This is a genomic window from Staphylococcus massiliensis CCUG 55927 (assembly GCF_000298075.1).
GTDB lineage: Bacteria > Bacillota > Bacilli > Staphylococcales > Staphylococcaceae > Staphylococcus > Staphylococcus massiliensis.
The window spans coordinates 1,622,716-1,680,386 of the sequence record NZ_JH815593.1; the positions used below are offsets into that span (position 1 = coordinate 1,622,716).

General features: G+C 37.0%; 44 protein-coding genes, 2 tRNA genes, 1 riboswitch and 1 other annotated feature (1 of these 48 running past the window's edge). Of the genes, 10 read left to right on the top strand and 36 right to left on the bottom strand.

Going from position 1 to position 57,671, the window contains the following annotated elements; translation table 11 throughout:
- The coding region (locus A33S_RS11805) for a hypothetical protein (RefSeq protein WP_017176730.1) at positions 1-1,049 on the top strand (1,049 nt) is incomplete at its 5' end.
- A 24-nt stretch (positions 1,050-1,073) separates the two neighbouring features.
- The gene (locus tag A33S_RS0108015; RefSeq protein WP_009383219.1) at positions 1,074-1,427 is read left to right on the top strand and encodes a GmrSD restriction endonuclease domain-containing protein; all 354 of its coding nucleotides are present in this window, start codon (positions 1,074-1,076) and stop codon (positions 1,425-1,427) included.
- A gap of 68 nt (positions 1,428-1,495) precedes the next feature.
- On the opposite strand, the gene lrgB is transcribed toward A33S_RS0108015, so the two are convergent.
- The 4 genes from lrgB to A33S_RS0108040 form a co-directional block, all read right to left on the bottom strand.
- Positions 1,496-2,197, bottom strand: coding sequence for an antiholin-like protein LrgB (gene lrgB, locus A33S_RS0108020; RefSeq protein ID WP_009383220.1), 702 nt, complete (start codon positions 2,195-2,197; stop codon positions 1,496-1,498).
- Positions 2,190-2,633 (bottom strand): antiholin-like murein hydrolase modulator LrgA, encoded by a 444-nt coding sequence (gene lrgA, locus A33S_RS0108025; protein WP_009383221.1) that lies wholly within the window; start codon positions 2,631-2,633, stop codon positions 2,190-2,192. The genes lrgB and lrgA overlap by 8 nt, the downstream gene beginning before the upstream one ends.
- Before the next feature lie 192 nt (positions 2,634-2,825).
- Positions 2,826-3,554: a response regulator transcription factor LytR gene (locus A33S_RS0108035; RefSeq protein ID WP_009383222.1), complete on the bottom strand. Its 729-nt coding sequence runs from the start codon at positions 3,552-3,554 to the stop codon at positions 2,826-2,828.
- Complete coding sequence (locus tag A33S_RS0108040; protein WP_009383224.1) at positions 3,542-5,308, bottom strand: sensor histidine kinase; 1,767 nt, start codon at positions 5,306-5,308, stop codon at positions 3,542-3,544. The genes A33S_RS0108035 and A33S_RS0108040 overlap by 13 nt, the downstream gene beginning before the upstream one ends.
- A 240-nt stretch (positions 5,309-5,548) precedes the next feature.
- Here A33S_RS0108040 and A33S_RS0108045 point away from each other — a divergent pair, with 240 nt between their 5' ends.
- Entirely contained in the window at positions 5,549-7,333 is a 1,785-nt protein-coding gene (locus A33S_RS0108045) for a cation:proton antiporter (RefSeq protein ID WP_017176732.1), read from the top strand.
- A gap of 484 nt (positions 7,334-7,817) precedes the next feature.
- Here the strand turns inward: A33S_RS0108045 and A33S_RS0108050 are convergent, their stop codons facing one another.
- The 4 genes from A33S_RS0108050 to A33S_RS0108065 form a co-directional block, all read right to left on the bottom strand.
- Positions 7,818-8,633, bottom strand: a complete 816-nt coding sequence (locus tag A33S_RS0108050) for an alpha/beta hydrolase family protein (protein WP_009383227.1) — start codon at positions 8,631-8,633, stop codon at positions 7,818-7,820.
- Positions 8,634-8,971: 338 nt separating this feature from the next.
- Positions 8,972-9,766, bottom strand: a complete 795-nt coding sequence (locus A33S_RS0108055; RefSeq protein WP_009383228.1) for a hypothetical protein — start codon at positions 9,764-9,766, stop codon at positions 8,972-8,974.
- Between the two features lie 229 nt (positions 9,767-9,995).
- Positions 9,996-11,297, bottom strand: a complete 1,302-nt coding sequence (locus A33S_RS0108060; protein WP_009383229.1) for an anaerobic C4-dicarboxylate transporter family protein — start codon at positions 11,295-11,297, stop codon at positions 9,996-9,998.
- A gap of 169 nt (positions 11,298-11,466) precedes the next feature.
- Entirely contained in the window at positions 11,467-12,273 is an 807-nt protein-coding gene (locus A33S_RS0108065) for an alpha/beta hydrolase (protein WP_420801855.1), read from the bottom strand.
- Positions 12,274-12,482: 209 nt separating this feature from the next.
- Here A33S_RS0108065 and A33S_RS0108070 point away from each other — a divergent pair, with 209 nt between their 5' ends.
- The gene (locus A33S_RS0108070) at positions 12,483-13,217 is read left to right on the top strand and encodes an NAD-dependent protein deacylase (protein ID WP_026048984.1); all 735 of its coding nucleotides are present in this window, start codon (positions 12,483-12,485) and stop codon (positions 13,215-13,217) included.
- Positions 13,218-13,651: 434 nt separating this feature from the next.
- On the opposite strand, the gene A33S_RS0108075 is transcribed toward A33S_RS0108070, so the two are convergent.
- From A33S_RS0108075 to A33S_RS0108135, 13 genes are all read right to left on the bottom strand, one after another.
- A complete protein-coding gene (locus A33S_RS0108075; protein WP_009383233.1) occupies positions 13,652-16,621 on the bottom strand; it encodes a type III restriction-modification system endonuclease in 2,970 nt (989 codons plus the stop codon).
- 1 nt (position 16,622) lies between these two features.
- Entirely contained in the window at positions 16,623-18,188 is a 1,566-nt protein-coding gene (locus A33S_RS0108080) for a site-specific DNA-methyltransferase (RefSeq protein WP_327078780.1), read from the bottom strand.
- Positions 18,178-18,570, bottom strand: a complete 393-nt coding sequence (locus tag A33S_RS12535; RefSeq protein ID WP_009383236.1) for a hypothetical protein — start codon at positions 18,568-18,570, stop codon at positions 18,178-18,180. Before A33S_RS12535 ends, A33S_RS0108080 begins: the two co-directional genes overlap by 11 nt.
- Before the next feature lie 894 nt (positions 18,571-19,464).
- Positions 19,465-19,944, bottom strand: coding sequence for a 23S rRNA (pseudouridine(1915)-N(3))-methyltransferase RlmH (rlmH, locus tag A33S_RS0108090; protein WP_009383237.1), 480 nt, complete (start codon positions 19,942-19,944; stop codon positions 19,465-19,467).
- A gap of 422 nt (positions 19,945-20,366) precedes the next feature.
- Positions 20,367-22,211 carry a 5'-nucleotidase C-terminal domain-containing protein gene (locus tag A33S_RS0108095; protein WP_009383238.1) on the bottom strand — a complete coding sequence of 615 codons (1,845 nt, stop codon included), beginning with the start codon at positions 22,209-22,211 and terminating at the stop codon, positions 20,367-20,369.
- Positions 22,212-22,656: 445 nt separating this feature from the next.
- Positions 22,657-23,097: an ASCH domain-containing protein gene (locus A33S_RS0108100; RefSeq protein WP_009383239.1), complete on the bottom strand. Its 441-nt coding sequence runs from the start codon at positions 23,095-23,097 to the stop codon at positions 22,657-22,659.
- 431 nt (positions 23,098-23,528) lie between these two features.
- On the bottom strand, positions 23,529-24,311 hold the full coding sequence (locus A33S_RS0108105; protein WP_009383241.1) for an MBL fold metallo-hydrolase: 783 nt from the start codon (positions 24,309-24,311) through the stop codon (positions 23,529-23,531).
- 27 nt (positions 24,312-24,338) lie between these two features.
- Complete coding sequence (locus A33S_RS0108110; protein WP_009383243.1) at positions 24,339-25,127, bottom strand: two-component system regulatory protein YycI; 789 nt, start codon at positions 25,125-25,127, stop codon at positions 24,339-24,341.
- Positions 25,128-26,453 carry a YycH family regulatory protein gene (locus tag A33S_RS0108115; RefSeq protein ID WP_009383244.1) on the bottom strand — a complete coding sequence of 442 codons (1,326 nt, stop codon included), beginning with the start codon at positions 26,451-26,453 and terminating at the stop codon, positions 25,128-25,130.
- The gene (gene walK, locus A33S_RS0108120; RefSeq protein WP_009383245.1) at positions 26,443-28,287 is read right to left on the bottom strand and encodes a cell wall metabolism sensor histidine kinase WalK; all 1,845 of its coding nucleotides are present in this window, start codon (positions 28,285-28,287) and stop codon (positions 26,443-26,445) included. Before walK ends, A33S_RS0108115 begins: the two co-directional genes overlap by 11 nt.
- A gap of 10 nt (positions 28,288-28,297) precedes the next feature.
- Positions 28,298-28,999 (bottom strand): response regulator YycF, encoded by a 702-nt coding sequence (gene yycF, locus A33S_RS0108125; protein WP_009383246.1) that lies wholly within the window; start codon positions 28,997-28,999, stop codon positions 28,298-28,300.
- A gap of 263 nt (positions 29,000-29,262) precedes the next feature.
- Positions 29,263-29,335 (bottom strand) — tRNA-Asp (locus A33S_RS0108130).
- 5 nt (positions 29,336-29,340) lie between these two features.
- Positions 29,341-29,415, bottom strand: a tRNA-Glu gene (locus A33S_RS0108135).
- Between the two features lie 110 nt (positions 29,416-29,525).
- On the opposite strand from A33S_RS0108135, the gene A33S_RS0108140 reads away from it, so the two are divergent.
- Positions 29,526-30,419, top strand: coding sequence for a YitT family protein (locus A33S_RS0108140; protein WP_009383248.1), 894 nt, complete (start codon positions 29,526-29,528; stop codon positions 30,417-30,419).
- Positions 30,420-31,358: 939 nt separating this feature from the next.
- On the opposite strand, the gene A33S_RS0108145 is transcribed toward A33S_RS0108140, so the two are convergent.
- From A33S_RS0108145 to hutH, 8 genes are all read right to left on the bottom strand, one after another.
- Positions 31,359-32,642, bottom strand: coding sequence for an adenylosuccinate synthase (locus tag A33S_RS0108145; RefSeq protein ID WP_009383250.1), 1,284 nt, complete (start codon positions 32,640-32,642; stop codon positions 31,359-31,361).
- Positions 32,643-32,922: 280 nt separating this feature from the next.
- Positions 32,923-34,320, bottom strand: coding sequence for a replicative DNA helicase (gene dnaB / locus A33S_RS0108150; RefSeq protein WP_009383251.1), 1,398 nt, complete (start codon positions 34,318-34,320; stop codon positions 32,923-32,925).
- Between the two features lie 25 nt (positions 34,321-34,345).
- On the bottom strand, positions 34,346-34,792 hold the full coding sequence (gene rplI / locus A33S_RS0108155) for a 50S ribosomal protein L9 (RefSeq protein WP_017176735.1): 447 nt from the start codon (positions 34,790-34,792) through the stop codon (positions 34,346-34,348).
- The gene (locus tag A33S_RS0108160; RefSeq protein WP_009383253.1) at positions 34,789-36,756 is read right to left on the bottom strand and encodes a DHH family phosphoesterase; all 1,968 of its coding nucleotides are present in this window, start codon (positions 36,754-36,756) and stop codon (positions 34,789-34,791) included. Before A33S_RS0108160 ends, rplI begins: the two co-directional genes overlap by 4 nt.
- Before the next feature lie 14 nt (positions 36,757-36,770).
- Positions 36,771-37,673, bottom strand: a complete 903-nt coding sequence (locus tag A33S_RS0108165; RefSeq protein WP_009383255.1) for a DUF2232 domain-containing protein — start codon at positions 37,671-37,673, stop codon at positions 36,771-36,773.
- A gap of 101 nt (positions 37,674-37,774) precedes the next feature.
- Positions 37,775-38,740, bottom strand: a complete 966-nt coding sequence (gene metX / locus A33S_RS0108170; RefSeq protein WP_009383257.1) for a homoserine O-acetyltransferase MetX — start codon at positions 38,738-38,740, stop codon at positions 37,775-37,777.
- 56 nt (positions 38,741-38,796) lie between these two features.
- Positions 38,797-38,894: riboswitch (SAM riboswitch) on the bottom strand.
- A gap of 435 nt (positions 38,895-39,329) precedes the next feature.
- Complete coding sequence (gene serS, locus A33S_RS0108175) at positions 39,330-40,616, bottom strand: serine--tRNA ligase (RefSeq protein ID WP_009383258.1); 1,287 nt, start codon at positions 40,614-40,616, stop codon at positions 39,330-39,332.
- 74 nt (positions 40,617-40,690) lie between these two features.
- Positions 40,691-40,888, bottom strand: a binding site (T-box leader).
- Positions 40,889-40,941: 53 nt separating this feature from the next.
- Positions 40,942-42,441, bottom strand: a complete 1,500-nt coding sequence (hutH, locus tag A33S_RS0108180) for a histidine ammonia-lyase (protein WP_009383259.1) — start codon at positions 42,439-42,441, stop codon at positions 40,942-40,944.
- Positions 42,442-42,709: 268 nt separating this feature from the next.
- Here hutH and A33S_RS0108185 point away from each other — a divergent pair, with 268 nt between their 5' ends.
- Positions 42,710-43,519 carry an NAD(P)H-hydrate dehydratase gene (locus A33S_RS0108185; RefSeq protein WP_009383260.1) on the top strand — a complete coding sequence of 270 codons (810 nt, stop codon included), beginning with the start codon at positions 42,710-42,712 and terminating at the stop codon, positions 43,517-43,519.
- 62 nt (positions 43,520-43,581) lie between these two features.
- Here A33S_RS0108185 and gyrA read toward each other — a convergent pair whose 3' ends face one another.
- From gyrA to dnaA, 7 genes are all read right to left on the bottom strand, one after another.
- Positions 43,582-46,227 (bottom strand): DNA gyrase subunit A, encoded by a 2,646-nt coding sequence (gyrA, locus tag A33S_RS0108190; RefSeq protein ID WP_017176736.1) that lies wholly within the window; start codon positions 46,225-46,227, stop codon positions 43,582-43,584.
- Positions 46,228-46,264: 37 nt separating this feature from the next.
- Positions 46,265-48,193 carry a DNA topoisomerase (ATP-hydrolyzing) subunit B gene (gyrB, locus tag A33S_RS0108195; RefSeq protein ID WP_193765447.1) on the bottom strand — a complete coding sequence of 643 codons (1,929 nt, stop codon included), beginning with the start codon at positions 48,191-48,193 and terminating at the stop codon, positions 46,265-46,267.
- A gap of 11 nt (positions 48,194-48,204) precedes the next feature.
- A complete protein-coding gene (recF, locus tag A33S_RS0108200; RefSeq protein ID WP_009383263.1) occupies positions 48,205-49,314 on the bottom strand; it encodes a DNA replication/repair protein RecF in 1,110 nt (369 codons plus the stop codon).
- Positions 49,311-49,544 carry a S4 domain-containing protein YaaA gene (gene yaaA, locus A33S_RS0108205; protein WP_193765448.1) on the bottom strand — a complete coding sequence of 78 codons (234 nt, stop codon included), beginning with the start codon at positions 49,542-49,544 and terminating at the stop codon, positions 49,311-49,313. Before yaaA ends, recF begins: the two co-directional genes overlap by 4 nt.
- A gap of 127 nt (positions 49,545-49,671) precedes the next feature.
- A complete protein-coding gene (locus tag A33S_RS0108210; protein ID WP_009383265.1) occupies positions 49,672-50,349 on the bottom strand; it encodes a DsbA family protein in 678 nt (225 codons plus the stop codon).
- Between the two features lie 120 nt (positions 50,350-50,469).
- Positions 50,470-51,603: a DNA polymerase III subunit beta gene (dnaN, locus tag A33S_RS0108215; protein WP_009383266.1), complete on the bottom strand. Its 1,134-nt coding sequence runs from the start codon at positions 51,601-51,603 to the stop codon at positions 50,470-50,472.
- A gap of 176 nt (positions 51,604-51,779) precedes the next feature.
- A complete protein-coding gene (dnaA, locus tag A33S_RS0108220; protein WP_009383267.1) occupies positions 51,780-53,132 on the bottom strand; it encodes a chromosomal replication initiator protein DnaA in 1,353 nt (450 codons plus the stop codon).
- 520 nt (positions 53,133-53,652) lie between these two features.
- On the opposite strand from dnaA, the gene rpmH reads away from it, so the two are divergent.
- The 4 genes from rpmH to mnmG all read left to right on the top strand — a co-directional run.
- The gene (rpmH, locus tag A33S_RS0108225) at positions 53,653-53,790 is read left to right on the top strand and encodes a 50S ribosomal protein L34 (protein WP_000240855.1); all 138 of its coding nucleotides are present in this window, start codon (positions 53,653-53,655) and stop codon (positions 53,788-53,790) included.
- A 218-nt stretch (positions 53,791-54,008) separates the two neighbouring features.
- A complete protein-coding gene (gene rnpA, locus A33S_RS0108230; RefSeq protein ID WP_009383270.1) occupies positions 54,009-54,353 on the top strand; it encodes a ribonuclease P protein component in 345 nt (114 codons plus the stop codon).
- 145 nt (positions 54,354-54,498) lie between these two features.
- Positions 54,499-55,878 (top strand): tRNA uridine-5-carboxymethylaminomethyl(34) synthesis GTPase MnmE, encoded by a 1,380-nt coding sequence (mnmE, locus tag A33S_RS0108235; RefSeq protein WP_009383272.1) that lies wholly within the window; start codon positions 54,499-54,501, stop codon positions 55,876-55,878.
- A 24-nt stretch (positions 55,879-55,902) separates the two neighbouring features.
- Positions 55,903-57,671: the 5' portion of a tRNA uridine-5-carboxymethylaminomethyl(34) synthesis enzyme MnmG gene (gene mnmG, locus A33S_RS0108240; protein ID WP_009383274.1), read on the top strand. Its footprint extends 109 nt past the window's final position; the window shows 1,769 of its 1,878 coding nt (coding positions 1-1,769); its start codon is at positions 55,903-55,905; its stop codon lies beyond the right edge, outside the window.

The window sequence follows — 57,671 nt, forward strand, 5'->3', positions numbered from 1 at the left end:
TTAAAAATGATCAATTAGCTAAACCGCATAAAAATAAAGTTTTTGGTAAAAGATATGATTTCGTTAAAAACCTTATTAAAACGAATTTTCTAGGTGAGACTGAGTTGTCTAACCTTAATAGAAAAGATTTATTAGAGGGTGTTGAAAAATTAATAGAATTTTACGATAAATTAAATCATGCTGAAATCCTTTTAATAACAGTTCCTAATTTAAATGAAGGGTTTACAGTATTTACCTCCTTCAACGCTAAGGGATTACCACTAACTCTTTTAGACTTATTTAAATCTTTTTACCTAAAAGAGGCTGACGGTCAAATTAGTCAAGAGGAATCAGTTTCTAAGTGGGAAGAATTAATATCTATTTTCCACAACGATAATGAAGAACCTATTACTAACGTCGTTACTCAGTTTTTACTTAACAATTATGATACTTTTGAATCACAGAAGAACGGTTCAATTACACAAAATACCGCCCTAAAGTTGTATGAGAGAATATTTCACGACGAAGGTTATGAGTATATAGATAACCTTATTAAGAAAGCAAAAGTATTTTCAAACATGAATGGTAAAATTGAGACGATTGATATTTTAAATTTAGACGATGATATTCAACAAAAGCTTTTTGATTTAGATAAACTTGAATCAACTCAAGCTTATCCAATCATATTTTTCTTATTGAACAAATTATTATATAAGAAAATTACAACAAGCTTGATTTCGAATTTCCTAGACTTTTTAATTACTTATTATGTTAGAAGAAATATAATCTTAAAACCTAAGGCATCTAATATTAGAGCCAAAGCAATTCAAAGTGTAAGATTATTACGCGAAAAAGATAATATTGATCTTAAAGATATCAAAGAAATTAAAAAGATATTTAAGAGTATAGCTGCTACAGATGAAGAATTTAAGGTAGCTCTTGATGGATCTATCTATATAACTTCTAAGAATACTACAAGACTAATTCTAACAACCTTAGAGAGAAAGCATGGTAACTTCTTTAACAAGCAAAACCCAGAAAATTTAAATAGTATAAATGACAAAGGGTAGTATATATGGACCTTAGAACATATCATGCCACAATCAGCTGATAAGCGTAAAAATTGGAAAAAAGAGCTTTCTAAACAAACCAATAATGATGACCGAGTTAAAATATTAGTGGATGAAAATGTGCATAGAATTGGTAATTTAACCTTAACTGGTTACAACTCTGAGATGAGTGCTAAAGCGTTTGAAGATAAGAGAGATTATAGAGATCCTAAAACTAACGAGGAAACAGGCTTAAAAACAAGATTATATCTTAATGATTCTATAGTAAGTGAAGATGAATCTATTGATGATAAGAATACATGGACTATAGAAGATATCGACAGAAGATCAAAACTACTAATTAAAGAGGTTGTAGACACATATAAGTGGGACATCTGATTCAAAATCAATTAAGTCACTAAAAAACCGACTCCAACGAGTCGGTTTTTCCTATATCTATATAACATCTAGAAGAATATTGTTGTAAGTATTGGTACTACCGCTACTACGATAACACCTACGATTACAAGTGAAATACTTGCCATTGATTCTTCGACTTGGCCTAGGTCTTTTGCTGCAGTGACACCAAGTGCGTGACCACTTGTACCTAAAGCAAGGCCTCGTGCGATTGGGTTCTTAATATGAAAAAGTTTTAATAATTGGTTACCAAGTGCGTAGATAATCACACCATTCAATATAACTGCGAGTGATGTTAGTTCTTTGATACCGTCGATGCCTTCAGATACAGGTAGTGCGATAGCTGTTGTCGCAGCCTGAGGTAACATTGACGCAATGATGTCGTCACCAAATTGAAGTGCCTTTGCTACAAAGAAGATACCAACGAGTGCAACTACAGTACCAATGCCTATACCACCTAGTATACGATGCCAATGCTTCTTCAACACATCACGTTTCTTATAAAGTGGAATAGCGAAGCAAATTGTTGCTGGTTCTAAGAAGAAATAGATGATGTCGCCACCGATTTTATACTTCTCATAAGGGATGCCTGTGAAGTATAGGAACATGACGCCAACGACCATTGTGACGAATAATGGCGCGAATAAGAAGAAACCGTTCGTCTTCTTAAATAATACTGTCGCAATGATAAATGGAATTACCGATAACAGAATACCGAAATATGGTGTATTAATCGCTAAGTGATCAGCCATGAGAGTGCACTCCTTTCATATTCGTTTTACGTTTAGATTGAGCTGGTTTTTCAGATTTTGTCTTTGATTTCGTGAAAAGCATCATAAATTGTGATACATAACCTGTACATATTAATAATAAAATTGTAGAAATAATGATAAGTAAAATGATTAAGAATGGACTTCTACTTAAAACACCAAGTGAGTTTACGACTGAGATACCTGCTGGAACGAACAGGAACCCGATGTTGTTTGTTAAGGCTGTGCCGACTGATTCGACTTCCCCTAGTTTTACAATGCCTGTGCATAATAAGATAAATAACAATACAAGCCCGATAACTGATGCTGGCATTGGAATTGGCATAAATGATTCAATGATCTTTGAAACAAATAAGACTAAAGCAATGACTAATGCTTGATGTAAAAAGCTATATACTTTAACTTCCTTTCCTTTCATTTTAACGACCTCCCGTGTTTCTTTTACTACGTATAGTATAAGTTCAATTTTTCACAATGTGCCGTTTTCATTCTGAAATACAAGAATTTAAGGGTGACTTGCATTGATTCGACTTAGAATTGCAGTGCGTGAAAGCGCTTTTCAAAAAGAAAAAACGCCTCGAATTAACGAGACGTTCATCTTTAATATCTATTAATTTAAACCTAGTTGAGCTTTGAAATCTTTCATATACGAGCGGCTGACCTGCATCTTCACATCGTTCGTGAGCGTTAACATAAATGTGTAATTAAACCAATGTTCGACGGCGATGATGTGCGCCTGGTTCACGATATGTGCACGATGGATGCGTAAGAAGTGCTCTGGATTTAAACGCTTCTCATAGGCGTTCAGTGGCTCGGTCGTTTCATATTCGCCGTGTGTTGTAAATAGCGTCGTCATACCATGATTGACCGATAACCCGATGATATCCGCTTGGTTAATCATATGAATGCGGTCACTAAGTTCGACCGGAATCGCCTGTTCGACCTTTACGCGCGGGGCATCTGTAGCCTCTTCACTGTCGCGTTGTTTCGCGATGACCTTGTCAATGGCTTGTTTAATGCGTGCTTCATCAAACGGCTTTAAGATGTAGTCTGTTGCGTCGACTTCAAACGCCTGGACCGCATATTGGTCGTGCGCCGTCGCGAAGATAATAGCTGGCGGCGACTTCATCTTCTGAATTTTATGGCCAAGTTCGATGCCATTCTCGTCCATTAAATTGATGTCGAGAAAGATTAAATCATAGTCCTCGATCAATAAGGCTTCTAGCGTTTCAGACACGTTTTCCGCTTCGTTCAACACCTCAAACCCACCGATATGGTTGAGTAAGTATACGAGCTCGTTACGTGCGAGAGGTTCGTCGTCTACGATTAACGCGCGCATGTTTCATGCTCCTTTCTTTGATACGGTAAGATGCACCACACATTGGTACCATGCTCATTACTATCGAAGTGCAGCGTTGCTTGCTCACTGAAAAGCCCTTTCAAGCGGCGATTCAAGTTTTCAAGTGCGCTTCCGGTACCTGATTCAGATTCTACAGAGGTAAGGCCAAGTTGCGCGATTTTCGCTTTATCAATCCCGTGCCCATTATCAATCACCGAAAGTTTCAATTCATGATCAGAGATTTGATTCGCACGAATGGTAATGTCGTTGTCCTTCTTACGATTTGTAAATGCGTGTTTGATTGCATTTTCAACGAGTATTTGTACAAGAAATGGTGGTACGAGTGCGTCTTTGAATGTATCCTTTACGTCAAATTTAACATTAAAGCGACCTGGAAATCGCGCTTGTTCGAGCGATAAATAAGCGAGTACTTGGCTAAGTTCCTTTTCAAGGGTGATGGTATTCTGTCTCGAACCTTGTAAGTTGGATCTGAAGAAATGACTCAGTTCAAGGAGTAAGTCACGTGCCTTCTCACTGTCGATTCGGACCATTGCTGAGATGGTATTAATCGCATTAAAGAAGAAATGCGGGTTCACTTGTGCTTGAAGCGATTTGATTTCAGCGTCCTTCAATAATTTACCTTGCGTTTCGGCAACACCAAGCTCGATCTGACTTCCAAATATTTGCGCAAGCCCTTCCGCAAGCTTACGTTCAACGAAAGTTAAGTTGTTCGGATTTGTGAAGTACATCTTTAGTGTACCGATAACTTTACCGTGAGATTTTAACGGAATCACGATGGCCGCGTGTAATGGGCAGTCAGGGTGACTACACCCTATTTCCACTTTCGTGTGAACCTCTTTGAGCTGACCAGTTTGTAATACTTCCTTAGATAAGTGTGTAATAATCGCCTTCTTAGGTATGTGATGATCGCTTCCTACACCTACATGGGCTAAGATATCTTTGCGACTTGTAATGGCTACGGCGGAAACTTTCATTAAGTCTTTGATGATCTTCGCAACTTCTTTAGCTGATGATTCATTTAAGCCTTCTTTAAAGTATGGCAACGTTTGTTTCGTGATTTCGAGTACATCTTCTGTTTGAACGGCTCGCATTTGTTCTTCGTGTTTCAGTGTCGAAATGATAATCGACATAAAAATTGCCGTACCGATGCCGTTGACGATAATCATAGGTAAAGCGATGAGTGATAGTAATTCAAGTGCGTATGTTTTATCTTGCGCGAATGAAAAGATACAAATCATTTGAACGACTTCCATCATACTGCCGATTAAAGCGCTTTTGAAGACGGTTGGGTACTGATTGTGGCGTCGTGCACGGCGACCAAAGTAACCTGAAATGATGCCGATAAAGAATGATGAAATGAGATACGTATAAGCTTCAGCGCCACCCATATACAGTCTGAATAACCCTGAGATAATCCCAACAAAGAGACCTACGAATGGGCCACCGACTAAGCCAGCGACACCAATTGTAAGTACACGGGTATTCGCGAGCGATACATCATCATTAAGTTTGAAATAGATACTGCCCGATAAAATATTGCCATCTTGAATGACAATTCCTGTAAAGTTCGACATTAACGCAAATAAAGAGAATACGAGACATAGCTGCCATTTAGAATGCCAAGTTTCTCGGTAGTTCATTGTCTTCTTGAAGTAGTTCAGGTTCATGAGAAGGTAGGCTAATATGATGATTAGGCCAACACGTTCAAGTAAGAGAATGGTTAAGTTAAACACATGTGACATCTCCTCAAAGTTTCAATTAATGCTTTAAATCATTATATCCATTTCATATATTATCACAATTGTTCAAAATAAAATTCCGTTTCAATACAATTGATATGAACTTTTTGTGCATGCAATTTCTTATTATATGACACATTCGGATATGTTAAAGTATTACTATGATTTACAATGGGGAGAATTAACATATTTTGCATGTACATGCATGTTACATATATTTAGGATGGTGTTATTATGACTTTTGATTTACCCGTGACGCTTACGATTGTCATGTTTTTAGCGTTAGGTATTTTTAGTCAATGGCTCGCCGTGAATATCAAATGGCCATCGATTGTGGTCATGGCTTGTGTAGGATTATTGATTGGTCCAATTCTAGGTATCATTAATCCAAAAGAAGTCATCGGCCATGAAGTCTTTGGCGCGCTCGTATCGCTTGCTGTTGCGATTATATTATTTGAAGGTAGTAGTAATTTAGACTTCCGGGAGTTAAGAGGTATCTCTAAAGCAGTCGTCCGAATTATCACGTTCGGTGCACTGATTTCCTGGATTCTAGGGACAATTGCCCTTCACGTATTTATGCATTTCCCGCTTCCAATTTCCTTTGTAATGGGTGGCCTCTTCTTAATTACTGGTCCAACCGTTATTCAACCTTTACTCAAACAAGCTAAAGTTAAGAAGAACGTCGATTCCGTCTTGAAGTGGGAAAGTATTATTTTAGACCCAATTGGGCCGATGCTTGCGTTAATGGCTTTCTACGTCTATCAAATCATTAGCCAAGGCATTAGTTTTGTATTAATAATCGAGTTTATTTTACAAATCTTAGCCGTACTTATTATCGGCTTTGGTGTGTCATTCATCTTTAAAATGCTTGTAAGCCGAGATATGATTCCACAAGCGTTAATACCTTCTGTGCAATTAGTCTTTATTTTATTAACATTTAGTATTTGTGATGAAGTATTAAAAGAATCAGGACTACTTGCCGTTACCATCTTCGGTATTATGATGGCACGTCAAAAGCGTCACGACTTAATTTATAAAGAATCTGATCATTTCATCGAGAATACATCATCAATTTTAGTTTCATCAGTTTTTATTTTAATTACGTCGTCATTGACACTCGGCGTACTTAAAAGCGTACTGTCATGGCAGCTTGTTTTACTTTGCGTTGCGATGATAATTCTCGTACGTCCTTTATCTGTATGGCTATCGACAATCGGTACAGAACTCGACAACAAGGAACGCTCACTTGTGGCATTAATGGCACCTCGTGGCATCGTCGTGTTAACCGTGGCGCAGTTCTTTTCAAGTTTATTTATCGCAGACAAAGTCGACATGGCGAAATACATCACGCCGGTTACATTCGGTCTTGTCTTTATAACCGTTGTCATTTACGGCTTTAGCTTCAGACCTTTAAGTAAAGCACTTGGCATGGCAAGTACCGAACCACCAGGTGTTATTATCGTCGGTGAAGGTGAATTCTCGTTCCACCTTGGCGTCAAACTTCGTGAACACAATATTCCCGTGATGGTTTTCAACCTCTTTGAAAATACCAACGAAAAAGCGCACGAATTAGACTTTGAAACGTTTAAAGGGAATTTATTATCAAGTAGTGACAGAATTTATACGGACCTCATTCGTTATGATAAATGTATTTTAATGACGAAATCATTTATATTTAATAGCTTGGCTTTTAACGAATTGGTACCGGAATTCGGATTAAAAAATGTCGCAATGATGCCCGTATCGTTCGATGACGATCAAGCGCGAAACAACTTGAACGGTCCTATTCGAAATCACATTCTATTTGATGACCGATACAGTCCGAGATGGTTTAATCAGTACATTAGTAACCACAATATTATCGAAGTGCCAGCGTACGATTACGAGCATATTTCTGAAAAGGACATGATGATTTATCATATTAGTGACGATAGTGAAGTCACGTTTAAAATGAACAATCGCCCGCTTCCTAAGTCAGATTCAGGCGTATATGGCATATTGAAGGATATTTATGGATAAGGTTTAAGTTGAGAGGAAGGTTCGCTTTAATTAGCAACCTTCCTTTTTTTGTAGCAAATCGTCATCCCGTCTGGGAGCTATTGAAACTTGATGAGCGATCCGTGATCAAGTCTGGGAGCCTTTGAAACTTGATGAGCGATCCGTCATCAAGTCTCAGACCACTTCAAACTTGATGAACATTCCGTCATCACGTCTCAGAGCCTTTGAAACTCGATGAGCGATCCGTGATCAAGTCTCAGACCACTTCAAACTTGATGAGCAATCCGTAATCAAGTCTCAGTACCCGCAACTTCCCCATCCGCCGCACAAAAAAAGCTTGAGACATAAGTTGTGAAATAGAGTATTTAAACTCTATATCACACAATTCTCTAAACAACTGACTCCTAGGGGAGTAGCGTGAGTCCAAAGACTACAGGCTTTGGCCACGCCCTAGGAAAGCATGCTGTTTTAAGAGAATTGTTTAATATGTCCCAAGCTCGATAACTTAATAAATCGCCAATTTCTGATCAATAACCGCATTAATAAACGCGATAAAACGATCTTTCGGTATAGGTTGATGACCCGCTTCGGCATCGCTATACAAGATATATTTAATCTTCTTAGAATCTAACTTATACTTATCCAACATCTGATTGAAAGGCGTGTAATGGTCCTCCATATCGACCTGACCTAAGCGATTCTGAATATAGAAAATTTCCGGTACATGATTCTCATGACGCATAAGCGCGGTTAACGACAATCGCGTACTATAGCGGCGCTGAATCTCTTGTGCTGGCATGTCACCAAACACATGTTGATACGCGCGATCAACCGCAAGCTTCTTATAGCGGTGCACGTAAGTTTGAGGATTATTCACGATAGCGCGCGCACCCTTATGCATTGTCGCTAACATCATTGAAATAAAGCCGCCACCAGAACTTCCAAGATACGTAACATTCTCCGTCTCAACATCTATTAGCTCAGCAATTCGAGCCGCGATATCATGATAATCACGTAAGTAATGACGCGATTTCGTACCAAGACCCCACGCTAAATTCACATTACCGTCATGCAGCGTACGATCATCCATATACACAAACGACGCGTCAATATCCTTGTACCAATACGTGCGCGTAAACGCAGGCAACGCCACCTTCTTCTTATTCACCGCCCCGTTACTGTGCACAATCAGCTTATCATTCCCCTGCTTCAATCGCAGCAATATGTAGAAATCAATACCATCTTTCATAATCTTCACGCGCTGGTTATTAAGCGCAAATAAATGCTCGTACGTTAAATCTTCGAATTGAATCGTCTCCATACCCATTCCCCTTTATTTACAACTCGACATCTTTTAGAAATGTTGATCATCTTCATTTTTGAAAAGCCCTTTAGATAAGACTTATACAATTATATATAAATATAACATCTAATCGCTTTGTTGTAATCTCTAAGAATTCTAAATATTACGTATTTTAGAAAACTTTAAAAGGGCTTTTCAAAGAAGTACGCACTATGCCAATAAAAACCCCTTAATTAACGTAACTTCATTAATTAAGGGATACCGTTAAATTGCTATTCTGTCTTAGAGGGCTTTTAAAAAAAGAGATAGGATGTTCATAAAATAAACCACCTACACAGGTGGCCTAATGAGTTTATTTAACTACTTGTCTTTCGATTGATCGTAAGTTGGATATAGAGTGCTATCCATAGCTCATCTGGGAAATCACTTTCTTCGATTGTAATATCGTGATTCTCACCACGTTTCTTTGTATTACGATTCTTAAATACATCTATAAGACTGCGGTGAGCCTTAAAAAACGTGTTATGACTGGCGTCTTCGATTGAGGTTTCCATACTTAAGTAGTTATTAGTGAAATCGTAATGGTTATCTTTAGTCGTTAGTATATAAGGTAATTGTTGCGTAATACCCTTCTCAGAGATAATTTTCTTGCGTTTTAACGTACCGATATTCGTGCCATCTAAGGTTACCTTATAATGCGGACGAAGATTCCAAATTTGAATACGTCTGATATGAACTTCATGATGTTCACTTGTTAGTTCCACGCCAAATAGTGGAAAGACGTCTAATATACTCAACCACTTTTCAATGATATTATTGAAAGCGGTCTGATACTTCATGTTCGTTTGCCCATAAATAGGTATCAGTTGATTATCTAAAGTCACGATAGGTGCTTGATAAAAATACTCACCCTGATCAAATTTATAGTGACCGAGTTCTTGTTCCTTGAGCGCTTTTTTAAACTGTTCTTGACTCGATTTACGATAGTAATAAAATACGATAATAATTATAAGAGAGACGAACCAAAGAACGATAAAGAACCATAGCGATTCAAATGGAAAGGACGTCCCATTTATGGTGACGCTTATTATTTCAGCTATGAAGAATATGGTCAAAAATAACCATACGATGATTGCCCCTGCGATTCCCATAAAAAGCCTCCTAAGTTAAACGACTTAACGTAATAAAATAAAAATTAGATATATTCATCATAACATTTTATATAATGAAACCTATTCAAATCTATTTTTCTTATAATTTAAAAGGGCTTTTAAAATAAGTTTTAAGTAAGCCAACATAAAAAACCCCTTAATTAACGTAACTTCATTAATTAAGGGATATTGTTTAAGTTGATACTTTGTCTTAGAGGGCTTTTCAAAATTACAAGCCTAACAATGCTTTCATCGTGAAGCCGACGATAACGGACACGGTCACGACGAAGAACCCTGGTGCTAGGAAGCTTGTGGTCTTAGTTGAACGCGTCTCGTCTAAATCAACCGCGAATAGAATCGTAGGTTGGGCTGGAATGACGAAGTTGACGTTGAGCGTCTGGATCATGGCGATAAGGAATGTCGGTGGAATGCCGAGCCCCATGACGATAGGCACCATGATGGATGATGTAGCGGTTTGTGAAATAACGACCATAGCGACGATTGCGACTAGGAAGATGACGAGCCACGGCACTTGCTCGATAATCGCGCCAACTTGGTGTTCCATGATGTGCTTGTTGTGCGGCGCGTTAAAGATGGTTGCGCCTAACCATCCCGGACCTAGCACGGCGAATAGTGCGCCAATTGCTGATTGCGTAATATTTGCTGAGAAGATGGCTTTCGTGTCGATCTTAACGAGTAATAGGTTAATCGCTGCACTTGTGTACATAAAGAGTTGCACGAGATCGGTCGTCTTGAGATGGACCGCTTCACCATCAACGTGGAAAGTCGGCAACAGGTTCGGGAAGATACCGAACGTTAAGATACACGCGACACAAATTAAGAACGTCAACACGCCAATCTTCGTGCGTCGACTAAAGTCAGTCTTAAGCGCGTGGTCGGTTTGTTGTGTAAGGTTCGTTAAATTCGCATTCGTGCTAAGTTTGGTGCGTCCCACCACTGTGCAAAAGACACTTAGTAATACCATGCTGATGAGCGCGGTCGGTAACACAATCGATAAATAATGTCCCATCGTGATGCCGTAAGTCGCAACGACTGAGATGACAAAGGCTGTTGCAGAGGCTGCAGGGCTACATAAGAGCGCTAAGTTCGCCGTTAGAATGGATGCCGTTAACGGTTTCTTCGGTTGAATGTTCGCTTTCATTGCTGTCTTCGCAATAATCGGTTCGAGTGATAATGCGATGTTCGCTGTGCCGATTCCAAAGACGAATAAAAAGACGATGAATGGTGCGATAAAGATGATAGATTTAGGAAAACGTTCGATAATTTTTGAAGCGAGGTAAACAAGATAATCGATGCCACCAGTTGCTTGTAACGTACCACCTGCGATACCTATTGAAAGAATAATTAAGACTGCCGTAACAGGGGCCTCACCAGGCGGTAGATGAAAAATGAAGATCATTAGCAGTTGCGCCACGATGGCGAAGATACCGCAACCAAGGGCGCCAGCTGTTTTTAACCCCCAAACAATTGCGATTACCATAATTGCAATTTCTATAAAAAATAGGATCATAAAGAAACTCCTAACTCATTTAAAGTCACTTGTGATTATTTTAACATACTCATTTGTTTAAAATTTAAAGTGAATGCAACTATGCGAAAATTGTCGAAATTAATATTACAATTTTTATTTAATCATATGACTTATACTTTTCAAGTTAGTAATTGATTCTCTATGAGCGTTATTTCTCCCACAGAAATTCAATTAATTCATCCGCAACGTCTTGATTTTCATGAAGTTGACTGTGCTGTGCCTTCTTACCTTCGTATCTAGCTTCCTTATAGATCTTAGGACTATTTCCCAGTAAATATTTGAGTGATTTAGACGAACTATTAGACACCCTTCCGTCTGAATGAGACCCGTCCTTTAAGTCTCCATAGATGTTAAGCACGTGAATGCCTTTACCTTCGTATATATCCCTCAACACAAGCAGCTCTTGGTATGGTGGGTTCATACGGCTTGGTTTACCCGCTTCATCAACTGAGATTTCATTCTCAGTCTCGTTCATGCCTAAGACGCCGTCATACGTTCCAGCGATATTGACTTGTTTCTTCAGTTGCGGCAATGTCGATTCATGACCGTACATCATCATATATTGAGCGAATGTCAGATTCCCCATCGAATGCCCTACGAAGTTAAAGTCTTTAATCTGATAGTCGTGTTGAAAGGTTTCGAGCACGGACTTGAACCACTTTGCATTCTTATCTAAATATCCTTGTTCATTATCCTCAAGTTCAATTTTCACGATTGGATTCGTCGCTTTAGGGTCAAATTTACCTTCTATACGAACGTTACCTTCACTAGAAACAATAGCCGTCACAACATTAAAGGTAACACCTCGCGACTTGGCATGATCAACCATAAAGCGCTCAGAATTCGCACTACCACCCCAGCCATGCAAGAAGAAGGTTGGCGTGTGGCTTTTAACGAAGGGGGCTGATTGAGGCTGGTTATTCGTGTGTGGCTTTTCAAGGAGGGGGATTGATATGGCGACGGTGATGATGAGTAGAATGATGATGATACGTTTCTTCAAGATGGTGGCTCCTATTCACATTTGTTTGAAATTATTATAGAGGATTTGGTTGACATTTACCTTCTGAAAAGCCCTTTAAATTGAAAGTTTGCGTTTCCAAAGTCTAAATTCTAAAATTAGAAATGTATGATAAAGCTTAAAAATGAGGAATTGGAGTGATTGAAGTGGATGCCAATATTGAAAAACTGAAGGAAATCGTGGACGATTCTAAGAAAATCACCTTCTTCACGGGTGCAGGCGTGTCGGTAGCGAGTGGCATTCCTGACTTTCGTTCGATGGGTGGTTTATTTGATGAAATCTCGAAAGACGGCTATTCACCAGAGTACTTACTAAGTTCAAATTATCTACAAGACGACCCTGAAGGCTTCACGAATTTCTATCACAAGCGACTGTTACTCAGTGATAAGAAACCGAACGTTGTGCATGATTGGATGGCTCAGCTTGAAAAGGAAGGCCGTTCACTGGGCGTCATTACGCAGAATATCGACGGTTTAGATGCCGATGCGGGTAGTCAAAATATCGATGAATTACATGGAACGTTGAACCGCTTCTATTGTATTTCATGTCATAAGGAATACGAGAAATCTTACGTGATCGAGCAAGACCTCCGTCAGTGTGAAGCGTGTGGCAGCCCGATTAGACCTGACATTGTGTTATATGGCGAGATGTTGAATCAAGGTACCGTAATGAATGCGATTAGTAAGATTTCTGAGGCCGATACCCTGATCGTGCTAGGTTCTTCATTGATTGTGCAACCCGCTGCAGGATTGATTTCTAATTTCCAAGGGAAACATTTAGTGATTATTAATAAAGCTGAAACACCTTATGATACGCAGGCGGACTTAGTCATTCATGACGATATGGCTGAAGTCGTGTCGGCGTTGAGAGACGTTGAATAAGTGGTGAGTATGACGATAATGATTTGACGGAACATTATTAAAATTTTATTTAAAAATACTTGCATTTTATAAATGAACGTTGTATGATATAAGCATAAAATATCTTTTATGACATACTCAAAACCCCTCACTAGCTGTAATAGTGAGGGGTTTTAATTTGATTTGAGATGGGGTTAGTTTACCCCGCGAATACTTAAAAACTATGCTGTCTTAAAATTTAAACTCAACTTTTTATTGTAACTTGCTATACTCATCATAATTAATTACTGTTTATTAAAGGATATTAAAAACTTTAGAAGGAATATATTTCCTTCTAAAGTTTCTTGATTAAAACAATATAAATCATCTGTAATTTAGCTTAAGCCCAGTTTTATTTATAATCTCTTTGACTTCAGTAATTAAATATGTTCTATTTCTTGAAATTTATATTATCTTCACTTAGTGTTATCTAACTTATTAATTGCATTATATACATCTTGGGCACTAGTAGCTAATTGATACTTAATATTTAGGTCATCTAATTTGTCAAAAAAGTTCTTTTGCATCTCACCAATGCTTTTATCCCCTAATCTCATGTTTTCTGCTTTTGTTTCTACTATAAGATATGTTGCATTCTGTTCATCATCTTCTATCATGTACACAAAGTCAGGAGTAGTTGTACCACCTGTATATTTAGGTACTTGTATTGCTTTTTTGGGTAGGTTACCAAATACTGTTACTTTTTTATCATAATTTCTTTTTAATAGTTCCAATTCTGGTTTGATACTATCAAATCTAACTGGTGGTCTTTCATATAAAAATCTCTCTTCAGTTTGAATATTGCTTTCAACATTAGTGCCTAAATAATTAGCATCAACCGAACCTTTAAACTCTGACAAATCTGAGTCATAGATAGTTGTAGAAGCAGAGAAATCCAATTTTTTATATTCATAACTTTGACCATATGTTTCTTCAAACCGCTTGTTAAATTTTCTTACAATATTATTTAAGCTTAATTCACTTAAGTAACGTTTATCGTTATTAAATTTATCTTTTAAAACGAAAAGTAAATTTTTATGCATTATAGATATTGGTACATTAGTTTTAAGTACAAGTTGTTTCAAAAACTTACCATAGTTCATATAAATATATTCACTTCTATAATTATATTCTGAAATTGATTCCTTGATAACTTGATTACCTTCATCATCTTTTTCCAAAGATTGATGTATTCGTTCTGGTTGCTGTTTCACAAATAAATCGTCATCGTTCAGCAATCTTTCAATAAAGAAATAAAGATCATCTTCACTCATTTTTTTGAATTCTAACATGTATCTCTTAGATAAATTTTCCCATAAGAATCTCAATTTATTCCAGTTCTCTTTATTTAACTTCACTTTTAAATTAGGTGGATTTTTTTTCATATCTCTGACTTTATCTGCATTTAATTTAGATGCATTTACTTCTGGATATAATTCTACTAACCATTCAAATCCTGATTTTTTAACTCCATCAATTTCAACATCTATTTTAAACTCATTTTTCCTATTAATTAGATTTCGTTCATCTAACTCTACTAATAGCACTTCATCATTGTAATGAGGATTAGTTTGTTTCCTATGTTCAACTATTTTACTAATCATTTCATCTGTTAATTTATCTTGGTTTAATTTAACGTCTACATCAGAATTTATTTCTCCAATTAATTTTTGAGCAAACTCTTTTTCATCATATCCAATTAAAAAAGAAAGCCTACTAGGAAATTCATCTTGTGTTAATCTATGACCAGTCTCATCAACAGGTAAACGTAACCCTCTTCCCACTTCTTGTATCTTGCTATTTTCAGAACCAGAAGTTCTTAATTTTGCTATAACGAAAACATTAGGGTTATCCCAACCTTCTCTTAGTGTCCATTTTGAAAATAAAAATCTCCTTGTAATCCAATTACCATTTTCATCTTTAAAGCTCAACATTTTTTCTTTATTTTTAAGTATATCATTAACTTCAGCTTGTATCGCTTCTTCACTTGAACCCTTGTCTTCACCAAAATATCCTGCATGGACCGTTTGGTTTTCGCTGTTAAGACTAGCGTATGTTGCTCTTAAAAAATCTAAGTATTCAATCTCTCTTGGTAATTTTTTAACTTCAAATTCTTTAATTAATTCTCTAAGTTTAACTTTTAATAATCTTTCAAAAGTCTGTTTCAACCAACCATCCGTATTTCTATATGATCTAATTGAATCAATAAAAAATAATGAAAGTGTTTTTACTTTTGGTTGAAATTTTTCTTTAAGGTTATCTCTCATGAAATTATTGATTTCATGTTCAAAATGTTGATTGATAGCATCATTAATAATTAACTCCTGATAACTTGTAGTAAATGTACCTGGTAACAAGTCCATACCTTTACTTACCTCTAAATCATTAGATAACATTTTAGAACCCGAATAGCTTAAGTCTCCCTCAAATAAAGTATCAATATTCGCTAAATTCTCGTTTATACCTAATGTCCATCTATTCTTTCCTTTTTTTAAAACTAACTCTTTGGCTTTTACACTATCAATTGTATATTTATTCTTTGCTTGTTCTAGGGTCAAATTCGGATAGTAAATATCTATTCCCTTTACAAGTCCCTGATTAAAGCTGTCAACAGCATTTAACTCATATTGAGGCTTACCACGGTAATAGTCTTTAATATATGTAGCTTTTTTCCCAGTACCCTTTTTAATTTCAGGAAAAGTAGCTCCAAACCTAACAATTATTTGAGGTGCGAGTTTTTCTATAGCTTTGTAGTTTTTTTTATCTCTTGGAAACCTGTGGGGTTCGTCTATTACAACTACAGATTTAGTAGCTTTTAAAGCATCTATAGGGTTTGAGTAATTACTTAATAAAGTTTGGTCATAATCAACCTTTGTCATATTTGATGAATTTAACATACCTGCATTAATAAGTAATACTTGAATTTGATTAGCATTTAAGTTACTGCTTTCAATAAAGTTACTCAATTGAGGCGGAAAACTTTTTCTGCCCGACCTAGTTTTAAAATCACCTTTATTTATTGTATTTGTTTCGATTTCAACATTTCCATATGTTTCTTGAAAATGTCTTTTAGTTGATAAACTAGTTAAAAAATTCTTTGCCCCCTCTTTAATTGCAGGACTCGGAACTACTAATATAAATTTAAAAATCCCATATTTTTTATGTAATTCATACATCATTTTAGTATAAACATAAGTTTTACCTGTACCCGTCTCCATTTTTATATCAATGTTAGCTTCTTCTGAATATCTATTAATTATTAAATTATTAGAGAACTCATTGTCACAACTTTTTGAAGTTAAATAGTTTTCGATTCCTGTGAAAGATTCAATTATTTTTTCAACTGCTTGTTGTTGGTGGATTAATTCTTCTAAGAATATTTTCATATTAAAACCTCTTTATTAGATTAACTTTATTATCTAATTGATTTAGAGCTATTTCTAATTCTCTAGTTTCCTCTAATCCAAAAGAATAGCCGTATAATATAATATTTTGCAAGAGTAATTTATTATTACCTATTAAATTAACCAATTCTTTTGTATTTTTACTACGCCAACCTTCTTTGATTAAATATAACCTTGAATGCTCAATATAATTAGCTTCGTAGTCAAGAATAGTTAACTTAGTTATATTTGTATTAAAATCATAGTTATCTTGTACTAACCAATTCTGCATTATAACTTCTTCACCAGTTGCTTCACCTTCTAACCCCAAGTTTTTGCTTGAAAAAATATCAATCATATTATCAAATAAATCAAGACCAAGATTTTCAAAATTCTCAATTTTATCTAAAACACTGATTGGGGGAGCAACTACAAAGTAATGTTTATATAACTCTAGGTTTTTTTCTCTATTTTTTTCATAAATTTTATTAATACGACTTAAAGTTAATTCATCAATGCTCTTATAACCTAACTCAAAGAGCCTTTCATTAGAGGAATCAGGAACTTTTATATTGTCTTCAGTAACACTATAAGTTTTCTCAGGGATTTGGACTATAATATATTTTCTATTTGCTTCTTCTTTTATATTAGCTTCAATTACCGCTTCAGCTGTCGTACCTGATCCGCCAAAGAAATCTAATATTATTGAATTTTCATCTGAAAAGTATCTAACTAATTTTTCAACAAATTCTACTGGTTTGGGACTTGTAAATAAAGACTCACCATCAAATAGGTTCACTAAATACTTAGTAGCCACTTGATTCATAAATTTATTATCAACACCAAAGAGTGAATTCACTGGATTATTTTTGTTTTTTATATCTTTCAAATATTTTTTCACAATAAATCCTCTTTCTGAACCCTTTACTTCCTTCTTAAATTTCACTTTTCCTGATTCAACCCAGTTCTCAAAAGTTGTTTTAGAAAAAGCCCAATATCTACCTTTAGGCGGAAAATCGATAGTTCCCGTATAGGGATTCTTAATTTCAAACAGTGCATTTTTACTTCCACTTCTAGCACTTGGATTATCTGATGCCCACGGGCCATTAGGATCATTATCAATATTTTTATAATTTCCAAATTCTTTAGCATCACCTTTCATTTTTACCTGATTAATATTTTTAGCATATATCAAGGTGTGTTCATGTTGTTGGTTAAAACCAGTCGAAGAATCATTTGTAGTAGATTTAGTTTTTCTTATAATATCACCAACAAATGAGGATTCACCAAAAATTTCATCTAATAATACTTTCAAAGTTGCAAATTCGTTTTCATCAATTGATACACTGATTTTCCCAGATTCTGTAAGTAGCTTTCTGGCTAATAATAGCCTTGGATACATAAATGCTAACCACGCAGAATGATTAGATTTTCCTTGTATTGATTTAAATCTAATTAATTCTTCGTTAGATAAATTAAATATTTCAATTAATTTTTCATCACTATATTCAAATTTATCCGGATACGTAAAACCATCAGATCCTGTATTATAAGGTGGATCAATATATATATTCTATTCTATTTTGATAATTATTTTGTAAGTGACGTAAAACTTCTAAATTATCACCTGAAAAAATTAAATTCTCATTTTTGTTTTTAAAATTAATTTTTTTATTTGGCACTATAATAGATGTTGACTTTTCACCAGCCTGTTTTTTTGCGTAATTTTTACCTACAAAATTTAAAGTATAACTTGAACTAAACAATGATTGCTGTGAATTTTTAATATTATTATTAAATTTTTCAAGGTCAAAACCACCTAATTCAATTAAATTTCCTTCTTCGTCATAAACATTACTTCTAAAGTAATTAGGCAATTTCTCCCTCAATTCTTCTAAAAAAACATTGTTTTCACTTACCGTATTATTAAAGTTTAAGTTATCTTTAATCACTGTAACACCCCTAAATTATCATTTATTTAATTTTAACACATCTATAACTTTCTAATACACACCCAAAAAGTAACCTAAGTTTTATTTATTGAAGTTTAACGATTGAACATAAAAATGAGATAAGGGGGGTTGATGTGAAATTTGATACACCTTATAACATTATGAAAGTTACATCCGAATAACATTAAAATGCTGTCATACTGGCAGAAATTATAAATGCATATACAAATAGCTTTTGTCGATCAAGTAACATAGAAGATTGCTTTAACAGGTATTTATAAAGCTTATGAAGAAAAAGTAACAACTAAATGTTGATGATATTCTAATTTCAAATCAATAATTGAATGTCTAAGGTACGATTTCAGATTAAAATAATGATAAAGAAAGCTATTTTGATGGAGCTTTAAATACTTTTATAGTAGATATTAAACAAAACTAAGATAAACAAATCTCACATCAAGTTGAAGACTTGTCAATAAAGTCCTCGATAGAGGTTGCTTATCAGGGATATTATCAGATAATCATAAAACAAATGATAAATAATATGGGTAATGTGGCAAACTCTAATACCTTTATTTCCGACCCTAAAGCATTTAAATAAAATGCCAAAAATGTACTAAAAAACATTGAAAAAGAACTCGGATGAATTATTGAATAATGTAAAAGATAAACACAAAGTTTTGAATACAGAAGAAAATAGAAATCTTCTTCAACACATATTGGACTTTAGTGTTGAAATTATTCAATTAATAAATTTAAGATAAAAACACCTATCTTCATTGAACTATAATAAATATGGGTATTATCTTAAAACGAAATTTTTATTAATTTTTTATAAATTCTAACAATATTATGCATCTAAAACATATCTACATAGTGGCTAAATTAAATGTATCACTTATGATAACTCTCACCGCGCATAATCTTAAAAGCACGATAAACTTGTTCTATTAATATCACGCGCATCATCTGGTGAGGAAATGTCATCTTACTAAATGATAATCTAAAATCGCTACGATTTAAGACTTCTTTAGACAGACCGTTAGACCCACCGATAACAAAAGTGAAGTCGCTTTGGCCTCGTGTCATACGTTGATCAAGTTCAGATGCAAGTGCTTCAGAACTTAGCATCTTGCCTTCAATTTCTAGAGTGATTACTGTTGATTGAGGTTTAATCTTAGCGAGTAGTCGTTCGCCTTCTTTTTGTCTGACTTGTTCAACTTCTTTGTCGCTTAAATTTTCTGGGGCTTTTTCATCGGGCACTTCAATTATCTCTATTTTGGTATAACCTGATAAGCGCTTTTCATACTCAGCTATGGCCTGTTTCCAGAATTTCTCCTTTAACTTACCAACAGTTAAAATCGTAATCTTCATAAGTATCCTCCGAACCTGTAATTTTATCCTAGTTATCCACAAGTTATTCACTTGTGCACACGTTTCTCTCTTATTATACCAATAATGTATACAGATTTTTAGAAATTGATTGATACTATTCACAAAATCTATGGATAAACCTGTGATTATGTGGATAACTCTGTGTATAATGTGGGTATCCACATGTGGATTGTTTATAAATATGGATAACTTGGAATAAGTGTGTGAATAACTTTCCCTTCCGTCTTACATACTTATTCACATTATTTATAAACTCAATTATATCAACGTGTCTGAATTTTGTGTTATGTATATGATAAATTATAGCTACTAAAATATAGATAAATGATTTACCTCTTTTGTGCGATTTACATATAAAAAACTACCAACGCAAAAGCGTCGGTAGTTCGTAACAATCTTAATTATGCTGCTTGGCCGTTGATTGAACCAGCGTTAGGTAGTTCTTTGTGATGGCCTTTACCATGACTTCCTGGCTCACCTGGATTATGTTTTTGTTTACCTGGTGCTTTATCGCTAGGATGTTCACCGTTGCCTGGTTTACCATGACCGTTGCCATTATGCTTACCAGGGTGTTTGTTAGTTTCTTCTTGTTCACCTGTATTGTCACCAGTGTCTTCGTTTGATTCGGCTTCACCGTAAATCACACGATCTTCTTCTGGTTTCTGATATTGACTTAGGTCAGTGTCTTTTAAATAGTCTGCGAAGACTTTTTCTAGAGAAAGACCTTCTTCAACATCGCTCTTCTTAAACATTTCGTAACCATCACCGCCACGTGCTGTGAAATCGTTTGTCGCAATGTGGTAAGTACGTGACTCGTCTAATGCTTCAAATTTCTTAGTTTCTTTATTTAACACTTTAATGCTTGTAACACGTTCACCATCTGGTTTATCTAAATCATAATGTACGCGGATTGAATCTGAAACTTGTAAGTAGCCGCCGCTTCCAGCTAATTTCTTCTTACCGTCTTTCGTTTCAACTGGACCGCCTAAGCTATGTTCGAATGCAGCTTTAACATCTGAACCTTTAAGATCGATTTGTGCCATTCTGTTACCGAAAGGAAGTACTGTGATGATATCTTTTAACGTCACTTCGCCTGTGCGAATTTCTTCACGGATACCACCAGCATTTGTGATAGCGAAGTCTGAAGGCTGACTGAATTTCGTTTGACCGTATTGTTCCATTGCGTCTGCAATTGCGTGACCTAAGTTTGTTTCTTGAGCTGGCCCTTCGTTGTTGTAATGGTCAAAGTGCACTGGATTGTTCTCAATGATAACTTCTGACGTTTTCTTGTCGAATTCCTTAGAAGCCTTTTCAACTTGAGCAGCTAATGCTTCATTAGGCTTCACGTCTTTCGTATCTTCTTCGTGAATTAAACGTGATTTAAGGTTGTTCATCTTACCATCTTTGAAGTCGTAAGAAATGATACCTACGTTTTGAAGTGTTGCACCTGTTTGAGCAAGTAGGCTATCACCATATTGCTGACCATTCTCGATAACTGTGTGAGAGTGACCGTCAATAACTGTGATAGGGCGTTTAAGTGATTCATTCTTGCTAAGTTGCTCTGTTAAGTAATCCCCGCGCCATTCTTTCTTAGTTGAAGGGTTAACACCCATGTGTGAAAGGACGATAATGCTATCTACATCGTCTTGAATACGTTTAATTTCTTCTGTAACAGTTGATTCTGGGTCTTTAAATTCAACGCCTTTAATACCTTCTGGAGAAGTTGTTGTCTTAGTTTGAGGTGTTGTCACACCTACGATACCGTATTTCTTACCGTTCTTTTCAACGATTGTCGATTTCTTGAATGCAGGTTTACCGTCTTTATAAACGTTTGCTGTTACGATTGGAAAATCAAGCATGCTTTCTAATTTCTTTAATTGATCAAACCCGAAGTCGAATTCGTGGTTACCAACTGTCATTGCATCATAACCAACTGCGTTCATGACTTTAGCCATTTCTTCACCTTTAGATTCGTTAGATAAAGGAAGACCTTGGAAAGCATCCGCAGCATCTAATGTTAAGTCAGGGTTCTCTTGTTCTTTGATTGTCTTTAATTTAGCCATCCCAATTACGCGACCGTCTTCTTGTTCTAAGCGACCATGCATGTCATTAGTATGTAGAATCTTGTGTTGACCTTCTGCTGTCGTATCTTGATTTGTGTCCGCAGCGTTAGCGAAGTTATGTAAAGTTAGGACACTTAATAACATCATTACGACACCCACTACTTTAAGAAAAGTGGATTTCATAAACATTCCTCCTATACTTTTTTAATCCATAACTATCGTATCACGCAAAGTCGCGTGTGATTCTAAAAATTATGTAAATATAATTAAATTATTTTGAACAGAAATTTTCTATTTGATACAGACAGGGACGTAAGATTTTAAATGAGCTTAATTACTCTATTTAATACAATTCTTAAACAGCTGACTCAGAGGGCGGGGCCCCGGCAAATTTTAAAGAACAAAGAAGCTCATGCTTCTTTGTAAGATCAACTAACGAATCGAGAATTCGAGTTGAGCTTTATGCGCAAGCAAATTAACAAGCTATGCAAGCCGGGGCTTGCATTGTTATAAACAAAGAAGCTAAAGCTTCTTTGTAAGTTCAACTATCGAATATAAAATTCGAGTTGAACTTTACAGGAAAGCATGCTGTTTAAAAGAATTGTTTTTATAACCCACTCTGTCAATATTATTGATAAATGCATTTAAATTCTTCACAGACCATGATTTCGTCTTCATTAAATGAGATGTCGTAGTCCGCGTAGTATGGTTCGAAGAAAGCGATATGTGCTTGTCGCCAATAAGAAAGCGACCGATCGCCTTCACCTTCTTTGAAAGCAAAGTCCTCATCAATTTCTTTAAATGGCTTTTGATAGACGGCGATATTTTCGATGATGCATACAGGCTCATCGTTAGATTCTAGTATGATACTAACATCGCCTGTTTCAGGCATTGGTTCGTCATCAAGGCGATACATCGTGAGTGCACTCGTTGTCGCTGTTTTAGTGCCGTCTTTCACGAGTTGTACTAAGTGGTCGCTATCTACGCCAAAAGCCCAAGATGTATACGCTTTGTTCTTATATTCAGGAAACTCATTCGTAAATTTTTCCCAATACGTTTTTACGTCCATCGTCATCATCTCCTTTTTTATTATCTTAATTAAAAAGCCCGTCATAATCAATGTTTTGACACGTCCGTCATACTAACTGCACTCAAACTTCAGTGTGACCTTGAGGGGATTATTCGACGTCGTGCAAGCTGAGCTCGATGATACTTTAAAGCAATCAAATACGGGCGCTTTTCGTAGAAGGCGTATGCTACCTCTAATAAGAAAGTAACCACTTTGGGTTTAGCTCTATAAAACGCATAGTTGCTTAGAGGGCTTTTCAACAAATAAACTTAATTTAACGCACGTGTACTTACAGGGCTTTTCCAATAATAAAAGGATCACAAAACCCGCCTACTCAACTCTTACAATCACGTTACGTCTCTTGCACCCATTTTCAAAAAAAGGCGAAAAAAAGCACCCGGAAACAACATTCCAGGTGCATCATGTCCGTATTATAACGTATAAATTGGAGTCGGTTCGGCCTTGTCAGTGTCGCAAAGCTTCACATCATTCGTTGTACAGATGTCATGCTCGTTCAACACTTGACCGACACTCATGCGTGCTAGGTCTTTCATATTATTATCTTGCGATAGGTGTGATAAGTAAATGCGCTTCGTGTGACCTGTAATGACGTCGCTCATAGCGTGGCCAGCGTCCTCGTTCGACACGTGACCCATGTCGCTTAGAATACGCTGTTTCGTCTTCCAAGGATAGCGACACATACGAAGCATATCGACGTCGTGATTACTTTCGAATACGAACGCATCACTGCCACGAATCATGCCTTTCATGCGGTCTGACACGTAACCTGTGTCGGTGATCATCGTGAATTTCTTATAGTCGTTATGAAAGATGTAAAATTGCGGGTCAATGGCGTCGTGTGACACGTTGAATGACTCGATATCAAATCCTGCTAGAGATTTCGTTTCATATGGATTGAAGATAAACTTTTGATCAGTCGGGATTCGGCTATCTTTCTTCTCAATTTGCGTCCATGTCTTCTCGTTCGCATAAATCGGTAAGCCGTATTTACGCGCGATAACGCCTAGACCTTTAATGTGGTCCACGTGCTCGTGTGTCACGAGGATACCGTTTAAATCTTTGATACTGCGGTCAATCTTCTGGAACAGGGCTTCCATCTTCTTACCTGTTAAGCCTACGTCGACGAGTAGACTTCCTTTATCACTTTCTACATAAGTGGCGTTGCCTGTACTACCACTTGCCAGTACACTCATACGTATCAAGTGATCACCCTTTCTATTCTATTCTTTTTGTTCGATAATTTTAGGATTGTTTGATGTCGCTTCAATGTAGTAGGTCTTCGTTTCGTTGTCCGCTTCAATCACAACTTCCCAGTTTGGTTGAAGGACTTGTACGCTTGGTTCTCTAACGAATGAGTAGTAACCAAGTCTGACGTTTTTGACTTTATCACCTGAAATGAGATAACGATTGTAATAAAGTTCATCTAAAGCTTTTTTAGGTGAAATAACTTGTTTTTCAACGTTATTCGCACCTTCTGAAGGCTCAACTTTACCCATGTAAGACTGCGTAAACATTTTAACCCTCTTATCCTTATCTATCTTAAATATGATAAGCGCTTTAGAATTATTCATGATTGGGTAGTCTGAGTACGTTTGTTCAAATACAACTCGGTTCTTCGAGGAAGATTTAAACTGGTAATCTTTCCCGTGATAGACGTGTTTATCGATATAGCGCTTCAATGGACTAATTTCCTTTTCCGAAAAGTCAATTGGATGCTCCATATGAACGTCTATCGTTTCGTCACCATGATTGAGTTTAACATTTGAACGTGATTTCGCATATGATTCGAAATCCTTCGTCTTACCTGTTATCAATTGCATTTTAACGTCATCAACATCTGGTAATTTATTGAGAATTTGTATGTTTTCTTCATCAAAATCTAGCTCAGTGGTCTTTTCCTCTTCGAAGACCTTCGAACTATTGATCTTATTGATATAGGCAATGGCTAGACCGATATTGACGAGAATAAATACGATAATAAATAGTGTCTTCGCTAGTTTCCAGTTCATTTATCGTAACCTCCCGTCATCATACTCGAGCCATTCGCCATCATATTTCACAAACCACTTCGGTATTAATTTAGCGTTCTTCTGGGAATCAATGTCATCACTATGTTCAACGCGCATGTCGTAGGATACTGCCATATTCGATATTTTTGAAGGGTAGATTTTAGGATTTTGCGATAACTTATCGCTCACTTCCTCTGCTGAAGGTAGCTCAGTTTCTGCAGCACCATTGTCGACGCTTACATTCATCTTTAACAGACCGCGGCGATAACCAAAGATACCTTTCTCACCCCAAGTAATGTCTATTAAGCTGAGGCCATTCTTTTGGAACACAGGGCGATTATACGCATACATCAGGTACGATAACTTACCTGATTGTTCATCCGTGTTGAAAAGCCTAAACTCATCCGTATAGCCACCTTGTGAATTGATAAAGTTGAAGGTCGCTGGAATATTGGTACGCATGTCTGTGACTTTAGACTCGCTTTCAGATAAGTTTTTATACTTATACATTTCAACCGCGTGATTGTATTCAGCAACACCTGTTGTCGTGTTGTAAGTCGTATAGCCTCTTCTAGAGCTGTGTACGATTGCTGTGTTACCAAGTAGAAGTGAGTTTAAGTCGTCGATGCTAATTTTCTTGAGTACACTGCGGTAAGTCTTAAGGTCTTTGGGCTTTTCAGTGGCGTAAAGATATGTCGCTTGATCTTGAACTTTCTTGCCAGTCAGAATCTCTGAATAAGGTGTCATGTCGTCTTCAAATTCAGCTTTGAGTGACTTGATTTTAGCGCTATCAAGAGTCGTATCAATACGCATCGCTTTTTCCTTATCTTTCGAAACGGCGTATAACGTTACATTCTTGTTGGCCGTGTAATCGATGATAAGACGGTCCATATTAAAGTGTTTCGGAAACTCGCCTTCTTCAAGTCCTAAGACACGTGAAACGTACATTGAAACCGGCATTTCGAACGTGAAATCGAGTACTAAGTTTTGATCACTTAACTCTGGAATCACGAGACTCGGATGTGCCTTATAGTATTTCGTCTTCTTGATAGTATGTTCGTTAAATAACGGCGCTAAGTTGATGCTGCTATCGTAAGGCATACCCATAACGCGTTCGCCTTGTTTATCGATAAGTTGAAATGGCGCGACAACATTTTCGATTTGCTTATCGTGGCGCTTACCGATAGCCTTTTCTTCAACGCTATCTTCTTCCAATTGATCGGTTTTATGGTTCGGTGTGAAGTTCCATATCTTGTATGTCAGTATGATACTCGTGATGACGAGGATACCGAGTAGAATCGATTTGAAAATTTCTTTATTCTGCATCCCAATCACCATCTTCAATAACTTCTATCGGCAATGTGATGAAGATCGATGTACCTTGACCTTCCACACTGTTTGCCCAAATACGACCTTTATGCGCTTCGACGATTTCTTTTGAAATAGCGAGACCTAAACCAGTACCGCCCATTTTACGTGTACGTGCTTTATCAACACGGAAGAAGCGGTCGAAAATTTTATCAACTTTGTTAATTGGGATACCAATACCGTTATCTTTAATACGAATTGTCATTCGATTGTATAATGTGTTTTGTTTCACGTGAAACTCAACGCGTTTTTCGCCGCGAGAGTATTTAGTAGCGTTTGAAATGACGTTGTCGAACACCTGCGTCATCTTATCAGGGTCGATTTCAGTAAAGATGGTTTCGTTCGGAATGTCTCTGACAAAGGTCGTGTCTTTTGCGGCCATTTCGTGACGATTGATGATCTTTTGAATGAACATGTTAAAGTCGACAATCTCTTTATTGATCTGATCCGACTGGTTATCCATACGAGACAGATGTAAGAGGTCGTTAACAAGACGAATCATACGCTCTGTTTCTTCACGCGTCACAGATAGGAATTGAGGCGCGATATCTTTATCTTTCCAAGCACCACTTTCAAGTGCTTCAATATAACTGTTCATTGAAGTCAGTGGCGTTCTAAGTTCGTGTGACACGTTCGCAACGAATTCGCGACGTTCACGCTCGATTTGTTGTTGCTCCGTAACATCGTGTAATACCGCAATGTAACCTGTCACAAAGCCAGTATCCTGTACGATGGTACTAAAATTAACACGTGCAATGATACCTTCCTCTTCGTTCACTTCGATTAAGAAGCTATCGTTACTTTCTTGCATCTCATCAAGTGAGAACTCTTCTTCAAGGTCAAGCACACTTAGAATGTAGTAGCCCTGTACGTCTTCTTTCGCGAACCCGAGCATCTTAAGTGCCATGTCATTCACGATACGTACGCGGCCACGACGGTCAGTCGCAATGACCCCGTCACTCATATGCGTGATTACAGAATCTAGGCGTCGCTTCTCACTTTCAAGGTTCGCCTGTGCTTCTTGAACGCGTTTTGATAAGTTGTTGAATGCGAGCGCCAGTTCACCAATTTCGTCATTACCGTAAATCTTAACACGCTGGTTATAGTTACCTTTCGCCATCTCTACCGTTTGGTTACGCATGTCCGTAATTGGCTTTGTAATCGTACGTGCGATAAAGAAACCGAGAATCACTGTAATGAAGAGCGAAATGGCTGTACCAACGATGAAGATTTGGTTAATGCTCTTTAATTGTTCGTATACTTCAAAGATTTTACTCTCGATATGAATGATACCGATGAGCTTACCGTCCTCTGATTTAACAGGGACGTTAGAAACCCATATTTGTTGCTTACTTTCATTAGGCGAAATTTTTTTAAGTTGCTTACTTTCTCGTTTTTCGCCGAACGAAATCGCTTCTTTTACAGAACTCAACTTCGTCTTTTGATTGATAATACTTTTATTTTCACCACGGGAAGTGGCTAATACGACTTGATTATTATCAATGAAGCGGATTTCATAAATATCATTATGGTTCGCATAGTCCTTTAATAATGTTTGCACCTCTGATTGAAAAGACTCGTCCGAGTCGTCTTTGCTGGTGTACTTTTTCTTTATGTTAAAGGACAATTGCGTCGCATAGTTATTCATATTGTCTTTGAAGTTATTCTCAAGTTCATGTTCCAGACTATTCGTAAAGTATAAACCAATAATCTGCATACCTATGATGATCAGTAGTACATAGACAATAACGAGTTTAGTGTGAAGAGATTGAAATTGTTTTAACCACTTCATAAACTAACCTCTAGTCATGTTGTTGGAGAAAGTATCCAACGCCACGTCTTGTAACAATGTATTCAGGATGTGATGCATCGTCTTCGATTTTTTCACGTAAACGACGGATTGTTACGTCTACTGTACGTACATCACCAAAGTAGTCATAGCCCCACACCGTTTGAAGTAGGTGTTCACGTGTCATAACTTGACCCATATGTTTTGATAAATAGTGGAATAATTCGAATTCACGGTGTGTTAACTCAATTTCTTCACCGCGTTTTTTAATCGAATACGCATCTGGGTATACTACAATATCTTTAATTGTAATTTCATTCGTTGTTTCTTCAGTTTCTTGAGCTGGTTGTGCATAATGACGACGGAGATTTGCTTTTACACGTGCAATTAATTCTCTCGTACTGAATGGTTTCGTTACATAATCATCTGCACCTAATTCTAGCCCTAAAACTTTATCTATTTCTGAATCTTTAGCTGTAAGCATGATAATTGGCATATCAAATTTCTTTCTCACTTCACGACATACTTCCATACCGTCACGTCCCGGAAGCATAATGTCTAATAGCACAATATCAGGCTCTACATCATAAATTAAATCAACGGCATCGTTACCATCATAGGCACAATACACGTCGTAACCTTCTTTTTTTAAATTAAATTCTAAAATGTCAGCAATTGGTTTTTCGTCATCTACAACGACAATTCTTCTTGCCATATTATTGACCTCATTTCTAAATTGAAGTACTGAACGATTAAGTAAATTACATAATCTCCTACCTTATAATGTACCATTTCTTCCTATTAAATTCTATTTTCTTATCTAAAAATTTGTATTGCTATACGCTTTTTAGAATGCTTGATAAAGATGTCAATTGCTTACGTAAAGGGTTTGTAAAGACCGTTTATGTATAAAAAGTATATTTTTTGAAATTTTATAAGAATACAAAAAAATGCTCACCCTATTGGGTGAGCATCATACGGTCCCGACGGGAATCGAACCCGCGATCTCCTGCGTGACAGGCAGGCGTGTTAACCGCTACACTACGGGACCTAAAATGGTGACTCCTACGGGACTCGAACCCGTGTTACCGCCGTGAAAGGGCGGTGTCTTAACCGCTTGACCAAGGAGCCGTTCTTAAGCACAAGATAGATTATAGCATGATTAAATATGCAGTGACAAGATTTTTTTGTAAATTTTTTGTATAATTTTAAGTATAGCGTTTTAAAGGGAGGCAAATCGTATGGATTCACAGCTAAAACAAGGTGAACATACTGAGAGAAAGAAAAAGTTTTCACTAAAACAATTTATTAAACGCTTTATCTTTTTAACTATCGGTGCTGTCTTAATGGCAGTCGGGCTTGAACTCTTTTTAGTACCTAACAAGCTTCTTGATGGCGGTATCGTAGGTATTTCCATTATCTTATCTCATTTAACTGGGGTAAAACTTGGTATCTTTATTTTCGTATTAAACCTGCCATTTTTCTTCTTAGGTTATAAGCAAATCGGGAAGACCTTTGCGCTTTCCACACTTTATGCAATCACAGTACTTTCAGTGAGTACCGCTTTACTTCATCCTGTTCCACCATTTATTCAAGAGAAATTCTTAGTTACGATTTTCGGCGGTGCAATTTTAGGTATCGGCGTCGGTCTAGTGATTCGTTATGGTGGTTCACTCGACGGCACAGAAATTTTATCCATCTTGATCAATAAGAAGGTCCCATTTTCAGTGGGAGAAATTGTGATGATCATCAATTTCTTCATCTTTACGGTAGCTGGTTTTATTTTCACGTGGGAAAGTGCCATGTTTAGTGTTATCGCGTACTTCATTGCTTTTAAAATGATTGATACGATTTTACTTGGTATCGACGAATCGAAGGCCGTTTGGGTCATTAGCGATGAGTACAAGGAGATTGGTGAAGCAATTAACGCACGTTTAGGTCGTGGCGTCACGTATCTGCATGGTGAAGGTGCGTACTCAGGCGAAGATCGTCGCGTTGTCTTCTGCGTAATTACGCGTTTAGAAGAAGCGAAGCTCAAGGATATCGTTATGGAACTCGATGAAAAGGCCTTTCTATCCATAGGTAACGTTTCAGAAGTTTATGGCGGTCACCATCGTAAAAAAGATATTCACTAGAGTTAGTCCGAGTTTTTAATTTATGAAGTTTTGTTTGTTGTGTAATATATGGGTGCTTGGCGCTAAATAAATTTACATTTAAATAATTTTTTTATAAAATAGTTACGAGACTTAGTTGATATTTGTCTCAAGATCAACTTGTTCTGACAGTTGATTTTTTTCAAACCGTAATTGCGGTATCATTCCTTATGAATAGCTATCCTAGGCGTTAAAGTCTAGGGTAGCTCTTTTTTTGGGTTGGATATGGGGGTTGGGGTACGGGAGCTGGAGACCAATTTTGAGGTAACCTTTGTGATATGGCTTCCTTGTTACATTGTTTGTCTCAGTCTTTGTAATAAGGCGTCCTTGTTACTTTGTTTGTCTCTGTCTTTGTAATAAGGCGTCCTTGTTACTTTGTTTGTCTCTGTCTTTGTGATAAGGAAAATTTTCGAAACCGAAAATTTCTCATTATTTTAATTATAGGTGTAAGTATTGATGTAGATTTCTATACGGTAACGGGTTCGTTATGCGATTGTTTTTATTTTCTTTCGCGTAACAGACCCCTTATGCGATTGTTTTATTTTTCTTTCGCACAACGGCCCCATTATGCGATTGTTTTTTATTTCTTTCGCGTAACGGACTCCTTATGCGATTGTTATTTTTTCTTTCGCACAACGGGCTCCTTATGCGATTGTTTCTATTTTCTTTCGCGTAACAGACCCGTTATGCGATTGTTTCTATTTTCTTTCGCGCAACAAACCCGTTACACGATTGTTTCTATTTTCTTTCGCGCAACAAACCCGTTACACGATTGTTTCTATTTTCTTTCGCATAAGGGGGCCTTCCGTATAATTATTAATTCCCGTTAACCACGCTGCCCCCATTTTCAAAAAGAAAAAAGCCAACAAAGTCATAGAACTTTGCTGGCTTAGATATATTTAAGACGTCCGTCCGTCTAATTTACCATAATTTCTCTAGCATGTTTGTTTGGTTGCGGTCTGGACCTACTGAGAAGATTGAGATGTGAACGTTACATAGTTCTGAAATGCGTTCTAGGTAACGACGTGCGTTCTCAGGAAGTTCTTCTAACGTGCGGCAACCTGTAATGTCTTCTTTCCAACCAGGTAACTCTTCGAAGATTGGTTTACAACGCTTAAGTGTGTTTAAGTTAGCTGGGTATTCTGTAATTTCTTCACCGTCTAACTCGTAAGCTGTACAGATCTTAACTGTGTCTAAACCTGATAATACGTCGATTGAGTTGATTGATAGGTCTGTGATACCACTTACACGACGTGAATGGCGTAATACAACTGAGTCGAACCAACCTACACGACGTGGACGACCTGTTGTTGTACCGTATTCGCGGCCAACTTCACGGATGTGGTTACCGTCTTCATCGAATAGTTCTGTTGGGAATGGACCGTCACCTACTCGAGATGTGTATGCTTTACATACGCCGATTACTTTAGAAACGAATGTTGGACCTACACCAGTACCTACTGTAACGTTACCTGCAACTGGGTTACTTGATGTAACGAATGGATATGTACCGTGGTCGATATCTAACATAACACCTTGTGCACCTTCGAATAATACGCGCTCATCTGATTGAAACGCATCGTCAAGCACTTTTGAAGTGTCTGTAACGTATTGTTTTAAACGTTGACCCGCTTCATAGTATGCTTCGAAGATGTCTTCGAATTTGATTTCTTCAGCGTTAAACATACCTTTGAAGTAATCATTTTTATAATCAAGGTTCGTTTTAAGAATTTGTTCGAATGTTTCTTTATCTAAAAGGTCTGCCATACGGATACCCATACGATGTGCTTTATCTACATATGCTGGACCGATACCTTTTTTAGTCGTACCAATTTTATTATCACCACGACGCTCTTCTTCTAGTTCATCTTGTCTAATGTGGTAAGGTAAGATAACTTGAGCACGGTTTGAGATACGTAAATTATCTGTTGATACACCGCGTTCGTTCAAGCCGTCTAACTCTTTTAATAATGCGACTGGATCTACTACAACGCCGTTACCGATAACAGCTAATTTATCTTTATAGAAAATACCAGATGGTACTAAATGTAATTTATATGTTTCACCGTCAAACTTGATTGTATGACCCGCGTTATTTCCGCCTGAAAAACGTGCGATTACATCCGCTTGTTCAGCTAAGAAATCTGTGATTTTACCTTTACCTTCGTCTCCCCATTGTGTCCCAACAACTACGATTGATGACATAAGAGCACCTCCAAGTTTTTCTCATTTAACCATATGTATTCTACCAATACTATTCTGTAATTGCAAACATAAAAACGAACATTTATTTGACTTTTTAAAAGGCGTGCGCCACCGCGATTACGAACCAACAAAAGCCCGCTAAGGCCGTCGTTACAACGTTTATCGCTCAATACATTCTTTTTAAAAATACATACTTCTGAATGATTATGAACGATAAATCAATACAAAAACCGTACATTAAAGCATAAAAACTTTTAAATGTACGGTTAAATACTTCGCATTACATTTCTGCGTGTGCGTAATCAATGTCTGTAAATTTATTATATTGTTTCATGAAGTGAAGTTTAACGGTTCCTGTAGGGCCGTTACGTTGCTTGGCGATAATAATCTCAATCTCACCATTATCATCATTCGTTTGAGGTAAGTTGTCGCCATCTTCATCGTCGTCATCTTCACCACGGTTATAATAATCTTCACGATATAAGAAAGCTACAATATCCGCGTCTTGCTCGATAGACCCTGATTCACGAATATCACTCATCATAGGTCGTTTATCTTGTCGCTGTTCAACACCACGTGATAACTGACTGAGTGCAATCACAGGGCACTCCATCTCTCTTGCGATAGCTTTCAATGTACGCGAAATCTCTGACACTTCTTGTTGACGGTTATCTGACATACGAGAACCGCTTCCTTGAATCAGTTGTAAGTAGTCGATCACAATCATATCGAGGCCGTGCTCTTGTTTAAGACGACGACACTTTGATCTAATATCTGTGATTCGAATACCTGGCGTATCATCGATGAAAATCTTCGTACGTGACAACTTACCGACTGCAATCGTGAAACGATTCCAATCTTCTTCAGTCATCGTACCGGTACGTAAACGGTTTGAGTCTACGTTACCTGAACTACAAATCATACGCGTTGCGAGCTGGTCAGCACCCATTTCTAGTGAAAAGATACCTACCGTAAATTGATCTTCGTGTGTCGCAACCTTTTGCGCAATATTTAGTGCGAAGGCAGTCTTACCGACAGATGGTCTTGCTGCTAAGATGATTAAATCATTGCGGTTAAAGCCCGCTGTCATATTATCTAAATCACGGTACCCTGTTGGGATACCAGGTGTTTGACCACTATTCTGATCAAGCAATTCTGCATTATCGTACACATCACCTAAGACGTCACGAATATCTTTAAAGCCGTCACTCTCACGTGTAGACGAAATATCAAGAATACGTTTTTCGGCGTCATTTAACACGACTTCTAAATCTAACTCATCATTATAACCATCATTTGCGATACTCTCAGCAACATAAATCAACTTACGCTTAATCGCATGCTTAATTACGATGTCGATATAATGATCGATGTTACGAGTTGTAGGTAAGTTATTCGCAAGTTCAGCGAGATATGATGGTCCACCTGACTCACTGAGCTTACCTTCAGTCGTGAGTTGTTCGAGTAATGTAACGATGTCGATCTCTTTGCCGTCTTCATTTAAATTCATCATGGCACGGAAGATGTGTTGATGTGCCATACGATAAAATGACTCAGGAAGTAAGACTTCCTGAGTTGTTATAATCAGTTCTGGATCAATGAGAACTGCACCAAGTACAGACTGCTCTGCTTCATTGTTATGTGGCATTTGATTTTGTTGTTGATACATACCATCCATACGGAGCACCTCATTACCTTACGTATTATTTTTCCACTGTGTGAACGCGTAATGTACCTTCTACTTCTTTGTGAAGTTTAATTGGTACGTTCGTATAACCAAGTGCGTGGATACCATTTGGTAAATCCATCTTACGTTTATCTACTTTGATATCATGTTGGTCTTTAAGTGCTTCAGCGATTTGTTTCGTGCTCACTGAACCAAATAATTTACCGCCTTCACCTGATTTAGCCATAACTTCAACTTCTAATTCACTTAAACGTTCTTTTAACTTTTTAGCGTCTTCTAATTCTTGTTGTTTTTCTTCTTCTTTACGTTTATTTTGTTGTTCTAATTGTTTTAAGTTACCTGGTGTTGCTTCAACTGCTAAGTTCTTTTTTAAAAGGAAGTTATTCGCATAACCTACTGGTACGTCTTTAACTTCGCCTTTCTTACCTTTACCTTTAACATCTTCTGTGAAAATTACTTTCATGATTCGTCACTCCTATTCATCTGTTCTGTAATTGCTTCTTGAAGTTGTGCGATTGCATCTTCTATATTTGAATCTTTAAGTTGTGTTGCAGCATTTGTTAAATGTCCGCCGCCACCTAATGCTTCCATCGTAAGTTGCACGTTAATTTCACCAAGCGAACGTGCTGATATACCAATTAAGTTCTCTTCACGTTTCGCTACCACATAGGATGCCTCAACGCCATCAAGACTTAATAATTCGTCTGCCGCCTGAGCGACTGTTACCGGATGATAAATCTTTTCGTCAGAGCCATGTGCGATTGCTACGCCATGATCTTGTAATTCTACCGTACGAATTAATTCAGAACGATTAATATACGTATCAATATCATCCTTTAAGAAATGTTGCGTCAGAATTGTATCTGCACCGTGTGCTCTTAAATAGCTTGCTGCATCAAAAGTCCTAGAACCAGTACGTAGTGTAAAGTTGCGTGTATCTACAATAATACCTGCAAACATCACTGTCGACTCTAAACGTGTTAAACGTTGTTCTTTAGGTTGATACTCAAGCAATTCTGTAACAAGCTCAGCAGTCGAACTTGCATAAGGTTCCATATAAACAAGTAATGGGTTTGATATGAAACTATCACCACGTCTGTGATGGTCAATAACCACACGACGGTTTGCTTTATTTAAAATATTTTCATCAAGAACCATTTCTGGTTTGTGTGTATCTACAACAACGAGGGTTGTCTTAGATGTCATGATATCCCAAGCTTCATCCGATGTAATAAAGCGTTCTTTAAGTTCTGGTTTCTCATCAATTTCATTCATTACTCGGCGTAATGTTGGGTCTATATCTTCTTCATTTAATACGATATATGCATCAAGGTTATTCATCATCGCAAATCGTGATACCCCGATAGCTGCACCGATTGCATCAAGGTCAGGTCTCGTGTGACCCATAACAATCACTTTGTCACCTTCCATTAAAATGTCTTTTAAAGCGTGAGAAATAACACGCGCACGAACTCGCGTACGTTTCTCCATCGGGTCAGTCTTACCGCCATAGAAACGAACGTTACCATTCATATTCTTGATGGCAACTTGGTCACCACCACGACCTAGCGCTAAGTCTAAGCCTGATTGTGATAATTCACCTAAATCAATGAGGTTATCTGAACCTTCACCGATACCAATACTTAATGTAAGTTGTGCACGGTAACCGACACTCTTTTCACGAAGTTGACTTAAAATATCAAAGTTCGTATCTTCAATTTCCTTTAAGATACGATGGTTTAAGTATGCGACAAACTGGTCTGAGCTATAACGTTTAAAGTAAACGTCATGCTCTGTTGCCCAGCGGTTAATCACTCTTGTAACCATTGAGTTGATTTCTGAACGTTGTGTGTCGTTCATATTCTGCGTGATTTCATCATAGTTATCTAGGAAAAGCGTTGCAATGATTGGACGCTGATCTTCAAATAATTGAGAAGTCTGTACCTCTTCAGTAATATCGAAGAAATAAAGTACGCCTTCCTCTTCTGCGTGACTAACACGGTAGTGATATGGTTCGTCTGTAATTTCGATTTCTTCTGTCTTTTCTAATTGCTTTAAAATATTAGGATAAACCTCATTAATCGGATCCGAAATGACGTTACGATCAATGCGATCATGCATAAATTGGTTTAACCACTCGATTTGGTCATTTTCATCGAGAATGACGATACCAATCGGCAACGTCTTTACTGCTCTATCACTCGTTCCACATATTTCACCACTTAGTTGATTGACGTATTCGTCCATCTTCTTGTAAGCGTGTCTTAACATGAAAGCTGTAATGATAATCATTACGATAAGACCAATCGTTACAAATAAAGCCAATAACGGCCTAAATATGAACCATATAACAACGATAGCGATCGATGTAATCACCATTAAAAGATAAGGGATTAACAGTGACTTTTTAGTGGTTTGACGGTTCATTTTGTCACCTCAAATCATTTTTTAATGAAGCCTTTTAAATTTATACCTAAATCTAACATTCCAATGAGTCTAGTAATCGGATAAAAGATAACACCTAAAATCACGAAAATAACGGATACCGCTGTAGGGAATCGTTTCTTGTGCGCGAAGTAATGTATTAAACTTAATCCTTGAATAAACATAACTAATTGTAACATAACTTGTAAGTTCAATAGAATGCTTGTCCATGTGTTAATTTCCGTTGTAAACATCATACCCAATAATACGACAAAATATATCCACAAGAATGAGCGGTTCATTTCCCATGAATACAAGGGTTTGAATGATGGTGTTGCAATCTTAAATTCACGTAACATTGGAAAAGTGATGAGTAGATTTAAAAATACAATGAATATGATAAAAAGTACTAAAAATGATGGGAAAGACGCACTTAAGGTATGAATACTATTTTCTAACATATCCATTGACTCTTTAGACACATCACTTACTTTTTGCGCTTCTTTCATTAATGATTCTAACGGTTTAATCATTTGATATGTGAGTGGAATCATTTTTATACTTTGTAAAATCATGATAACCACTAAAGTGATCAGACTTGATATAAATGAAGCTAAGTAAAAAATGCGTTCCTTTGATGCGCGTTCTTTTAACAATTGACCGATCACGGCACTTAAAATAAAGATGATAATTACAATACTTAATGCAAAGACACTTTTCGTAAGCGTTGTAATTATCACCGTGATTAATGCACTCATGCCAAATGATGGAATTGATTTGTGCCATAATACGATACCTGGAATTGTTGCAAATAAAAGTAACAATACGCTAAGCCATGGTACGAAGCTTAATATTATAGCTAAGACAATCATGACACTTGTAGCAATCATCGTTGCTTTAACATCTATTTTCGAAAACAATAATGCCACTTCCAAACTTTATAATCTTTAATCTCTATTCTACAATCTTTAGCGTTGTTATACAATTGTAGTATATTGATTTACAAATCATCAAATTCGGTTTATTTACGCTTATTTCGCGTTACTTTTAAAAAATGATATAAGTTGGGTGCCCATATATTGAAGTTCAATAAAAATCCATCATGACCTACGTTGTCAGGCACATAGAAATGCCTATGATATTTAAATCGTTTCCCTACGTGATAGACGTCTTCGTTTGGATACAATAAATCGTCTTTAAATCCTACTGTGAGGACTTTAGTTTCGAGCGATTTGAAGACTGCATCAACATCTTCACGGCCTCTATCAATATTATGACTGTCTAAGACGTCGAGCAGTGTCAGGTAACACTTCAAATCGAAGCGTTCCTTGAATTTGTCTCCTTGATACTTCTGGTAACTTACCACTTCTTCAGGCGTAAAATTTTCTTCGTAAGACTTTGAAGATCGATACGTTAAGAACCCAATTTGTCTTGCTAAACTTAGCCCTTCCTTACCCGCTAAATGTATACTTTGTCTCGCTATCTCATTGAATGCGCGGCTATATGAAGATGTCTTACACGTTGAAGCGAGAATTACGGCTTTCTTAACGTTAAACTGGTTATTATATAGCAGTTCTATCGCTTGCATACCACCTAAGGACGCTCCGATTAAGATATCAATCGTTTTAAACCCTAAGTGTGAAATACCGATTTCAATCGCGCGAACGATATCTCGTATCGTTAATCTCTCTGGAAAAGCACGCTCAGTTAATGCTGAACTTGAACCAAATGGACTACCTATAACATTGAACGTTAAAAATTGATAATCATGTACAGGCATATATCCCCCATCAATGATTTCTCGCCACCAGCCTGGATCATCATCTGTACCATAAGTTAGATGGTTTCCTGTAAGCGCATGGCAAATGAGGACGAGTGGTTGACCCTTGTAGCCTACGTGCTCGTATCTGAGTTTAAGATTTTCTATTGTTTCACCTGATTCAGTTGTAAATTCACCTAAATGTAACGTATCTACTGTATAGTTCATTCCAAAACCTCCTTGCATATTAAAAAAACACCTTACTCGATTGTAAGGTGTTTGTAGACTTATCAATCGAATGAACGTTGGTTGTAGCACCGTGTCTTGAGATCGGTTGCTGAAGTCTCATCGGGCCAAGTCCCTCCACTTCTCTTAATAAGCAATATGAAATTGATTAAGTTAATCATAACTTATATGGCTTTATTATTAAAGTGATATGTCAAAATATTCTGATAAAAATTACTTTATAGCATCCTTAGTTACACTTCCGTTTGTCTGAAGTAAGACAAACGTCATACTCGGAAAGCTAATATTATAGCGTTTTATTGCTTGTGAATTTTTACTCGAAAATTTAGACTTCCCTGATATTTTTAGACACCCTTCACACTCCCCTACCCCACCAGGGGGGTTACTTAATTTAAATAAAACCCTTGATTTAAAAGGCTTTTAAAAAAGAGGCGACCTTAAAAGCAACCTCCCCTCTTCTTAAGTACAATTCATCTTTAATGTCTTAGCAATGATAAAAAAAGAAAGCAACTAGATCGATTCGTAACCGATCTAGATGCTCCTGTTAAAAGCCATTTATAATGTTTAAGATTTATTTATTGATTGGTTCAATCTTAGTTTTACCACCCATGAATGGAACAAGCGCTTCAGGGATTGTAATAGAACCGTCTTCGTTTTGATAGTTTTCAACGATAGCTGCGAACGTACGACCTACTGCTAGACCACTACCATTTAATGTGTGTGCAAATTCTGGTTTAGCATCTTTATCGCGTTTGAAACGGATATTTGCACGGCGTGCTTGGAAGTCAGTTACGTTAGAGCAAGAACTGATTTCTTTGTATTCATTGTAGCTTGGTAACCAAACTTCTAAGTCGTAAGTTTTGCTTGCGCCGAAGCCGATATCACCTGTACATAAGATTACACGACGATATGGTAAGCCTAATTCTTCAAGGATGCTTTCAGCGTTCTCAGTCATTTCTTCTAAAGCATTCCAAGAATCTTCTGGTTTCTCGAAACGTACTAATTCAACTTTGTCGAATTGGTGTAAACGGATAAGACCTCTAGTGTCACGGCCTGCAGAACCCGCTTCACTACGGAAACAAGCTGACATTCCAGTGAATTTCTCAGGTAAGACACCTGGTTGGATAACTTCGTCACGGTAATAGTTTGTTAAAGGTACTTCAGCAGTTGGGATTGTGTAAAGACCTTCTTTTTCAACTTTGAATAAGTCTTCTTCGAATTTAGGTAACTGACCAGTACCATACATTGAATCAGCGTTAACTAATTGTGGTACCATCATTTCAGTGTAACCGTTTTGAGTTGTATGTTTAGTAAGCATGTAGTTCATTAAAGCACGTTCAAGTAACGCACCATCGTTTGTTAAGTATACGAAACGTGCACCAGAAACTTTTGCAGCACGTTCAAAGTTAGCCATCTTAAGATCTTCTACTAAGTCCCAATGAGCTTTGTAATCGAAGTCGAATTCACGTGGCGTACCCCATTTTTTAACTTCAACGTTGTCTTCATCTGAATCACCTTCAGGTACATCGTCATGAATGAAGTTTGGTATACGTGCTAATTTATCTTCAATTTCAGTTTTAACTTCTTTTAATTTAGCGTCTAAGTCTTTGATTTTGTCGCCAACTTCACGCATAGCTTTAATCGCATCATCCGCGTCTTCTTTATTACGTTTTTTCTGAGCGATTTCTTCACTTGCTTTGTTACGCTCAGCTTTAAGTTGTTCAGTTTCGTTAATGTATTCACGGCTTTTTGCATCAAGCTCTAGAACTTCATCAACAACACTAGGCTCCATACCTCTTAATCTAACTTTTTCTTTAACGTAATCAGGTTCATTTCTAAAAACTTTAATATCTAACATCTTCTAAAAACACCCTTTCAAATTTATATATATTTGAGTATTCACGCATAAAAAAAGTACCACATCCCTATGTTACAAGGGACGTGGTACGACGCGTTGCCACCCTATTTAACAGTCTAAAATTAGACTGCACTCTCACTAAAATAACGGTTAAACCGATTGTTCATCTTAACGTGGGTAGATTCATATTATGTTTAAATGCTTGTTCGCACTAACCACAAGTTCTCTGAATTTAAATACACAATATTACTTATTCCACAAAACAATAATAAGTTTATTAAGTTAATTTTAATATACCAAAAGATTTCTCAAAATTCAAGAAATATTATAGGTAAGCTTGTTCTTTTAAATAATTTGCCACATTTTCGATATCTTTATGGAATTGACGATCTTCAGTGATTGAAGGTACAACTTCACGTAAGGTATCGAACTGTGCTTTTGTTTTAGGAGATAATAATGACGCATCTTTTAATTCAGCAGCTTGTAACGCGATGATACATTCTATTGCAAGAACACGTCGTGTGTTCTCAAGCATATCGTATCCGTGACGTGACGCAATCGTACCCATGGATACGTGATCTTCTTGGTTAGCTGATGAAGGAATAGAATCGACGCTCGCAGGATGAGCTAGTGTCTTATTCTCTGAAACGAGTGACGCTGCCGCATACTGCATGATCATTACACCGCTTTGTAAACCTGGCTCAGGACTTAAGAAAGCTGGTAATTCACCATTAAGCTGAGGGTTCACTAAACGCTCTAAACGACGTTCTGAAACGTTACCAAGCTCACTAATTCCAATTTTAAGGAAGTCTAATGCGAATGCTACAGGTTGACCATGGAAGTTACCTCCTGAAATCACAAGTGTTTCATCACCGTCTTCAAAGATAAGTGGATTATCGTTCGCAGCGTTCATTTCATGCTCTAGTTTTTCTGCTACGTAATTGAATACTTGAAAACTTGCACCGTGAATCTGAGGGATACAACGTAACGTATAGGCATCTTGTACACGTACTTCACCTTGACGCGTCGTTAACTGAGACCCCTTTAACCAGTCACGCATGCGCGCTGCAACTTCTACTTGTTCTTTAAAGTTACGTACCTTATGTACGTTCTCATTGTATGCATCCGTGATACCATTTAGTGCTTGATGTGTAAGTGCAGCTATCCATTCAGACTGATATCCGAGAGCTGTAGCTTCTATGTGGTTAATAACACCTTGAGCAGTCATAGCTTGTGTTCCATTGATAAGTGCTAGGCCTTCCTTGGCTTTTAACACAAGAGGCTCTCTATTAAGGCGATTTAAGACCTCCCGACTGTCTAAATCTTCTCCCTTGTAATGGACACGACCTTCACCTACTAGTGCTAGTGCAAGGTGAGATAAAGGTGCTAAATCTCCTGACGCTCCTAAAGAGCCTTGACTTGGAATGATAGGAATAATGCGTTCATTGATAAAGTATATGAGTTGATCGACTAAGTCCGTTGTTACACCTGAATGGCCTTTTAATAAAGTATTTAAACGCAACACCATCATTACTAACGATACTTCTTGTGAAAATGGTTTCCCCATACCGCATGCATGAGAACGTATTAAATTCATTTGTAATTGGTTGGTTTGATGACCTTCTATTAAAACATCACTAAATAAGCCGAAACCTGTTGTGATACCATAAATCGTCTCTTTATTAGCGATAATACCTTCAACAATCTCACGGCTCTTCTTAACGCGTTCTAGTGCGTCTTCAGTGATAGATACTTTTTGATTGTCTTTTAAAAATACACGAATGTCTTCTATAGATAAGTTAGCTCCTGATAGTTGTAATGCCATATATAATCCCCCTTATTTTTCTCTCTTATTAAAAGTATACGCTTAGAAAATAGGGGAAACAATAAAGTTCGTGAAATCCGTAACATGGTATTGAATTAGTATTTTAAAGGGGTAAAGAAATTGCTTATTGACTTAACCTGTGTACAGGTATAATATATCTTATTGTATTTGGTGCAAATATAATCATTAATGAATCTTTTAGAGAATGTAAAGTTCTTACAGTTATCTATAAGTATTTGTTAAATCATGGATATAAGGAGGCTTTCGTATGGAAATCTTATCCACTGTTAGCATACCCAAACGTAAAAAGGAAACGCATAAAGGTGATTACGGCAGAATTTTACTCATCGGCGGAAATAGCAATTTAGGTGGCGCTATTATGTTAGCAGCTCGTGCATGTGTGAATAGTGGAAGCGGATTAATTACTGTAGCAACGCATCCGACTAACCACCCAGCATTACATGCAAATTGTCCTGAAGCCATGGTTATTGATATCAACGATACTAAAAAATTAACGAAGCATATTGAAGCAACGGATTGTATCTTAATTGGACCAGGTCTAGGTTGTGACTTTAAAGGTAACAATGCAATCACGTTCTTATTACAAAACATTCAACCTCATCAAACTTTAATTATTGACGGTGACGCAATTTCAATCATTAGTAAACTGAAACCAGACATTCCTGCGTGTCATGTGATTTACACACCACATCAAAAAGAATGGGAACGTCTAAGTGGTATTCCGATTGAAGAACAAACGTATGAACGTAACCGTGAAGCGGTCGACCGTCTAAACGCGACTGTAGTGCTTAAAAAGCACGGCACGGAAATTTTCTTCCAAGAAGGCGAATATAAATTACAAATTGGTAGCCCAGCAATGGCAACAGGTGGCATGGGTGATACTTTAGCAGGTATGATTACAAGCTTTGTAGGCCAATTTGAAAACGACGATGCGGTTACAAGTGCGACGTATACACACAGTTATATTGGAGAAGAATTATCAAAAAGTATGTATGTTGTACCGCCTTCAAACCTAATTGATGAAATTCCTTACGCAATGAAACGTTTAGAAGACTAATTAAAATAGAAGACAGGCTAGAACAAGGTGATGTTCTAGCCTGTCTTTTTTATAATATGAAATTAAGATTCGTCGTCTTTATCGCTATTTTCGATATCTTCGTTTACACGATCCATGAAGTCTTTACGGACTTCGATGCGTTCCTCTGAATCGCTATCCGCTTCTTCAGTTTTGATAACATCTCCTGGTGCTTCATCTTCAAGTACTTGTTCTTTAGAAACATCATTGTCGTCTTCAGATTCCGAATCATCTTCACCTTTAATATCGTCGTCTTCTTTGACCTTTGCTACAGTAGATACGAATTGGTTATCTTGTAATCGGATAAGACGCACACCCTGAGTCGCACGACCTGTTTGACTAATGTCTTCTACTTGAAGGCGGATAATAACGCCTAGGTTCGTTACAATCATGAGATCCTCATCGCCACTAACAGTCGTAATACATACAATATCTCCGTTACGTTCAGTTAACGTGGCTGTCTTAATACCTTTACCACCACGATTAGATAAACGATACTCATTTACGTTAGTACGCTTACCATAACCTTTATCAGTTACAACAAGAATTTCGTCATCGCTTTCTTTATGTGCAACGTCTAAGCCGACGACCATATCACCTTCACGAAGTGTAATACCTTTTACACCTGCCGCAGTACGTCCGAGAGGTCGTAACGTTGATTCGTCGAAACGTATCAATGACGCGTGTTTAGTACCAATTAGAATATCTTGGTTGCCATCGATAAGTCTTACCGCAATTAACTCATCGTGGTCTTTAAAACTAATTGCTATTTTACCGTTCTTATTAATGCGAGAGAAGTTATTTAAACGTGAACGCTTCACGATACCTTGTTTTGTCGCAAAGACTAAATAATCATCTTCTTTATCTAAGTCTTTAACAGCAATCATGGTACTGATCACTTCGTCTTTTTCAATTTCTAAAGCATTCACAATAGGAATACCTTTAGACTGACGTGAGAGTTCTGGTACTTCATAACCCTTAAGTTTATACACGCGACCTTTATTCGTGAAGAATAGGATGTGATCATGCGTGCTCAGCGTTACAAGCTGACTTACAAAGTCTTCTTCAAGCGTATTCATACCTTGCACACCGCGACCACCACGATTTTGCGCACGATATGTAGACACTGGTAAACGCTTAATGTAATTATTATGACTTAATGTAATCACGATTTGCTCTTCAGGAATTAAATCCTCGTCTTCAATGTGATCAATGCCGCCTATTTGAATTTCAGTACGACGTTCATCACCAAAGCGTTCTTTAATTTCTTCAAGTTCTTCTCGAACGATATTAAGTAAGAGTTCTTCATCAGCTAAGATAGCCTTTAACTCTTTAATATATTCAATAAGTTGATTATATTCGTCTTCAATCTTATCTCGCTCTAAGCCTGTTAAACGTCTTAAACGCATATCTAAAATAGCTTGAGCTTGACGTTCAGATAATTTAAAGCGCTCTTGCAGGCTATCCATCGCAATCTTATCTGTTTCAGATTCACGGATTGTTGAGATGATTTCATCGATATGGTCTAACGCGATACGTAAACCTTCAAGGATATGTGCACGGTCTTCGGCTTTTCTAAGGTTGTATTCAGTTCTACGACGTACAACGACTTTTTGATGTTCAAGATAAGATTCTAAAGCTTGTTTTAAGTTAATTAAGCGTGGTCTGCCGTTAACTAAAGCAATCATATTCACACCAAATGACGTTTGTAGTGGAGTTAATTTATAAAGATTGTTTAATACGACATTCGCATTCGCTTCTCTTTTAACATCGATTACAACACGTACACCAGTACGTAAACTTGTTTCGTCACGTAAGTCTGTGATACCTTCGATTTTCTTATCACGAGCAAGTTCAGCAATCTTTTCAATCATACGCGCCTTGTTCACTTGGAACGGTACTTCAGTTACGACGATGCTTTCACGACCATTTCCACGTGATTCAATTTCTGCCTTAGCACGCATTTGAATAGAGCCTCGTCCAGTTTCATAAGCGCGTCTAATTCCACTTTTACCGAGAATAAGCCCCGCAGTAGGAAAATCTGGACCTTGAATATCGTTCATAAGCTCTGAAATAGTAATATCAGGGTTATAACTTATACTTAAAACACCATCAATAACTTCAGTCATATTATGAGGTGGTATGTTCGTTGCCATACCTACCGCAATACCTGACGCACCGTTAACAAGAAGGTTAGGGAAACGAGCAGGTAAGACTGACGGCTCTCTTTCCGTGCCGTCATAGTTGTCGATAAAGTCGATCGTGTCTTTATTAATATCACGCAGTAATTCAAGCGTGAGCTTTGTCATTCGCGCTTCAGTATAACGCATTGCTGCGGCACCATCGCCGTCCATAGACCCAAAGTTACCTTGTCCATCAACAAGTGGATAACGATAACTGAAATCCTGAGCCATACGTACCATAGCCTCGTAGATAGATGAGTCACCATGAGGGTGATACTTACCCATTACATCACCGACAATACGTGCGGACTTCTTATAAGGTTTATCCGGCGTCATACCTTGTTCATTTAAACCGTATAAAATACGTCGGTGAACCGGCTTTAAACCATCTCTAACGTCTGGCAATGCACGTGAAACGATAACGCTCATCGCATAATCTAAAAATGACTCACGCATTTCACTGCTTATATTTCGTTCATTAATTCTTGATTCAGGTATTTCAGCCATCAAGATATCCTCCTTAATTCATCTTCAAATTCTAACTTTAGAAATCTAAGTTTGCGTATACTGCATTGTCTTCAATAAACTGACGTCTATTTTCAACGATGTCACCCATGAGCATTTCAAACGTTTGGTCCGCTTCAATCGCATCTTCAAGCTTAACTTGAAGCATTGAACGGTGTTCAGGATTCATAGTAGTTTCCCAGAGTTGATCAGCATCCATTTCACCAAGACCTTTATAACGTGCAATAGACCATTTAGGTGTCGGTTTTAATTCGGATTTAAGCTTATCGAGCTCACGATCATTAAACACGTAGTACTTTTGTTTACCTTGCGTTAATTTATATAACGGTGGCTGCGCGATATAAATATAACCCGCTTCAACAAGTGGACGCATAAAGCGATAGAAGAACGTAAGTAATAATGTTCTAATATGCGCTCCATCAACGTCGGCATCTGTCATAATAACGATCTTATGATATCTCGCTTTAGAAATATCGAAATCTTCTCCAATGCCTGTACCAAACGCTGTGATCATCATGCGAATTTCGTTGTTATTTAAGATTTTATCAAGACGTGACTTTTCAACGTTAAGTATCTTACCTCTAAGTGGTAGAATTGCTTGTGTTCTTGAGTCACGGCCTAGTTTCGTAGACCCCCCGGCAGAGTCACCCTCTACTAAGAAAATCTCACTCTCTGAAGGATCTTTACTAGAACAGTCCGCTAATTTACCTGGTAAGTTAGATACTTCTAAACCAGATTTACGTCGTGTCACTTCACGCGCCTTCTTAGCAGCGATACGTGCTCTAGAAGCCATGAGCCCTTTTTCAACGATAATTTTTCCAACTTGAGGGTTTTCCATTAGGAAACGTTCAAAGAGCTCTGAGAAGACTCTGTCAACGATTTGTCGTACTTCTGAATTACCGAGCTTCGTTTTCGTTTGTCCTTCGAATTGAGGATCACCATGTTTGATTGAAACAATTGCTGTTAAACCTTCACGTGTATCTTCACCAGTTAAACGCTCTTTATCCTCTTTGAGAAGGCGATTCTTTTGACCGTAACTATTTAACACTCGCGTTAACGCACGTTTAAAGCCATCCTCGTGTGTACCACCCTCATAAGTGTGAATATTATTCGCATACGTCAATAGGTTTGTAGCGTAGCCGCGGTTGTATTGAAGTGCAATTTCAACTTCAACATCCTCACGTTGTTCATGAACATAAATAGGTGATTCATGTAACGGGTCTTTATTCTCGTTTAAAAGGTCAACGTAAGACTTAATACCACCTTCATAGTAGTAATTATCTTCACGTTCTTCTTCCTCACGCTCATCTTTTAGCGTTATAGAAATCCCTTTATTTAAAAATGCTAGTTCACGAATACGGTTCTGTAACGTTTCGTATTGATACGTCGTAGTCTCTTGGAAGATCTCAGGGTCAGCTTTAAAACGGATTGTCGTTCCGTTTAAAGATGTATCGCCAATCTCTTTAAGATCAAATTGTGGAACACCTTTTTTATAAGCTTGATGATATACGGTTTCGTTACGGTATACATAAACTTCTAAGTCTTCTGATAACGCGTTAACTACAGATGAACCTACACCGTGTAGACCACCTGATACTTTATAGCTGTCGCCGCCGAACTTACCACCAGCGTGTAATACCGTTAAAATAACTTCTACAGCTGGACGGCCCATTTTCTCTTGGATGTCTACAGGAATACCACGACCGTTATCTGTAACTTTAATCCAGTTGTCTTTCTCAATTGTGACTGTAATTTCTGAAGCGTAACCTGCGAGTGCTTCGTCAATACTGTTATCAACAATTTCCCATACGAGGTGATGTAATCCTTTTTCTGAAGTCGAGCCAATGTACATACCTGGGCGTTTTCTAACCGCTTCAAGTCCTTCTAAGACTTGTATTTGTCCTGCACCATAACTTTCCGTGTTGTTATTGTCTTTCAATAGTTCCACCTTCACTTTCTCTACTTCATAATTTCACCTTGATTAATTCGATATAACTTCGCATGTTTCATAATTTCATGGTCTATGCCATCAACAGATGTCGTCGTCACAAACGTTTGAACTTTATGTTGAATTGTTGTTAGTAAATGCGTTTGTCTTGAATCATCGAGCTCACTTAATACATCATCTAGTAATAAAATTGGGTATTCGCCGACTTCTTGATTCATTAATTCAATCTCAGCAAGCTTTATTGATAATGCAGTTGTGCGTTGTTGGCCCTGTGAGCCATATGTTTTAGCGTCCATGCCATTTACGTTAAAGCTTAAATCATCACGGTGCGGACCAATAACAGATACACCACGTTCTTTTTCTTTAGTTATGTGATTATTAAGCGTTTCAAGCAACGCTTCATATTGTGTTGCTTCGTCATCCGCTTCGATCTTAACGCTTGGTTGATACTTCAAACTAAGTGTCTCTTGATTATTCGTAATGCCACTGTGAATCGGCTTCGCTAATTTTTGAAGCTCATCCACAAAACGTTGGCGTCGTCTCGTTACACTGAGGGCATACTCAGCAAACTGTTGGTTTAATATTTCTAGCATCGTTGTATCGTCTGTCTTACCTATTTGTAATTTCTTTAAGTAATGATTTTTTTGTTTAAGTATGCGCTGATACTGAGATAAATCATTTAAGTAAAGTGCAGAAATTTGACCAAGTTCCATATCAATAAAACGTCGTCTTATTTGAGGTGAACCTTTGACAATGTTTAAGTCTTCAGGCGCAAATAATACGACATTCAAGTGACCTATGTACTTTGTTAAACGACTTTGTTCTATGTGATTTACTTTAACTTTCTTACCTTTTTTTGTGATAAACATGGTTAAAGGCATCACCCCGTGGCGATAAGACAATTCCCCTTCTATTTTACCATACTCTTTATTAAAACGAATGAGTTCATTGTCATTCGTTGTACGATGGCTCTTTGCTAAAGCTAATGTGTAGATAGATTCTAAGAGATTTGTCTTACCTTGAGCGTTCTCACCGATTAAAATATTAACCTCGGGATGACAATCTAGCATGACATATTCGTAATTTCGATAATGCTCTAATTGGAGTGTGTTTAATTTCATCGTTCACCTTCATGAATGATTTTAAATGAATCGACTTCAGGGATTTCAATTAAATCATTATCATGAAGCTTTTTACCTCTTCTATTTTCGAGTTCGCCATTTAAGAAAACTTCGAATTCGTTTAAGAACCATTTAGCCTGACCACCTGATTCTATTATGCCTTCATTTTTTAGAAATTGACCTAAAGTTATGTCACCTTCTACAACAATTTCTGTAGCCAAATTTATCACTCCATTCTAATCGTACTCACTCCTATATTATACCTTTTTTTAGGCTAAATTTCATGTGTTAGCGTACGATTTAAGCGATGTTTTTAAAGTGAAAATTTTACCACAATTTCGTTATTCGTAAAAAACATCACTTTTGTTTAAGCTCCTTATTGATTTGAGCTTTAATCTGTTTATAATCCGTGCCATTTTCAACTTTGTGCCCGTTTACAAAGACACTTGGCACTTGCTTGACGTTCTGTTCATCAGCAAGAATTTTATCTTGATCAAGCTTAGCTTGTGCTTCACTTTTAGGGTTTTGATACGCATCTTGAATTTTTTGACGCTTTGATTCACTCACACCAATATACTTCAATACTTGTTGAATCGTCTTCTCATTCATCCAAGATTCAGGTGCTTCATCGGTTTGCTTATCAAACATAGCTTGATGAAATGCCCAATATTTGTCAGGCGCATTAATATGTACAGCATGCATCGCACGATTTCCTAGATCAGAAACCTCTCCATGCACCGAACGTGTTGCATATGTAAACGATACATCTTTCTTATCGAAATCCTTGTAAAGATGCTTTTTAATATCCGCGTTTAAAGCTTTACAGTAAGGACACGTATAATCACCGAACTCAACCACCTTAACTTTAGCATCTTTATGCCCCATGGTTGGATGATCTTTTACCTTATCGAAAAGCTCTTTCGCTGAGTGATTCTGAGTTTTATTTTGAAATAATAGAAACACTGTGATTAAAATCATCGCGATTACAAATAACGTTAGAATCATAAAAAATTTATTTGTTTTACCCTTCAACATTTTGACACCTCTTTTAAGTACTCTCTATATAATTATACGTTAAGAATATTATTTTTTCTTCTCATAAATAAAAAGAAGTGAGACCTCCTTTAGCCTCACCCCTTTTAAATATGCGGTGTATTAGTATGTTCTGATAGGTAAAATCAATTGTGTTACTGAGTCATCATCTTTTGGTTTAAGAATAAATGGTTTCATAGTACCGAAGAATTCCACTTCAACTTCGTCATTATCAATGGCTTTTAAAGCATCCATCATGTACTTAGAGTTAAACGATATCTTAAGATTACCACCTTCAACATCGCTTGCTGTAACTTCCTCTTTAACAGTACCAATTTCTGGAGAAGTTGAAGATAATTCAACTAATTCGTTACCAGTACTTAATTTAATAACATTATTACCGCCTTCACGAGCAAGTAATGATGCACGATCAATCGCATGATAGAAATCGCTGTTATTAATACCTAATTTAATTTCAAAGTTCTCAGGGAACAATCTAGACGTATCTGGATAATGACCTTCAAGTAAACGTGAAATAAAGTTTACATTACCGACTCTAAATAAAACTTGGTTTGATGCAAAGAAAATATCAATGTTGTCATCGCTGTCACTCATAATTTTATTTAATTCAGCTAAAGCTTTACCTGGAATGATGACATTCTTATCTTCGTTAGTTTCATCTTCAAGTTTAAGCTTTCTGACAGCTAAGCGGTGAGAATCGGTTGCAGTGCATATTAATTCATTATCTTGTATAAGCCAGTTAACACCTGTTAATACAGGGCGTGTTTCTGAGGTGGACACTGCAAAATTCGTTTGAGCAATAACATTCTTAAGTACTTTGATAGGTAGCTGAATCGCGTCATCACGGGAAACTTCAGGTAATAATGGATACTGATCAGGGTCTAAACCACTTAAGTTAAATTCTGAAAGACCAGAAGTAATTAATGTTTGGAATTGTTCGTTTGTTGATAATTTAACTTCTTTACCAGGTAATTTCTTAACAATATCTACGAAGAAACGTCCAGGTAATACAACTGAACCTGTTTCAGCGATGTCTACAATCGTTTCCCCATCTTGCTCTTTAGGAATAGCGATTTCAATTGAAATTTCAGAGTCTGAACCTGTAAGTATAACTTTGTCACTCGTCGCATCGATTTTAATACCAGTTAGAATTGGTAATGTCGTACGTGGTGAGATGGCTTTTAGTGTGTCATTTAATTGATTTAAGAAATAATCTCTTTGAATAGAAAATTCCATTAGTATTCTAAACTCCTTCCAGTCGTTTATATATATTATATAGGTTTTAAATTCGTAGTAATAGTCATAGGGGCTGTGGATTCGTGGATAACTTTAATAAGTCTTTAGCAATTCGGAATTTTAAAGTATGGATAACTTGTTGATGGTGTGTATGACTTATCAACACGATTCACATTTTAGTTACGAATATCCTTTTCTAACGTTTCTACTTCTTGTTTAAAAGTAGGATCATTTAAGATGTCATTTCGAATTTTTTCATGCGCATGAATGACTGTCGTATGATCTCGACCTCCAAATTCTTCACCGATTTTAGGCAATGAAAAATCTGTAAGTTCTCGTGCTAAATACATTGCAATTTGTCTAGGATATGCAATGGACTTCGTACGCTTTTTAGCTGCAAAGTCTTCTAAGCGAACACTGTAATACTGGCCTACAACTTTCTGTATATCTTGTATAGTGATTTTCTTTGATTTTGGTGACTGGATGATGTCTTTTAAAGCATCAGCTGTAAGTTCAGTCGTAATTGGTTTATTTTGCAACTTGGAGTACGCTAACACGCGTGTTAAAGCACCCTCGAGCTCACGTATATTGGATTGAATTTGGTTAGCGATATACGTAAGGGCCTCTAGCGGGATGTCTAAATTTTCTTCTTCTGTTTTCTTCTGTAGGATTGCCATTCGAGTCTCGTAATCTGGCGGTGTAATATCCACGATTAATCCCCATTCAAATCGTGATCTCAAGCGTTCTTCTAACGTTGAAATTTCCTTTGGCGGTCGGTCACTTGAGATTACAATTTGCTTATTGGCTTGATGTAAATCATTAAACGTATGGAAGAATTCTTCTTGCGTTTGTTCTTTCTTTTGAATGAATTGAATATCATCAATTAATAAGATATCAATATTACGGTACTTTTCACGGAAAGCCTCAGTTTGGTTGTTACGAATTGATTTAATAAATTCGTTTGTAAACTTCTCACTTGAAGTATAAAGTACTTTGGCATCCGGATTGTTCGCTAGGACGTAGTGACCAATGGCATGCATAAGATGCGTTTTACCGAGCCCAACGCCTCCATATATAAATAGAGGATTGTAAGCTTGCGCTGGTGCTTCTGCAACAGCGAGACTTGCGGCGTGTGGGAAGCGGTTGCCAGGTCCAATAACGAACGTTTCGAATGTGTTATTGATATTGAATTGCTCTTCACCTTGAGCACCGTTTCCTTCATTTAAAGCTTCTTTTGATTCTTCTTTCTGGTGGGCTTGCTGAACACTTTCAAGATCACTAATGTCATCGCGTGTGATGAATATTGGTTTTAATTCATGACCTGTCGATTTGTATAAACACTGTTCAATGATCTGAAGATAATGTTGCTTGAGCCAATTTGCAATAAAAGGACTTTCGGTTACGATAATGGCTTCATCATTACGTAATGTGTAAAGTTCTGTATCTTTCAGCCACGTTTGATAACTAACTTCGCTGATTTCTTCTTTAGCGTGAAGGAGAACTTTATCCCAAATTTCTTGTTCTGACATAATAAATTCCATCTTCCTTGTAAATTTAGTTATACACATAATTCTCATGCGTGGATAAAAAGAATCACAGCATGTTGATAATTATCCACAGGTTAGTCACATTCTGTGGGTAAGTATAACACAACTATGATTTATGCACAGTATTTTGTATATAATTGTAGTGATATAAACTCAGATATAACAAGTGTTAAACTACTTATCCACATCATTATACTTTTTCACAATGAGACATGTCAAATGGCTGTGAATATGTTCCTAAAATTATAATAAGCTTGTGAACAAAATTTTTTATCCACAAAATAATTAAGTTCTAATGTGAATAAGTGGATAACTTTATTATATATAGAAGAGAAATTTTATCTTGCTTTATAGACGGTAATTTGTTATATTTTAGTAGTTGCTTGAAATATGGCTATTTCATTGATATAAAATCAAGATCTTTCAGAAAATTAAATTGGTATATCAATCTTATCTATTAACTAACGTTAGATAACAACAAACTTTATGGAGGTGTATTTTAATGGTAAAACGTACGTATCAACCAAATAAACGTAAACACAGTAAAGTTCATGGTTTCAGAAAACGCATGAGCACTAAGAACGGCCGTAAAGTATTAGCGCGTCGTCGTCGTAAAGGCCGTAAAGTTCTTTCTGCATAAGACGAACTTATAAAGAGATACACTTATGTGTGCTCTCATTAGTATCAAGTCATTTCAGTAGTCGGCAAGCTGTTATGACGATTTGATTGAGCATCAACTGCAGATGATGCTCATTTGTTATTTAGTCTGAGATCACTGGCATATCAGTGGTCTTTTTTTTGATTTTATATTGGAATATAATGAGACTTGAAAGATGTAAGAGAAACGAGTGAATTAAGATGGAAAAAGCATATCGTATTAAAAAGAATCGCGATTTCCAACTCATTTATCGAAAGGGTAAATCAGTCGCAAATCGACAATTTGTTATTTATATGAGAGAAAACCCGGAATGTGATCATTTTCGATTAGGTATTAGCGTCTCCAAAAAGTTAGGTAATGCTGTTGTACGTAATCGAATTAAACGTTCGATAAGAGAATGTTTTAAAGTTCATAAACATAATCTTCATTCGAAAGACATCATCGTAATTGCTAGATTTCCAGCTAATAAAATGTCAGTTAATGAAATTCAAAAAAGCTTAGAACATGTTTTAAAAATTGCACGCTTATTTAATAAAAAGATATAAAAGGGTAGGGGATTTAGACGGAAGCCAGTCTTACTTAAGACAAACCGAAGTCTAACCTTAACCGACTTAATCATTGTTATCAAGCGCTTTTATAAAACGTTCGCTTTTAATTAGTTCATATAAGTTAAGGAGGCGAGAAAGTACTATGGATTTAGATACAATTACAAGTATATCGACCCCAATGGGGGAGGGTGCTATCGGCATCGTAAGAATGTCAGGTCAAGATGCAGTCGAAATTGCAGATAAATTATATAAAGGTAAGAAACAATTAAAAGATGTTCAAACACATACGATTAATTACGGACATATTATAGACCCAGAAACAGACGAAGTTGTTGAAGAGGTTATGGTATCTGTTCTGAGAGCGCCTAGGACTTTTACCAGAGAAGATATCGTAGAAATTAACTGTCACGGGGGCATCTTAACAATTAATCGCGTATTAGAATTAACAATGACGCACGGTGCCAGAATTGCGGAGCCTGGTGAATATACGAAACGTGCTTTCTTAAATGGTCGTATCGACTTGTCACAAGCTGAAGCAGTTATGGACTTTATTCGTTCTAAAACTGACCGTGCCTCTAAAGTCGCGATGAACCAAATCGAAGGTAGATTAAGCGAACTTATTAAAAAGGAACGTCAAACAATTCTAGAGATTCTCGCACAAATTGAAGTAAATATAGACTACCCTGAGTATGACGACGTAGAAGATGCAACGAGCGAATTCCTTGTGACGCAATCTAAAGCGATCAAGAAAGAAATCGATGCTTTATTAGAGACAGGGCAGCAAGGTAAAATCATGCGTGAAGGTTTATCTACTGTAATTGTTGGTAAACCAAACGTCGGGAAGTCTTCCATGCTTAACAACTTAATTCAAGATAATAAAGCTATCGTAACGGAGGTAGCAGGTACAACACGAGACGTCTTAGAAGAGTACGTGAATGTTAGAGGTGTACCATTGAGACTCGTTGATACAGCAGGCATTCGTGATACTGAAGATATTGTTGAGCGTATTGGTGTGGAACGCTCTCGAAAAGCCCTTAGTGAAGCTGACCTCATTTTATTTGTACTTAATTATAATGAGGCTTTAACTGAAGAAGATCGCAAATTGTATGAAGTCGTTAAAAACGAAGATGCTATCGTTATTATTAATAAGACTGACCTTGAGCAAAACCTTGATTTAGATGAGGTTAAGCGTATGATAGGCGATATGCCATTAATTGAAACATCCATGTTAGAACAACGTGGTATCGATGAATTAGAAATTCAGATTCGTGATTTATTCTTTGGTGGCGACGTACAAAGCCAAGATATGACATACGTTTCTAATTCAAGACACATTTCATTATTAAAACAAGCAAGAAATAGCATTCAAGATGCCATTGATGCTGCAGAAATGGGCGTACCAATGGACATGGTACAAATCGATTTAACAAGAACTTGGGAAATTCTAGGTGAAATCATAGGTGAATCAGCCAGTGAAGAACTAATCGATCAACTATTTAGTCAATTCTGTTTAGGAAAATAATATATAAAGGAGTGAAAACTGAGAATGACACAAAATTATGATGTAATCGTTGTTGGTGCCGGACACGCTGGTATTGAAGCAGGACTAGCTTCAGCGCGCAGAGGTGCTAAAACGTTAATGTTAACAATAAATTTAGATAATACAGCATTCATGCCATGTAACCCATCAGTAGGGGGACCAGCTAAAGGTATTGTGGTAAGAGAACTTGATGCTTTAGGTGGCCAAATGGCTAAGACGATTGATAAAACGCACATTCAAATGCGTATGCTTAATACAGGTAAAGGACCTGCAGTACGTGCGTTACGTGCTCAAGCAGATAAAGTTTTATACCAACAAGAAATGAAACGCGTGATTGAAGATGAAGATAACTTAGACCTTATGCAAGGTATGGTAGACGAACTGATTATCGAAGACGATGAAATTAAAGGTGTTAAAACTAATGTCGGAACAGAGTACCGTTCTAAGGCAGTTATTTTAACAACGGGTACGTTCTTACGTGGAGAAATTATTTTAGGTAACCTTAAATATTCAAGTGGGCCTAACCATCAGTTACCATCTATTACGTTAGCCGATCATTTACGTGAACTTGGTTTTGAAACAGTTCGATTTAAGACTGGTACACCACCACGTGTGAACTCTAAATCTATCGACTATAGTAAGACTGAAATTCAACCTGGTGATGATGTAGGACGTGCATTCAGTTACGAAACTACACAATATATCTTAGACCAGCTTCCATGTTGGTTAACTTACACAAATGATGATACGCACAAAGTAATTGATGATAACTTACACTTATCAGCGATGTATTCAGGTATGATTAAAGGTACTGGACCAAGATATTGTCCTTCTATTGAAGATAAATTCGTACGCTTTAATGACAAACCACGTCATCAACTATTCTTAGAGCCTGAAGGTCGCAATACGAACGAAGTATATGTTCAAGGTTTATCTACAAGTCTTCCAGAACATGTGCAACGTGAAATGCTTAAGACGATCCCAGGTCTTGAACGTGCAGATATGATGCGTGCTGGCTATGCGATTGAATATGATGCGATTGTACCAACTCAATTATGGCCAACGCTTGAAACGAAGAAAATTAAAAATTTATATACAGCAGGTCAAATCAATGGTACTTCTGGTTATGAAGAAGCGGCAGGCCAAGGTATCATGGCAGGTATTAACGCAGTGAGTCGTGTGTTAGGTAAAGAAGAAGTGATCTTAAGCCGTTCAGATGCTTACATCGGTGTGTTAATTGATGACCTTGTAACTAAAGGTACCAACGAGCCATATCGCTTACTAACTTCAAGAGCAGAATATCGTTTACTATTACGTCATGATAACGCTGATTTACGATTAACTGACTTAGGTTATGAGCTTGGTCTTATCTCTGAAAAGCGCTATGAGAACTTCAACGAAAAACGCCGTCAAATTGAGGACGAAATTAAACGTTTAACTGATATTCGTATTAAACCTAAAGAACGTGTACAAGAAATCATTGAATCTAAAGGTGGTTCACGCTTAAAAGACGGTATCTTAGCCATTGAATTATTAAGACGTCCTGAGATGAGCTACGCGACAATTTTAGATATTTTAGAAGAAACATCACATTTAAGTGATGATGTAGAAGAACAAGTTGAAATTCAAACGAAGTACGAAGGTTATATTAGCAAATCACTTCAACAAGTTGATAAAGTGAAACGTATGGAAAACAAGAAAATTCCAGAAGACATGGATTATAGCAAAGTCGACAGTCTTGCGTCAGAAGCGCGTGAAAAATTAGCTGAAGTTAA

Coding starts and splice junctions, on each gene's coding strand:
- A33S_RS0108015 (WP_009383219.1), top strand. CDS start 1,074: ATGCCACAATCAGCTGATAAGCGTAAAAATTGGAAAAAAGAGCTTTCT.
- lrgB (WP_009383220.1), bottom strand. CDS start 2,197: ATGGCTGATCACTTAGCGATTAATACACCATATTTCGGTATTCTGTTA.
- lrgA (WP_009383221.1), bottom strand. CDS start 2,633: ATGAAAGGAAAGGAAGTTAAAGTATATAGCTTTTTACATCAAGCATTA.
- A33S_RS0108035 (WP_009383222.1), bottom strand. CDS start 3,554: ATGCGCGCGTTAATCGTAGACGACGAACCTCTCGCACGTAACGAGCTC.
- A33S_RS0108045 (WP_017176732.1), top strand. CDS start 5,549: ATGACTTTTGATTTACCCGTGACGCTTACGATTGTCATGTTTTTAGCG.
- A33S_RS0108050 (WP_009383227.1), bottom strand. CDS start 8,633: ATGGAGACGATTCAATTCGAAGATTTAACGTACGAGCATTTATTTGCG.
- A33S_RS0108055 (WP_009383228.1), bottom strand. CDS start 9,766: ATGGGAATCGCAGGGGCAATCATCGTATGGTTATTTTTGACCATATTC.
- A33S_RS0108060 (WP_009383229.1), bottom strand. CDS start 11,297: ATGATCCTATTTTTTATAGAAATTGCAATTATGGTAATCGCAATTGTT.
- A33S_RS0108075 (WP_009383233.1), bottom strand. CDS start 16,621: ATGAAAATATTCTTAGAAGAATTAATCCACCAACAACAAGCAGTTGAA.
- rlmH (WP_009383237.1), bottom strand. CDS start 19,944: ATGAAGATTACGATTTTAACTGTTGGTAAGTTAAAGGAGAAATTCTGG.
- A33S_RS0108095 (WP_009383238.1), bottom strand. CDS start 22,211: ATGAAATCCACTTTTCTTAAAGTAGTGGGTGTCGTAATGATGTTATTA.
- A33S_RS0108100 (WP_009383239.1), bottom strand. CDS start 23,097: ATGGACGTAAAAACGTATTGGGAAAAATTTACGAATGAGTTTCCTGAA.
- A33S_RS0108105 (WP_009383241.1), bottom strand. CDS start 24,311: ATGAGTGTACTGGCAAGTGGTAGTACAGGCAACGCCACTTATGTAGAA.
- A33S_RS0108110 (WP_009383243.1), bottom strand. CDS start 25,127: ATGAACTGGAAACTAGCGAAGACACTATTTATTATCGTATTTATTCTC.
- A33S_RS0108115 (WP_009383244.1), bottom strand. CDS start 26,453: ATGCAGAATAAAGAAATTTTCAAATCGATTCTACTCGGTATCCTCGTC.
- walK (WP_009383245.1), bottom strand. CDS start 28,287: ATGAAGTGGTTAAAACAATTTCAATCTCTTCACACTAAACTCGTTATT.
- yycF (WP_009383246.1), bottom strand. CDS start 28,999: ATGGCAAGAAGAATTGTCGTTGTAGATGACGAAAAACCAATTGCTGAC.
- A33S_RS0108140 (WP_009383248.1), top strand. CDS start 29,526: ATGGATTCACAGCTAAAACAAGGTGAACATACTGAGAGAAAGAAAAAG.
- A33S_RS0108145 (WP_009383250.1), bottom strand. CDS start 32,642: ATGTCATCAATCGTAGTTGTTGGGACACAATGGGGAGACGAAGGTAAA.
- dnaB (WP_009383251.1), bottom strand. CDS start 34,320: ATGGATGGTATGTATCAACAACAAAATCAAATGCCACATAACAATGAA.
- rplI (WP_017176735.1), bottom strand. CDS start 34,792: ATGAAAGTAATTTTCACAGAAGATGTTAAAGGTAAAGGTAAGAAAGGC.
- A33S_RS0108160 (WP_009383253.1), bottom strand. CDS start 36,756: ATGAACCGTCAAACCACTAAAAAGTCACTGTTAATCCCTTATCTTTTA.
- metX (WP_009383257.1), bottom strand. CDS start 38,740: ATGAACTATACAGTAGATACGTTACATTTAGGTGAATTTACAACTGAA.
- serS (WP_009383258.1), bottom strand. CDS start 40,616: ATGTTAGATATTAAAGTTTTTAGAAATGAACCTGATTACGTTAAAGAA.
- hutH (WP_009383259.1), bottom strand. CDS start 42,441: ATGGCATTACAACTATCAGGAGCTAACTTATCTATAGAAGACATTCGT.
- A33S_RS0108185 (WP_009383260.1), top strand. CDS start 42,710: ATGGAAATCTTATCCACTGTTAGCATACCCAAACGTAAAAAGGAAACG.
- gyrA (WP_017176736.1), bottom strand. CDS start 46,227: ATGGCTGAAATACCTGAATCAAGAATTAATGAACGAAATATAAGCAGT.
- recF (WP_009383263.1), bottom strand. CDS start 49,314: ATGAAATTAAACACACTCCAATTAGAGCATTATCGAAATTACGAATAT.
- A33S_RS0108210 (WP_009383265.1), bottom strand. CDS start 50,349: ATGTTGAAGGGTAAAACAAATAAATTTTTTATGATTCTAACGTTATTT.
- dnaN (WP_009383266.1), bottom strand. CDS start 51,603: ATGGAATTTTCTATTCAAAGAGATTATTTCTTAAATCAATTAAATGAC.
- dnaA (WP_009383267.1), bottom strand. CDS start 53,132: ATGTCAGAACAAGAAATTTGGGATAAAGTTCTCCTTCACGCTAAAGAA.
- rpmH (WP_000240855.1), top strand. CDS start 53,653: ATGGTAAAACGTACGTATCAACCAAATAAACGTAAACACAGTAAAGTT.
- rnpA (WP_009383270.1), top strand. CDS start 54,009: ATGGAAAAAGCATATCGTATTAAAAAGAATCGCGATTTCCAACTCATT.
- mnmE (WP_009383272.1), top strand. CDS start 54,499: ATGGATTTAGATACAATTACAAGTATATCGACCCCAATGGGGGAGGGT.